The sequence below is a fragment of the Azospirillum melinis genome (assembly GCF_013340935.1).
GTDB classification, from domain to species: Bacteria; Pseudomonadota; Alphaproteobacteria; order Azospirillales; family Azospirillaceae; genus Azospirillum; species Azospirillum melinis.
The window spans coordinates 57,123-100,301 of record NZ_WHOS01000026.1; the positions used below are offsets into that span (position 1 = coordinate 57,123).

34 protein-coding genes (1 of these 34 cut by a window edge) are annotated in these 43,179 nt (G+C 65.6%); 18 read left to right on the forward strand and 16 right to left on the reverse strand.

Translation table 11 applies throughout. The features are described 5' to 3' along the window. Window positions 1-450: the 3' portion of a TetR/AcrR family transcriptional regulator gene (locus GBZ48_RS19560; RefSeq protein WP_174472520.1), read on the forward strand. Its footprint begins 201 nt before the window's first position; only the last 450 of its 651 coding nucleotides appear in the window; its start codon lies beyond the left edge, outside the window; the stop codon is at window positions 448-450. On the opposite strand, the gene GBZ48_RS19565 is transcribed toward GBZ48_RS19560, so the two are convergent. The 5 genes from GBZ48_RS19565 to GBZ48_RS19585 form a co-directional block, all read right to left on the reverse strand. Beyond that, window positions 422-1,282 (reverse strand): helix-turn-helix transcriptional regulator, encoded by an 861-nt coding sequence (locus GBZ48_RS19565; protein WP_174472521.1) that lies wholly within the window; start codon window positions 1,280-1,282, stop codon window positions 422-424. The two genes, GBZ48_RS19560 and GBZ48_RS19565, sit on opposite strands and share 29 nt — an antisense overlap. A gap of 51 nt (window positions 1,283-1,333) precedes the next feature. Then, window positions 1,334-1,891 (reverse strand): YbhB/YbcL family Raf kinase inhibitor-like protein, encoded by a 558-nt coding sequence (locus GBZ48_RS19570; protein WP_246307316.1) that lies wholly within the window; start codon window positions 1,889-1,891, stop codon window positions 1,334-1,336. A gap of 90 nt (window positions 1,892-1,981) precedes the next feature. After that, window positions 1,982-2,986: a porphobilinogen synthase gene (gene hemB / locus GBZ48_RS19575; RefSeq protein ID WP_174472522.1), complete on the reverse strand. Its 1,005-nt coding sequence runs from the start codon at window positions 2,984-2,986 to the stop codon at window positions 1,982-1,984. Window positions 2,987-3,103: 117 nt separating this feature from the next. Further along, a complete protein-coding gene (locus GBZ48_RS19580) occupies window positions 3,104-4,030 on the reverse strand; it encodes a metallophosphoesterase family protein (RefSeq protein WP_343049606.1) in 927 nt (308 codons plus the stop codon). Window positions 4,031-4,049: 19 nt separating this feature from the next. After that, complete coding sequence (locus GBZ48_RS19585; protein WP_109050044.1) at window positions 4,050-4,943, reverse strand: diacylglycerol/lipid kinase family protein; 894 nt, start codon at window positions 4,941-4,943, stop codon at window positions 4,050-4,052. Window positions 4,944-5,250: 307 nt separating this feature from the next. Here GBZ48_RS19585 and GBZ48_RS19590 point away from each other — a divergent pair, with 307 nt between their 5' ends. From GBZ48_RS19590 to GBZ48_RS19620, 7 genes are all read left to right on the forward strand, one after another. Next, window positions 5,251-6,312: an enoyl-CoA hydratase/isomerase family protein gene (locus tag GBZ48_RS19590; protein WP_174472523.1), complete on the forward strand. Its 1,062-nt coding sequence runs from the start codon at window positions 5,251-5,253 to the stop codon at window positions 6,310-6,312. A 257-nt stretch (window positions 6,313-6,569) separates the two neighbouring features. Next, complete coding sequence (locus GBZ48_RS19595) at window positions 6,570-7,043, forward strand: MarR family winged helix-turn-helix transcriptional regulator (RefSeq protein WP_045580172.1); 474 nt, start codon at window positions 6,570-6,572, stop codon at window positions 7,041-7,043. 244 nt (window positions 7,044-7,287) lie between these two features. After that, entirely contained in the window at window positions 7,288-8,580 is a 1,293-nt protein-coding gene (locus tag GBZ48_RS19600; RefSeq protein WP_174472524.1) for a cation:proton antiporter, read from the forward strand. Window positions 8,581-8,790: 210 nt separating this feature from the next. After that, a complete protein-coding gene (locus tag GBZ48_RS19605) occupies window positions 8,791-10,020 on the forward strand; it encodes an ABC transporter substrate-binding protein (protein WP_174472525.1) in 1,230 nt (409 codons plus the stop codon). A gap of 119 nt (window positions 10,021-10,139) precedes the next feature. Next, entirely contained in the window at window positions 10,140-11,027 is an 888-nt protein-coding gene (locus GBZ48_RS19610) for a branched-chain amino acid ABC transporter permease (protein WP_174472556.1), read from the forward strand. A 4-nt stretch (window positions 11,028-11,031) separates the two neighbouring features. Then, window positions 11,032-12,027: a branched-chain amino acid ABC transporter permease gene (locus tag GBZ48_RS19615; RefSeq protein ID WP_174472526.1), complete on the forward strand. Its 996-nt coding sequence runs from the start codon at window positions 11,032-11,034 to the stop codon at window positions 12,025-12,027. Window positions 12,028-12,264: 237 nt separating this feature from the next. Beyond that, complete coding sequence (locus tag GBZ48_RS19620) at window positions 12,265-12,927, forward strand: phasin family protein (RefSeq protein ID WP_174472527.1); 663 nt, start codon at window positions 12,265-12,267, stop codon at window positions 12,925-12,927. Window positions 12,928-13,038: 111 nt separating this feature from the next. Here GBZ48_RS19620 and GBZ48_RS19625 read toward each other — a convergent pair whose 3' ends face one another. Next, a complete protein-coding gene (locus GBZ48_RS19625) occupies window positions 13,039-13,878 on the reverse strand; it encodes a 23S rRNA (adenine(2030)-N(6))-methyltransferase RlmJ (protein ID WP_174472528.1) in 840 nt (279 codons plus the stop codon). 82 nt (window positions 13,879-13,960) lie between these two features. Then, window positions 13,961-14,572, reverse strand: a complete 612-nt coding sequence (locus GBZ48_RS19630) for a transglycosylase SLT domain-containing protein (protein WP_246307317.1) — start codon at window positions 14,570-14,572, stop codon at window positions 13,961-13,963. A 720-nt stretch (window positions 14,573-15,292) separates the two neighbouring features. On the opposite strand from GBZ48_RS19630, the gene GBZ48_RS19635 reads away from it, so the two are divergent. After that, window positions 15,293-16,585: a tetratricopeptide repeat protein gene (locus GBZ48_RS19635; protein ID WP_246307325.1), complete on the forward strand. Its 1,293-nt coding sequence runs from the start codon at window positions 15,293-15,295 to the stop codon at window positions 16,583-16,585. A gap of 45 nt (window positions 16,586-16,630) precedes the next feature. Here the strand turns inward: GBZ48_RS19635 and GBZ48_RS19640 are convergent, their stop codons facing one another. Both GBZ48_RS19640 and GBZ48_RS19645 read right to left on the reverse strand, forming a co-directional pair. Then, entirely contained in the window at window positions 16,631-18,109 is a 1,479-nt protein-coding gene (locus GBZ48_RS19640) for a hypothetical protein (protein WP_174472531.1), read from the reverse strand. Between the two features lie 108 nt (window positions 18,110-18,217). Next, the gene (locus tag GBZ48_RS19645) at window positions 18,218-18,427 is read right to left on the reverse strand and encodes an anti-sigma factor family protein (RefSeq protein ID WP_246307318.1); all 210 of its coding nucleotides are present in this window, start codon (window positions 18,425-18,427) and stop codon (window positions 18,218-18,220) included. Between the two features lie 360 nt (window positions 18,428-18,787). Between GBZ48_RS19645 and GBZ48_RS19650 the strand changes: the two genes are divergently transcribed. Further along, window positions 18,788-19,654: an SDR family oxidoreductase gene (locus tag GBZ48_RS19650; RefSeq protein WP_174472533.1), complete on the forward strand. Its 867-nt coding sequence runs from the start codon at window positions 18,788-18,790 to the stop codon at window positions 19,652-19,654. A 192-nt stretch (window positions 19,655-19,846) separates the two neighbouring features. On the opposite strand, the gene GBZ48_RS19655 is transcribed toward GBZ48_RS19650, so the two are convergent. Next, on the reverse strand, window positions 19,847-20,320 hold the full coding sequence (locus GBZ48_RS19655) for a sigma-70 family RNA polymerase sigma factor (RefSeq protein WP_174472534.1): 474 nt from the start codon (window positions 20,318-20,320) through the stop codon (window positions 19,847-19,849). A 466-nt stretch (window positions 20,321-20,786) separates the two neighbouring features. Continuing rightward, window positions 20,787-21,311, reverse strand: a complete 525-nt coding sequence (locus GBZ48_RS19660) for a GNAT family N-acetyltransferase (protein ID WP_174472535.1) — start codon at window positions 21,309-21,311, stop codon at window positions 20,787-20,789. Window positions 21,312-21,490: 179 nt separating this feature from the next. On the opposite strand from GBZ48_RS19660, the gene GBZ48_RS19665 reads away from it, so the two are divergent. From GBZ48_RS19665 to GBZ48_RS19685, 5 genes are all read left to right on the forward strand, one after another. After that, on the forward strand, window positions 21,491-23,989 hold the full coding sequence (locus tag GBZ48_RS19665) for a glycogen/starch/alpha-glucan phosphorylase (protein ID WP_174472536.1): 2,499 nt from the start codon (window positions 21,491-21,493) through the stop codon (window positions 23,987-23,989). Between the two features lie 287 nt (window positions 23,990-24,276). Further along, window positions 24,277-25,317, forward strand: a complete 1,041-nt coding sequence (locus GBZ48_RS19670) for an aspartate-semialdehyde dehydrogenase (protein WP_174472537.1) — start codon at window positions 24,277-24,279, stop codon at window positions 25,315-25,317. Window positions 25,318-25,451: 134 nt separating this feature from the next. Further along, window positions 25,452-27,059 (forward strand): peptide chain release factor 3, encoded by a 1,608-nt coding sequence (locus GBZ48_RS19675; RefSeq protein WP_109051546.1) that lies wholly within the window; start codon window positions 25,452-25,454, stop codon window positions 27,057-27,059. A 194-nt stretch (window positions 27,060-27,253) separates the two neighbouring features. Then, window positions 27,254-28,825: a sensor histidine kinase gene (locus tag GBZ48_RS19680; RefSeq protein WP_174472538.1), complete on the forward strand. Its 1,572-nt coding sequence runs from the start codon at window positions 27,254-27,256 to the stop codon at window positions 28,823-28,825. Then, window positions 28,818-29,198 (forward strand): response regulator, encoded by a 381-nt coding sequence (locus GBZ48_RS19685; RefSeq protein WP_174472539.1) that lies wholly within the window; start codon window positions 28,818-28,820, stop codon window positions 29,196-29,198. The genes GBZ48_RS19680 and GBZ48_RS19685 overlap by 8 nt, the downstream gene beginning before the upstream one ends. 11 nt (window positions 29,199-29,209) lie before the next feature. Here the strand turns inward: GBZ48_RS19685 and GBZ48_RS19690 are convergent, their stop codons facing one another. The 3 genes from GBZ48_RS19690 to GBZ48_RS19700 form a co-directional block, all read right to left on the reverse strand. Then, on the reverse strand, window positions 29,210-30,142 hold the full coding sequence (locus GBZ48_RS19690) for a transglutaminase family protein (RefSeq protein ID WP_174472540.1): 933 nt from the start codon (window positions 30,140-30,142) through the stop codon (window positions 29,210-29,212). 4 nt (window positions 30,143-30,146) lie between these two features. After that, window positions 30,147-32,705, reverse strand: a complete 2,559-nt coding sequence (locus tag GBZ48_RS19695; protein WP_174472541.1) for a circularly permuted type 2 ATP-grasp protein — start codon at window positions 32,703-32,705, stop codon at window positions 30,147-30,149. Window positions 32,706-32,997: 292 nt separating this feature from the next. After that, window positions 32,998-36,351, reverse strand: coding sequence for a transglutaminase family protein (locus tag GBZ48_RS19700; RefSeq protein ID WP_174472542.1), 3,354 nt, complete (start codon window positions 36,349-36,351; stop codon window positions 32,998-33,000). Window positions 36,352-36,642: 291 nt separating this feature from the next. Here GBZ48_RS19700 and GBZ48_RS19705 point away from each other — a divergent pair, with 291 nt between their 5' ends. Together GBZ48_RS19705 and GBZ48_RS19710 are read left to right on the forward strand one after the other, a co-directional pair. Then, window positions 36,643-37,530: a hypothetical protein gene (locus tag GBZ48_RS19705; RefSeq protein ID WP_246307319.1), complete on the forward strand. Its 888-nt coding sequence runs from the start codon at window positions 36,643-36,645 to the stop codon at window positions 37,528-37,530. A gap of 31 nt (window positions 37,531-37,561) precedes the next feature. Next, window positions 37,562-38,419, forward strand: a complete 858-nt coding sequence (locus GBZ48_RS19710; protein WP_174472544.1) for a lysozyme inhibitor LprI family protein — start codon at window positions 37,562-37,564, stop codon at window positions 38,417-38,419. On the opposite strand, the gene GBZ48_RS19715 is transcribed toward GBZ48_RS19710, so the two are convergent. After that, window positions 38,416-39,312: an aldose 1-epimerase gene (locus GBZ48_RS19715; protein ID WP_174472545.1), complete on the reverse strand. Its 897-nt coding sequence runs from the start codon at window positions 39,310-39,312 to the stop codon at window positions 38,416-38,418. The two genes, GBZ48_RS19710 and GBZ48_RS19715, sit on opposite strands and share 4 nt — an antisense overlap. 346 nt (window positions 39,313-39,658) lie before the next feature. Between GBZ48_RS19715 and GBZ48_RS19720 the strand changes: the two genes are divergently transcribed. After that, window positions 39,659-42,274, forward strand: coding sequence for a serine/threonine-protein kinase (locus tag GBZ48_RS19720; RefSeq protein ID WP_174472546.1), 2,616 nt, complete (start codon window positions 39,659-39,661; stop codon window positions 42,272-42,274). A 74-nt stretch (window positions 42,275-42,348) separates the two neighbouring features. Here GBZ48_RS19720 and GBZ48_RS19725 read toward each other — a convergent pair whose 3' ends face one another. Then, entirely contained in the window at window positions 42,349-42,918 is a 570-nt protein-coding gene (locus tag GBZ48_RS19725; RefSeq protein WP_109446258.1) for a peptidylprolyl isomerase, read from the reverse strand. Window positions 42,919-43,179 lie beyond the last annotated feature (261 nt).

Below are 43,179 nucleotides of genomic sequence, written 5' to 3' on the forward strand. Positions count from 1 at the left end.
GAACTCTATGAAGGGTTCCGCAGCGAGGACGGACAAAGCCTGCTGCGCCACGACCAGCCGCCGGAGCAGGCTCTTCCGGTGTTCCTGCGATCCCTGCTGGTCCATACCGGCCGGCCGGAGGTGCGCGGCCTCCTGCGTCTGGTGATCGCCGAGCATCAGCGCTTTCCCGAACTGTCGCAGGACTATCTGGAGGGCGGCAAGAGCCAGGCCTATGCGTTGCTGGACGACTACATCGCCGCCCAGCATGCCCGCGGCCGGCTGAACGCGCCGGATCCGCATGTGGTGGCGACCCAGCTGCTGGGCGGCATGAAGGAGGTTCTGTTCTGGCCGACCATGTTGGGCCTGCCGGTCACCGCCGACCCGGAGACGGTGATCGCCGATTCGGTCGCAGCCCTGATCCGCGCCTACGGTGCTGCGCCGGTCAGCGTCCCCGCAGGTTCGACGGGTTGACGCCCATCGCTTCCCGGATGCGGCGGGCGAAATGGGAGCGGTTGGCATAACCGCAGGCCTCCGCCGCTTCCTGCACGCTCAGCCCTTCGCTTTCCAGCAGGTCGCGGGCGTGGGCAACCCGTTCTTCCGTCAGGATGCTGCGGACCGAGCACCCCTCGTCGCTCAATCGGCGCCGCAGCGTCCCGGTGCTGAGATTGAGCGCCCCGGCCACGCGCTCCGCGGTCCAGGGAATGTCGGGCTGGGTCCGCAGCAGTTGGCGCACCGCGTCGGCGGTCCCGGTCGGCGCCACCGGCCCCAGCCACCAGACACCATCCTCCAGCAAGGCTAGCAGCACTTCCATGCAGCGATGCTCCGACAGTTTGGGCGGAAGCGGAGGGTTGGCGGTGAGACCGGCGGCGGCATGGTGGATGGCGTCGGTCAGGGACGGCGTCAGGGTGACATGCCAGTCGCCGGGCCGGGTGCGCTGTGTCAGCCCTTCCGTGCCATGGGCTCGCAGAAGACGCCGGACCATCTCCGCCGGGAACTCCAGCACCAGCGCACGGTAACGTCCGCCGCTGCTCGGATCGTTCACCACCGCCCCGGACCAGCCCGGCGGCAGCAGCATGGCGCTGCCGGCCGGGAAGCGGCGGGTTGTGCCGGATTGGTCGGTCAGCTCCTTGGTGCCTTCCAGCACCGCGATCAGGGCGGTGCGCTCGATCTGCACCTCGGCCAGACGCTCGCGGTCGTGGGCGATGAAGGCCCACAGCTCCGGCCGGTGCGGCCGGTCGCCGCCGCCGGGACGCAGGTCGTGGGCGGCGAAGCGGGACAGGCGGGCGAGCAGATCGGGACCCATGGCGTTTATCCTTCGGCCTGGGCTGATCCTAGGGCTGGTGGGCACAGGCGATCAACGGCCGTAATGTGCTGTCAGCGTTGCCTTGCCTAAGCTGGCGGCGTTCAGGTTGAAACCGACCATGGCGCCCGATGCGTCTGCGGGCAGGGGCAGGCTGTCGACCTTCAGCGCATGGACGGTGACGATATAGCGGTGCGGCTTGTCACCCTGCGGCGGGCAGGGACCACCGTAGCCGGAGGGGCCGAAGTCGGTGCGGCTCTGCATGGCGCCGGCTGGCAGGGTCGGCTTGGCAGCATCGCCGGCACCCGCGGGCAGGCCGCGGCTGTCGGGCGGCAGGTTGAACACAACCCAATGCCACCAGCCGCTGCCGGTCGGTGCATCCGGATCGTAGATGGTGACGGCCAGGCTGCGCGTGCCGGCCGGTGGCGCCGTCCAGGTCAGGGCCGGCGACTGGTTGCCGCCGGTACAACCGAAGCCGGCGAACACGTTGCGCTCGGGGATCGGCGATTTGTCGGTGAAATCGGGGCTGTGCAGTTCGAACGCCGCGGCGGGCGAGGCGGCCAGCAGCAGGGCGGTCAGCAGAGCCATGCGGACGGGAAATTCAGCGGTCATCGGGCGTCTCCGTCGTTCGGGATGCCCTGACGATAAATGGCCGCGGATCTCTCCGCGGCCCCGAACGGCTCAAAGACGGTCCCGAACTGCTCAGCCCTGCTTGAGCAGCCTTGCCGCATCCACCGCGCCATAGGTCAGGATGGCGTCGCAGCCGGCCCGCTTGAAACCCATCAGCGTTTCCAGCAGAGCCTTGTCGTAATTCAGCCAGCCATTGCCGGACGCGGCGCGCAGCATCGCGTACTCGCCCGACACGTGGTAGGCGAAGGTCGGGACCGCGAACTGGTCCTTCACCCGCCGGATGACGTCGAGGTAAGGCAGGCCCGGCTTCACCATCACCATGTCCGCACCCTCCTGCAGGTCGCAGGCGACCTCGCGCAGGGCCTCGTCGGTGTTGGCGGGGTCCATCTGGTAGGTGGTCTTGTCGCCCTTCAGGAAGCCGCCCGAATTCACCGCGTCGCGGAACGGGCCATAGAAGGCGGATGCGTATTTGGCGGCGTAGGAACAGACACGGGTCAGCTGATACCCCTCGGCATCCAGCGTGTCGCGGATGGCGCCGATGCGGCCGTCCATCATGTCGGACGGGGCGACGATGTCGACGCCTGCCTCCGCCTGCGACAGAGCCTGACGGATCAGAACCTCGACCGTCTCGTCGTTCTGGATGTAGCCGTCGCGCAGGAGGCCGTCATGCCCATGCGTCGTATAGGGGTCGAGTGCCACGTCGCCCAGGATGCCGACATCGGGGGCGGCGGCCTTCACCGCGCGGATGGCACGATTCATCAGATTCTCGGGATTGTAGGATTCCGCCGCATCCTCCGACTTTCCCTCGGAGCCGACGACCGGAAACAGCGCGATGCAGGGAATGCCCAGCGCGCCGGCTTCCACCACCGCCTCGCACAGCAGGTCGATGGTCAAGCGTTCCACCCCGGGCATCGAGGCGACGGGTTCCCGCCGGCTCTCGCCTTCGATCACGAAGACCGGCCAGATCAGATCATCGGCGGTCAGCGTGTTCTCGGCGACCAGACGGCGGGTCCAGGCATCGGTGCGGTTGCGGCGCAGACGGGTGCGCGGGAAGGCGGCGGGCAGGGTGATCGACATCGGAAGAACCATGCACTTAGAACGAGTGCGGCGATCCTACGCCTTCCCTCTTAGTGAACTCAAGCAACAGGGGCAGTTCCGGTCCTTAGAGACCGAGCCGGCAGCCTTGCGCAGGTCTCATGCCCCGCCACGAGCCTCCCCGCTTGCATGTCGGGCAACCGATTCCCATCGGGCAGCCATCGGATCGGCGACGGTGGAACCATCGGAGCCGACCGGCCGGAAGCCGGTGTCCTGCGCCTGCAGGACCCAGCGGCTGCCTTCCTTGCGATAACTGGACACCAGTCCGCCGGTAAAGGCCGCACCCTCCCAGGACCGCACCTCGAACGTCACAGTGGGGTGGGCGACGGTGATGAGGTTATAGGCGTTCGCCTCGTTTCGCAGGCGGGTTGAGGTGGCGGTGGAGGCCTGGGCGACCAGGATGGACCGGGCGACCTGGGTGTGAAAGCTCATGATGTCGCCGGAATAGGCCTTGTGCAGATGCCCGGCCAGCAGTAGGTCGACGCCGCAGCTTTCCAACGCGGGCAGCGCCAGCTTGTGGCGGCCGACCAGCTGGGTCTTGGGCAGGTCGGGCGGCGGCAGGAAGGGATGGTGGGTGAACAGCACCTTGAACATTCTGTCCGGCATTCCGCAGAAGACCTCCCGGACCCGCGCGATCTGCCGCTTGTTCATCCGCCCTTCGGAAAAATCCATGATCACGGGACGGGCGGTGTTGATGCCCAGCACCGCGATCTCGTCGTCGATGTGCAGCGGACTGAAGTCGCTGGTGATGTAGCGCCGGTAATGGCCGAACGGGTCGGTGAAGCGCTTGAACACATTATAAACCGGGATGTCATGATTTCCCGGTACAGCCATGTAAGGAAACGGCAATTTTTGCAGGAAGGCCCGCGCCTCCTCGAAATGGCGCGCCTTGGCCCGCTGAACGAAATCGCCTGAAATGACGATCAGGTCGGGAGCCTGCGCGGTCAGGTCGGCCAGCAGGCCATCGACCACGCGCGGGTCGATCCGCCCGAAATGCAGGTCGGAGATGTGAGCGAGCCGTTTCACGCCATCCTCATCCTTTCTCTCAGCCGGGCGCCAGAACCTTCAGTGCACCGGGGAGAATCCGATAATGCAGCGGGGCGTGCAGTTTCCGGATCTCGCCATCGTTGACCATCTTCAGGTGGTGCCTGCGGCTGTGGACCGTCAGGTTGGTCACCGCATAGGTCTCCAGCCCTTCGTCCTGCTTCCAAGAACCGGCAACCAGACGTCCCATCAACCGCAACATCGCGAAGGCGTTCCGCTCGCGGGCCACATAAACCCCGAGTTTCCCGGCATCGAGCGCTTGGCGGGAGAGGACGAGCCCGAACCCATCGTCATAGACGTTGTTGGAGACCACCAGAATCGGCGTGCGCATCCGCCGCGGCCCCTCGCCCCAGTCCAGCCGGACATCCAGCATCGGCAGCCGGTACAGCGTCTTCGCCAAGGCCACGGCGGCACCGGGCCATTTCAGCAGCCGGTGCTGCTTGCGCTGGCGTTCGCGTTCCTGAACCACCTGCGGATAGAAGCCCAGAACCGAACTGTTGGTGTAGGGCTCCCCGTTCACCTCGGCGATGTCGATGGCGCGGATCCGGCCCGCAGCCAGTGCCTCCGCTGCATCCTCCAGTTCCAGCGGAACATGAAGATCACGGGCTAACAGGTTGAGAGTTCCTAACGGAATCACGCCAAGCGTCTTGCCCTTCGGAAGCGCCAGCTTCACCGCGCTGTGCAGCGTGCCGTCGCCGCCGCCGACCACAACGGCCTCGGCATCGGAGTCCAGCACCCGCTGGATCGTGTCGGTGCACTGCGCGCCGTCGACGGTGTGGAGGTCTACGGTCGCGCCATGCCGTTCGAATGCTGTGCGGATCGCCGTCTCGGCGCGGTCGATGGGCCGATCGACCAAAGAGCCCGCCTGCCGGTTCAGGACGATTCCGATCTTCATGGCGCACCCGGCAGGCTGTTGAACGGCATCGGCATCTGACTTTCCCTGAGAAGTCGAATGGGGTCTCGTCTTCAGATGAGAGCGTGAGCGCAACGGTCCAAGAGGGGCGATGTTCCTGATTGGCCGTACCGGACCGTCATGGGCCAACATCCGGATCCGTATGGTGGGTTTGACAGCGCCGCCCGCTCCCGTATCATCGGTACCGGCCGATGCTGCCGTCCTGACGCGCAAAGGGATGCACGGCAGGGATGGCGCAGATGCCCCGCCACCGCCCGATTCGCAACGATAATTGAGAAAATACAAGACGATGAGCGACGCTGCTGAGATTCTGTTCGAACGTCGGGGCGCCATCGGCCTCGTCACGCTCAACCGGCCCAAGGCGCTGAACGCGCTGACGCTGGGCATGATCAGGCTGTTCGATCCGCAGTTGCGGGCCTGGAACGCCGATCCGGAGGTCAAGGCCGTCGTGATTCGCGGTGCCGGCGAAAAGGCCTTCTGCGCCGGCGGCGACGTCGTCAGCCTGTATGAGGCAGGCAAGGCCGCCAAGGAGGGACGTGGCGACACCGGGCCGGTCCGTGCCTTCTTCAGCGAGGAATATGTGCTGAACCGGTTGATCAAGCGCCTCTCCAAGCCCTATGTCGCGCTGATCGACGGCATCTCCATGGGCGGCGGCGTTGGACTGTCGGTGCATGGCACCCACCGCATCGTCACCGAGCGCACCCTGTTCGCCATGCCGGAAACCGGCATCGGCCTCTATCCCGACGTCGGCGGCACCTATTTCCTGCCGCGCCTGCCGGGGCAGGTCGGCATCTGGCTGGGGTTGACCGGTGACCGGCTGAAGGCGGCCGACCTGCTTGCCATCGGTGCCGCCGACGCCTTCGTGCCGAGCGCCAAGATCGACGCCCTGATCGACGATCTTGCTGCCGGCGTCCCGCCCGACGAAGCCGTCGCCGCCCACCGAGGCGAGGCTGGCGATGCAGCGGTGAGCGGCATCCGCGCGGCGGTCGACCGCTGCTACGCCTTCGACAGTGTAGAAGCCATTGTCAAAGCGCTGGAGGCCGAGGGAACCGAGTGGGCGACCGGTCAGGTCGCCATCCTGCGCCGGGTGTCGCCGACCAGCCTGAAGGTGACGCTGGCCGCCCTGCGCCGTGGCGCCAAGCTGGATTTCGAAGGCTGTATGGTGCAGGAGCTGCGCCTCAGCCTCGCCTGTCTGGCCGGCGACGATTTCTACGAGGGTATCCGCGCCGTCCTGGTCGACAAGGACAAGAACCCGAAATGGAAGCCGGCCGAGCTGACCGATGTCGGTCCGTCGGATGTCGAGCGGCACTTCGCAGAACCGGCTGGCGGCGATCTCGTGTTCCGGGACTGACCATAGGCGATGCCGAGGGGACGAAGGTCACGCACCGATTGCGTGGCCTTCCCCTTTTTGCTTATGCGGGACCTGCCGCCCGGTCGAAAGCCTTTCGCCGGGGGTACCCTGCGAAAGGGGCCTGTACAGACGGGTTGTGCCAGACTTTTTCTGGAATTATTAAGATGATTGCCGACGAATGATCGGTTAATCTCGCTTTAAGGTCCCGGTATCGTCCTTGCGCGGGGAACGGCCGGTTAGAGCCAAAGGAGACCGCGGTGCGCAAACCTTATTATGAGAGCATTCTGTTGATCGAGCGGCTTCACCGCCACTTTCTTGAAGTGCTCAAGACTGAGTTGGACCGGCTCGGCATCCAGGACATCAACAACGTCCAGAGCCTGATCCTGTACAACATCGGCGAAGACGAGATGACGGTCGGCGAACTGACCGCGCGCGGTTATTATCTGGGCTCCAACGTCTCCTACAACGTCAAGAAGATGGTCGAGAACGGCTATCTCGGCCAGGAACGCTCCCCGCACGACCGCCGTTCGGTCCGTGTCCGCCTGTCGGAAAAGGGCCTGGATTTGCGCGAGAAGATCAGCGTCATGTTCGAACGTCATCTGACCGCCCTGGAAAAGGCCGGCTTCAGCGACGAGGAACTGACCAAGGCCAATGAGACCCTGCGCAAGCTGGAACGTTTCTGGTCGGCCTCGCTCGACTACAGCGGGTTTCCGATGACCTCGGCGGCCTGACCGGCCGATTTTGCGACGGCCCCCGCGGTTCCGGCTCCCGCGGGCGGCATCGGGTTCAAGCTTCCCATTGTGTCCTTTCAGTGCGGGCAGGGAAGCGCGAGCGATTGAGCCGGCACCTTCGCCATCCATTCCGCAAGTCTTCTTGCGCCCGCGCTGAACCTATTCGCGACTTCGTGCGTTGTCGTGTATTGGCCTTGGCGTGGCCCTATTGCTGTGCCGAAGCGATCATGGCAATGGACGGCGCATGTCTTACACGGTCATGTTGGTGGGGCTGGGATTCCTGATCCTGCTGGTGGCGTGGCTGCCGATGGTGCTGAGGGAATTGCCGCTGTCCCTGCCGATCATCTGCGTCGGTTTGGGATTTTTGGTCTTCGGAACGCTGGAACTGGAAAACCCGGAGCCGCTGGCCTTTCCGGAAGCGACCGAGCGGCTGACCGAACTCATCGTCATCATTTCCCTGATGGGTGCGGGGCTGAAGCTGGACCGCCGCATCGGATGGCGGCGCTGGATCATCACGTGGCGCCTGCTGGGCATCACCATGCCGTTGTCGATTCTCATGATCGCCCTGATCGGTTGGTACTGGCTCGATTTTCCTCTCCCGGCTTCGATCCTGCTGGGGGCGGCTCTGGCGCCCACCGATCCGGTCCTTGCCTCCGACATCCAGGTTGGTCCGCCGAAATCGGGTGAGGAGGACGAGATCCGTTTCAGTCTGACTTCCGAGGCCGGGCTGAATGACGGGCTGGCCTTTCCCTTCGTCCATCTCGCCATCGGGGTGGCGCTGCTCAACGGCAATCCGCCCTGGGACCTGCTGGAACACTGGGTGCTGTTGGACGTGGTCTGGAAGCTGGTGGCCGGAGTCGGTGTCGGTTGGCTGGTCGGGCGTTTTCTCGGCTATGTCACGTTCCGTGTGCCGAACCGCGCCAACCTGTCGCGGACGGGCGACGGGTTCGTGTCGCTCGGCATCACGCTGATCGCTTATGGCCTGACGGAACTTGCCAGTGGATATGGATTCGTCGCCGTCTTCGTCGCCGCGCTCGCCCTGCGCGACGCGGAGCGCAACAGCGAATACCACGAGCGTTTGCACGACTTCGTCGAGCAGACCGAGCGGCTGATGATGATGATGATGCTCGTGCTGTTCGGTGGGACGATCGCGCATGGCCTGATCGACGCCCTGTCCTGGAGCGCCGTGGGGGCCGCGGCGGTCATCCTGCTTCTGGTGCGTCCGGTGGCGGGGGTGGTCGGGCTGACCGGCGTGGCGATGCCGGTCGGCGAGAAGCTGGCCATCGGTTTCTTCGGCATCCGCGGCATGGGCAGCATCTATTACATCGCCTATGCGCTGAACGCAGCGGAGTTCGACGTGCCGAACGCGCTGTGGGCGATCACCGGGTTGATCGTGCTGCTCTCGATTCTCGTTCACGGAACCACGGTGACGCCGATCATGCGGCGGATCGACCGGCGCCGACAGGCCGCCGACCCGCCGCCGGACGGCTCCATACACCGCCGAATGGAAAAAGCGGGCGTTTCGGCAGACCCTTGATGAAAATTGTTTGTGAAGCTGAAATTCAGCTTTCCGTACAAGGTGATGCCCCTGCATAGTGAATGGGAAGGGACGGCGCGCACGGCCTGACGGTTTCCGATGAAACCAAATGAGCAGGCCGGCACGACCGTCCGGGACCCGCCGGACGAACCGATCCGAACGGGCGCCCGCACTATGCGCAACGCAACGCTGAGGGGGAGGAATTCACGCATGATCGCACGTCTTCTGGCCAGTGCCGCCCTTGCTGCCCTGACGATCGGTGTCATGTCCACCGGGCCTGCCATGGCCCAGCAGGGCAAGCTGTCCGGCGACATGGTCAAGATCGGTGTGCTGAATGACCGTTCGGGCCTCTATGCCGACCTCGGCGGCGAGGGATCGGTCATCGCCGCCCGCATGGCGGCGGAGGAGTTCGGCAACAAGATTTTGGGCAAGCCCATCGAGATCATCTCCGCCGACCACCAGAACAAGCCGGACATCGGCGCCAACCTCGCCCGCCAATGGATCGACCAGGATGGCGTCGATGTGATCGTCGATGTGCCCAACTCCGGTGTGGCGCTGGCCGTACAGGAAGTGACCAAGGAGAAGAAGAAGATCTTCCTGATGGAAGGTCCGGCCACCTCGCGTCTGACCGGCGACGCCTGTTCCCCAACCGGCTTCCACTGGCCCTACGACACCCATGCGCTGGCCGTCGGCACCGGTCAGGCGATGGTGAAGGAGGGCGGCGACAGCTGGTTCTTCATCACCGCCGACTACGCTTTCGGCCATCAGCTGGAGGCCGACACCTCGGTCGAGGTGAAGAAGGCGGGCGGCAAGGTCGTCGGTTCGGTGAAGGCGCCGCTGAACTCCGCCGACTTCTCCTCCTTCCTGCTCCAGGCGCAGGCGTCGGGCGCCAAGATCGTCGGCCTTGCCAACGCCGGCGGCGATACCATCACCTCGATCAAGCAGGCGTCGGAATTCGGCCTGACGCAGAGCGGCCAGCAGAAGCTCGCCGGCCTGCTGATCTTCCTGTCCGACGTGCATGCGCTGGGGCTTCAGGTCGCCCAGGATCTGGTGCTGACCACCGGCTTCTATTGGGACCGCGACGACGAATCGCGTGCCTGGTCCAAGAAGTTCTTCGACCGCTACGGTAAGATGCCGACGATGGTGCAGGCCGGCAGCTATTCCGCCGTCCGCCATTATCTGAAAGCCATCGAGGCTGCCGGGACCGACGACGGCCCGACCGTCGCCGCCAAGATGAAGGAGATGCCGGTCAACGACATGTTCGCCAAGAACGGCACCATCTTGCCGAACGGCCGCATGGTCCACGACATGTATCTGGCCCGCGTGAAAAAGCCGTCCGAATCGAAGGGCGCCTGGGACTATTACCAGATCCTGCGCACCATCCCCGGCAAGGAAGCCTTCGCAAGCTTCGAGGAGAGCGGCTGCAAGCTGCCGAAATGACGGTGCCGAAATGATGGCCGGCCAGCACAAGACATGACGTGACGGAGCGGCATCTCCGCCCTGACGGTCCCGAGAGGGCCGGTTCGGCGGGGATGCCGTTGGAGAGGGCGACGCTCATGATGGGAACGATTTTCGGCATTCCGCCCCAGGCGCTGTTCGGCCAGCTTTTGCTGGGGTTGATCAACGGATCGTTTTACGCGCTGCTCAGCCTAGGGCTGGCGGTGATCTTCGGCATGTTGAACGTCATCAACTTCGCCCATGGCGCGCTTTACATGATGGGGGCCTTCGTCGCCTGGCTGCTGCTGACCCAACTGGGCATCGGTTACTGGTGGGCGCTGCTTCTGGCGCCGCTGGTCGTCGGGCTTTTCGGGGTGGTGCTGGAAAAGACGCTGCTGTCCCGGCTCTACAAGCTGGATCATCTCTACGGCCTGCTGTTGACATTCGGGCTGGCGCTGATCGTCGAGGGTGCGTTCCGCCACCAGTATGGCGTCTCGGGGCAGCCTTATCCCATTCCCGACGCGCTGAAGGGCGGGCAGAATCTCGGCTTCATGTTCCTGCCCAACTATCGCGGCTGGGTGGTCGTCGCTTCCCTGGTTGTCTGCATCAGCACCTGGATCGCCATCGAGAAGACGAAGCTGGGCGCCTATCTGCGCGCGGCGACGGAAAATCCGGTTCTGGTTCAGGCCTTCGGCATCAATGTCCCGCGGATGATCACGCTGACCTATGCCTTCGGCGTGGCGTTGGCCGGGCTTGCCGGCGTGCTGGCGGCGCCGATCTACCAGGTGTCGCCGCTGATGGGATCGAACCTGATCATCGTGGTGTTCGCGGTGGTGGTGATCGGCGGCATGGGGTCGATCCTGGGAGCCGTGCTGACCGGTTATGGGCTTGGCCTGCTGGAGGGGCTGACCAAGGTCTTCTACCCGGAGGCCTCCAACATCGTGGTCTTCGTCATCATGGCGGTGGTGCTGATGATCAAGCCAGCCGGCCTGTTCGGACGGGAGAGGTGAGCGCATGAGCCTTCATTCGCAAAGCGGCATCCGGGCATCCGGGAAGGCTTCCCAGGCGTCGGCAACGGGGTCGACGCTGGCGCGGGTCGGGGCCCTCGCGGTGCTGGTGGCGCTGCTGGCGGTTCCGTTTCTGCTCTATCCCGTCTTCCTGATGAAGGTGCTGTGTTTCGCGCTGTTCGCCTGCGCCTTCAACCTGCTGATCGGCTTCGGCGGTCTGCTCAGCTTCGGCCATGCCGCCTTCTTCGGCAGCGCCGCCTATGTCACGGCCCATACGGTGAAGGTGTGGGGACTGTCGCCGGAACTGGGGATTCTGCTTGGCACCGCGGCCTCGGCATTCCTCGGCATCCTGTTCGGCAGCATCGCGATCCGTCGCCAGGGCATTTATTTCGCCATGATCACGCTGGCGCTGAGCCAGATGGTGTTCTTCCTGGCGTTGCAGCTGCCCTTCACCCATGGTGAGGATGGCATCCAGGCGGTTCCGCGCGGCGTGCTGTTCGGCGTCTTCGACCTGAACAACCCGCTGGCAATGTATTATACGGTGCTGGGCGTTTTTCTGATCGGCTTCGCCATCATCTGGCGGACCGTGCACTCCCCCTTCGGACAGGTTCTGAAGGCGATTCGTGAGAATGAACCGCGTGCCATTTCGCTGGGCTACCGCACCGAGCGTTACAAGTTGATGGCGTTTGTCCTGTCGGCGACGCTGGCCGGGCTGGCCGGCGGCACCAAGGCGATCGTGTTTCAATTGGCGACGCTGACCGACGTAACGTGGCAAATGTCGGGCGAGGTGGTGCTGATGACGCTGCTGGGCGGCATGGGCACGCTGACGGGGCCGGTGATAGGAGCCGCTCTGGTGGTGACACTGGAGAATTATCTGGCGGCGACCAGCCTTCCCGTGCCGGTGGTGATCGGTTGCATCTTCGTCGCCTGCGTGCTGGTCTTCCGCCGCGGCATTGCCGGGGAAATCCAGGCGCGGTTTGGAAAGCAGAGCCGTCTCGGATAACGGCCCTGATTAAGATGGATCAAATCGAATAAGAACTATTTCACAAAAAAGACAGTTCGATTTCAAAATACCGCATACCTCGAAAGAAGGTATGTGGCGCTATTATTTTGCGTCCTGGAACGTTCTGTTTTCCGGGTGTTATAGGAGTGAACTCGTTCGGCGGTGCAGCATAAATGGCCGACGCGAGATTTGGGACGAAGCGTCCTCCCGGACGAAAATATTCGAGGAGCATCCCGCATGGCTATGGACAAGGACACCACCACCGGTGTGCGCGAAACCGCCGACCTGGCGAAGGGCGCGCTCGACGATCTGACGCGCGCCGGCGAGACCACCACCCGCCGCGCCGCCGATGCCGCGCGCTCGATCGGTGGAACCACGGCGGAAACGGGAGTCCACGCTGTCGATGCCGGTCTGGGTGCCGGACAGAAGGCGATGGATGCCGGTGCCGACATGACCCGTCGTGGGGCCGAAGCCGCCAAGTCCGCGATGGGCTCCGCCACCGACGTCGCCGGCCGCACGACGGAGCAGTTCCAGCGCGTTCTGGGCCTGTCCAAGGATGCCCAGGGCGAAGTCGCCAGCCAGACCCGCGAGACCATGGACGTCATGGTCCAGTGCAGCAGCGTGCTGGCCGACGGTCTCCAGAATGCCTGGCGCGAATGGATGGGGCTGGCCCAGGAAGTCGCTTCCCGCAACGCGGAGGGCGTGAACGCCCTGATGCGCAGCCGGAGCGTTCCCGACTTCTATGCAGCCCAGAGCCGCATGCTGAAGGACAACATGCAACTGGTTCTCAGCCGCAGCGTCAAAATCTCCGAGCTGTCGGCGAACACAGCCAACACCGCAATCGGCAAGCTGAACGCCCGCCTGGAGGGCGCGGCCCAGCAGGCGGAGCGCCGGTTCTGACCACCGCGCCGCCGATGACGGCACGTCATCGATAACGAACGGTCTCCATCCTGACTCAACCCCGGCCCGACAGGACCGGGGTTTTTTCTGCGACTGGACCGGCTTTCCCTATCACGCCTCGGGCGTCAGCCAGCTGACCGCCGTTCCGCCGCCGGTCGAGGGCAGGGCGTCGTGCAGGGTGGGCAGCATTGCCTTGAGCGTTTCGTCAAGCTGCCAGGGCGGATTGACAATCAGCAGACCGGAGCCGTTCAGCCGGAGATGGGTGTCTTCGGGGTGCCAAGTCAGTTCGGCGATCAGCACTTTCGGAATGCCGGTCTTTTCCACCGCATCCTGGAACCTCCAGACAGCCGCACGTTCCTTGATCGGATACCACAGGGCGAAGATGCCGGTGGACCAGCGGCGGTGCGCCAGTGCCAGCCCCTCCGCCATGCGGGCGAACTCATCCGGCTGTTCGAAGGGCGGATCGATCAGGACAAGCCCGCGCTTCTCCTTGGGCGGAAGATGGGCCTTCAGCGCGGTGTAGGCATCCGACTGATGGACGGCGACGGCGCGGTCGCCGGCGAACTCCGCTTTCAGGGTGTGGGCGTCGTCAGGATGCAGTTCCACCAGCACCATGCGGTCCTGCGGGCGCAGGGCCGCACGGGCAACGCGGGGGGAACCCGGGTACCAGCGCAGAACACCATCCAGGTTCAGTGCCTGTACGGCGTCGAGATAGGGTGCCAGGGCAGGGTGCGCCAGGGGATGGCCGAACAGCCGGCCGATGCCCTCGTCGCTCTCCGCCGTCTTGCGGGCCGCTTCGGACGTCAGGTCGTAGCGGCCGATGCCGGCGTGGGTGTCGAGCACGCAGAACGGTGCCGGCTTGGCGCGCAGATGATCCAGGATCAGAGCCAGGACGGCGTGCTTCATCACGTCGGCCGGGTTGCCGGCGTGGAAGATATGGCGGTAGTTCATGCGTCGGGGTTTACCCGATCCGACAGCGCCGCGCCAGCGCTCTCACAGCTCCCGTCACGCAGCACGGCTATCGGGTCGACTGTCAGTTGATGGCCGCGACCTGCTGGGCGTTGCGGAAGCTGCGGCGGGTGCGCGGGGCGACGCTGACGGGATCGCTGTCTTCACAACGGGAGGAGGCCAGCAGTTTGGCGCTCTGCGTGTCCAGCTCGGACAGGCTCTGCCAGATCTTGCAGACATATGCCTGGGCGCGGCGGCCCGAGCTGCCATTGTAGCGGGTCAGCGCGGTCTTCCAGTTGCCTTCCTCGCCGTGGAAGCGGACGAGAAGCTGGCCAGCGTAAAACACGTTGTCGCGCGGCTCGACGATCTTCTCCAGAGGCTGGAACTCGCCCCGGTGAGTCGCGACCGAAAGCTGCATGCAGCCGACATAGGTATTGCTGCGAAGCTGGCCACGATGGTCGCGCAGGTGGCGGGCAGCGTCACTGACGTTCCGGGCGTAATAGGGGCGACCCTGAACGCTCATCGCGAACGGGTGGGGGGCGCCGTCCTGGCCGCTTTCCACCAGTGCGATGGCAACCAGCATGCCGGACGGGATGCCAAGCTTCTGCTCGGCCTCCACCGCGTGGGTGACGCAGCTTTCCTTCGACTGGGGCGCGGTCTGGGCCTGGGCCGTGCCGGAAACGGTGAGGACAGCCATGGAAGCCGTCAGCAGTCCCGCAGCCAGTGCGAAGCGTCCACACCCTGTGGCGCCTACGCGCTGATTTCGTCCCCGCATCCCAAACCTCCTTCTGCTGTCGCCCCGTGTTCTACGGCGGCTGTTTGACCCCCCGCGCGGGGCCGTTGTTCCGGTCACCGAGTCGCTTACGGCGACCGCCTCCTACCCAGATGTTCAGCGCCTCCCAATCGGGCGCCGGGGCCACACTTCCAAAAATTTGATCCATCGTCAACCCGCTTGCACCCTGGTAATACCACAGCTTTCGTCCGGAGGATGTCACGCCGAGCCAGGGTACTGACGGCTTAGGCCCTTCGACATGGGCCATAAGTCATTGAATCGCCACATTTGCCAGCAATAACGATAGGGTTAGCGAAGTCGGCTCCACTATCCTTTTGAACAGGGGCCGCAAACGGGGCTACTGCGACCGCGTGTCGCCGGAATCACACTTCGGAAGGATTTTCGCTCCCCCCTTGCGCAGCGCAGCATGTTGGGGCAGTAAACTCCGCCGCCTTATTTCCCGGGACTCGGATGCCCGGGGGGTGGCGGAGCCGCAGCATCGCCCGGGACGGCCCGATGGCGGGCGGAGACGGGTTCTCCGGGCCGGCGGCATCTCCCTGGCCGAAGCCCGACACCAGAGGACATTCATCCGTGTCAGCGGAGCCCTCCTTCGGCGACGAGCCGCAAATCTACAATCTCGATCAAATGTTCCGGGTTGGATATGACCGGCTCTACGCCGGGGATCACGCCGGGGCCGGGCTCGCATTCCGTGCCGCCCTCATTGTCGATCCCGACAACGGTGAAGCATGGTCCGCGCTGGCCGAAGCCGAAGGCGCACATGGTCCGGCCGGGCAGGCCGGAGCCTGTTTCCGGCGCGCCGTCGCGCTTGAGCCGGGAAACTGGGTATGGCGGTCGATGCTTGCAGATGCCCTGCGGCAGTGCGGCGAAATCGATGCTGCACATGCGCTTTTCCACGCTCTGGCGGCGGAGCGGAGCGATTCGGCACAGGTCCGACTCGGGCTCGCTCGCTGCCTCGCTGCGCTTGGCCGGTCCGAGGAGGCATTGGAGGAATTCCGGGAGGCGGTGGCTTTGCGCCCCAACGACCGCGATGCCGTGCTGGCATTGGCCGAAACACTGACCGCGTCAGGCGATGCGCTGGCGGCGGTCGAGCTGCTTCAGCCGCTCGCCCGCCGGTACGAGGACGATTCGGCTGTCCATCATGCGCTGGGACGCAGCTGGCTTGCCCTTCGCGAACCGGTGAAGGCTCTGGCTGTGCTCCGTCACGCCCGGGACCTCGCGGAGGGGGATGAGGCGGCGGCCATTGAAGGGTTGATCGCCGCCCTGGAAGCCGGGGAGGGCGCCGACCTGTCGGCCGCCTATGTCCGCGCCCTGTTCGACCGCTATGCCGACCGTTTCGATCAGGATCTGGTCGGCAAACTCGGCTATGCGGCGCCGGACCTGCTGCGCTCTGCGGTCGACCGGGTAATGCCCGGTGCCGCGGCTCTGCGGATTCTCGATCTTGGCTGTGGCACCGGGCTGGCGGGGGTGACCTTCAAACCACTTGCCGGGCATCTGGCCGGGGTCGATCTGTCGCCGAGGATGGTCGAGAAGGCGCGCCAGCGCATGCTCTATGAAGAGTTGAGCGTCGGCGACGTGGTGGAGGCAATGGAGCGGACGCCCGGCGGCTGGGACCTGCTGGTCGCCGCCGATGTCCTTGTCTATATCGGCGATCTCACGGCCGTCTTCGCCGCGGCGGCCCGCGCTCTGGTGCCAGGAGGTTGTTTCGCCGCGACCGTGGAATGTCTGGCGGACGAAGCGGCGGTCGATCCCTTTGTCCTCGGTGCCACCCGGCGATATGCCCATGCCGAAGGCTATGTTCGGGAAACCGCGGGCATGGCCGGGTTCACGATCCGCCTGATGGAACCCTGCACGCCGCGCCGGGAGAAGGGCGTGCCGGTTCCCGGTCTGCTGTTCGTGGTGGAGCGGGCGGCGCCATAAGGGAGGTGCCGCAAACCTCGACACTCTCTTTGGCGGAGGGCCCTTTCAGATGGCTTGGGTGTAACGGCCGCCATCGCCGGGCAGGCACCAGCGGGCATGCAGTTGACCCTTCGCATCGAAGCTGCACGCGATCCATCCGGCCCCCCGCAGCAGGCGCCGCCCGTTTTCCGCGAAGGGCGGCATTTCGAACCGGTGGGCCGGCAGGGGATGATCGGGGCGGATCGCCAGCGGCTCCGCCAGCCGGGACCGCCAGCCGGCCGACCGACCGGGCACAGTGAATGTGGGGACATAGAGCTGCCACATCTCCAGCCCGCCACCGCGCAGCACTCCCCGCGCTCCCGCTCCGTCTGCAAGGCCTCGGGACGCGATGGTGATGCGGCAGCCGCTGCGCCGGGAAAAATCACCCAGAGTGCGCAGCATCCTCTCCCAATCGGCATGACGTCCGGCCGACGACAAACGGTCCCCCTCCAGTCGGTTGCGCATCCGGGCCGGAATTGCGCTGCCCAGGCGGTCGAGCAAGGCGGCGGCCGGAGACAGGAGCGGCCCACCGTTGACCAGGATCAGATGCCGGCATCCGGCAAAGCGGTCGAGCCAATCGGACAACTGGCTCCAGTCCCGTTCGGACAGCAGGCGCCGGCTGTTGCGGTCGGTCCAGAGATCGAGCGCAAGAAGGCCGGCTTCGCCCAGAACGAAGCCCTGCGCCAGCGTTCCGCAGGCGGACCCCCACAGGCAATCCGGCGGGCTGTCTGCCACCGACCCGGTCTGGAACAACTGGACCTGACGCCTCACCGCCATCAGCATCGGACGCAGGCTGCGCGATGTGGAGTCGCCTTCTTCCCGGCTGCTCCAGGCGCCCGCCAGCAGACGGCCGAGATCGGCGCCATCCCACATCATCACTGAAGGGATGGAGGCCAGCGCCGAGGCCGCGGCGGCACCGCTCCAAACCCGCAGCATCCGGTCGAAGCCGGCGGTCATCAATTCCTCCGCCACGCCGGGCAGGGCAGGGCCAAGCCGCCGCGACGCATCCGTCAGCAAGCCACGGGCTTGGGCTGAGGCTGACATCACCGCGTCGCCATCGATCTGCCCGCCCGCCTGAACCAACAGGTGATAGCGGTCGGCGGCATGACGGGAGATCAGGTCGGGCCAGAGAGCGGTTGGCGCATTGGCGTCGGGACCGGCATCTCCACTCATTCCGCTCCCGTAAAGAATAGCCAGACGGGGAAATGAATGACGGCCCGGAACGATCACGTTCCAGCGGGGACCGTCAGGAAAGCCGTATGTGACATCGGTGTCGCGCATGCCGCGGGGAACGGCGAAGTCGAAGCGCCAGACTTGGCGGCGGCGCCAGACCATCAGGTGACGCGGCGGGACGGGCAGGGTGACGCCGTCCACCCGCAGATCCTCGGGCTCGACGTCCCCATCCAGAACGAACAGCGCCGACAGCCACCATCGGTCGCGCTGCTCCCCACGGAAGTACAGGATCGGGCCGAGCAGGATGCTCGGCTCCGCTCGTCTGGGCGCCATGCTTCATCCATCCGAACCGGCCCTTCCCCCAAAGATGGGCCTGCCGCATGCAATAGCGCAATGTGCTGTCGGACGGAGAGAAAATAACGCGGGGCGACGGGAGGATCGTCAGCCGTTCCGCTTGCGCAGCAGCTCCAGCATTCGGGGGGGCACCTCTTCGCTCAGGACCGGGTCGTAAAGGCGATGAAGCTCCTCGACATGCTGGCGATGCTGAGCGAGCAGCGCCTTTGCGTCGGGATCGCTCTCGACCACGCTCTCGAATTCGGCACGCTCCCGCTCGTCCAGGGCGCCGTCCAAATAGGCGTTTATTTCGGTCATCGTTACACGCTTCATCTCTGTCGTTCCCGGATGGGTCGCCGGGGTTCTCCCCTGGGACACGATCAACCGTGACACGTCCGGTGGCTCCAACCGCTGGCGGACGGCTCGGCCGAAAGGACGCCTACCCCATCTTATGGGCATGATCCTCGGCCATACCAGTCCGACAAACGGCGCGATCATTGCTCACTTTCGAGACGAGCAATCCGGAACTGCCATCCTCTTTCGCGTCGCCCGGCCAAGTAACAAGGCAATGTCGCCGATTGTTCCGGCGCTCTTCTGTGAGGAACGCCGTGCATTGGGGGTTGTTGTGAATGTGCAACTCATTTCATTCGCGCACGAATGGCTTGCCAACCAAGGAGAATGCCCGTGGCTCAACAGGAAAGCAGGCAGCCGCCTCAACATCAGGACACCCGGCCCGGCCATCAGGGTCCCATGGTACCGCAGCCGTCGGAAACCCGCCCTGGCTATCGCGGCAGTGGCAAGCTGCATGACAAGGTTGCGCTGATCACCGGCGGCGACAGCGGCATCGGCCGGGCCATCGCCGTACTGTACGCGCGAGAGGGCGCGAAGGTCGGCATCCTGTACCTGAACGAGGATGAAGACGCCCGCGAGACCCGCCGGCTGGTCGAAGCCGAAGGTCGACCCTGCACCATCCTGAGCGGCGACGTCGGCGACGAGGAGATTTGCCGCAAGGCGGTGGAGCAGCTCATCGGCGAGCATGGCCGCATCGACATCGTCATCAACAACGCGGCCGAACAGCATCCGCAGAAATCGATCGAGGACATCACCGCCGAACAGCTGGAGCGTACCTTCCGCACCAACATCTTCGGCCAATTCCATATGGTGAAGGCCGCGCTGCCACACATGCACGAGGGGGCCTGCATCATCAACACCACATCGGTCACCGCCTACAAGGGCAGTCCGGAATTGCTGGACTACTCCGCGACCAAGGGGGCCATCGTCGCCTTCACCCGGTCGCTGTCGATGTCGCTGGCCGACCGCGGCATCCGCGTCAATGCGGTGGCGCCCGGTCCGATCTGGACTCCGCTGATCCCCTCCACCTTCGACGAGGAAAAGGTGGAGAAGTTTGGCAGCAACGTGCCGATGAAACGTGCCGGCCAACCCGACGAGGTGGCGCCGGCTTATGTGTTCCTGGCATCCGATGACTCTTCTTATATGTCCGGTCAGGTGCTGCACCCGAATGGCGGCACCGTGGTGAATGGCTGACGGACGACAGGCGGGCGGCTCCGAGGGCCAGCGGCACCGGAGCCGTCCCCGGTCATCTCGCGCTGTCGGCGTCTTCCGGGCCTGGCGTGGAAAGGCCCCACATGACGCGAACGCCCCCTGCAGCGGACTGCGGAGGGCGTTCATGGCCGATTTGGCGCGGACGAAGCGTTGACGTGGAGGAATTCCGGTCGATCAGGCGGCCATCAGGTTGTTCAGCCGTTCCCGCGCCCGGCACAGGCGCGAGCGGATGGTGCCAATCGACACGTTCAGCGTTTCCGCCGCTTCCTGATAGGGACGGCCTTCAATGGCGACCAGCTTGACGACTTTGCGCTGGCTGGGGGTGAGGGAGGAAAAGGCCCGGTCGACATCGCGGAAAACCAGTCGCGACATCTGCGCCGCATCGACCGACATGGCGCCGTCCCACAGTTCCACCTTCGTCACATGGCGGTCGCGCTGCAGGTTGTTGAAGTGCAGGTTCTTCAGCATGGTGGTCAGCCAAGCCTGCATGTTGGTGCCGGGTTCGAAACGATGCTGGCGCGACAAGGCGCGGGCCAGGCAGTCCTGCAGCAGGTCTTCTGCGGCGTTGGCGTCACGGGTCAGCTTGCAGGCATAGCGCTGCAGGTTCGGCATGCAGCGGATCAGTTCGTGTTCGAACGAGTACGCCATGGTCTTTCCTTCCTCCACGGTCTGTGTACGTCTCCCGCCAGCTTGGTCGGCGGCGGCGCCCGTCGCGGTCAGGCGGGGCGCGGAGCGGGGACGGCGTTGGGCTTTCCGGCGCGCAAAAGCGGCGCCACCGGTTCGAAGGGCTGACAGTGCATTTTCGGTCTTGATCGCTCAGGGCGTCCTGGGGATGGTCTCCCGGGTGCCCAGGGGCCGGCCCGTCATCTGGCGCGGGTCGGCTGCCTATGCGGGGTGTTGTGGAACGATCCGGTCGGCGGTGGCGTCATTGAGGCGGTCCCGTTGTTGCCCGTCGTTGATCGTGTCGGGAGCTAAACGCGCCGTGCGCCGAGGATGTTCCACCGCAGGATTCGGAAAGAGTGACATCGGTGGCAGAATCCGGCGATTCCGGTCCAGGCTCCGCTTGCCGGGCTTACCACCATCGAACGCGGCTGCCGGTGCGCCCCTGCAACAGTCAGTGGCCGGGACTCAACAGCTTTTCCAGGCGCAGCGCCGCCATTCCGTCCTCGTAATAATCCGGATAGACGGAGAAACGGCGATAGCCGGCGGCGGTGTAGAGGGCGATTGCCGCAGCATTGTCGGCCCGCACCTCCAGTCTCATGCCGCGGCAGCCATGGTCGGCGGCAGCTTTCTCCAGGGCGGCAAGCAGGCTGCGGCCGAGTCCCTGCCCACGTTCGTCCGGGGCCACGGCGAAGGAGGTCAGCCGGGCGAAGGGCGTCCCGGCATGGAATCCGACAACCCCATAGGCAGCTGGCTGATGGCAAGGCGGCCATTCTTGCACCTTTGGTACTTGGCGGTATGCCACAAGCACCACACCTTTCGCTTGTCGGATCGCATAGCGGAAGTTGCGTTGCGTCATCCGGTCGGTCGCGAAGCTCTGCTCCTCGATCGCCAGCAGCGCAGGAATATCGGCCGATTCGGCGTGGCGGATGGCGATGCATGTTGCATCGCAGTGGACAGGATCGGATTCGTGACGCATCGTTGATGGGAAATAGGGAAGGGGATGACAACCTACTCCCTTTTACCACAGCGAAACGACGGTAGGTTCCATCTGGGGAAAGCTTTGCTTAACCAACAGGGCAGACACTTCCCCCATATACGGAGCGCCGTCCTTCCAGCCGCCCGCTCCTATTGGCCTTTCACGCAGAAAGTCAGGACATGGACGCTCGGTTCAAATCTCGCGACATCGAACGCCGCAGCCTTGATGTCGATGGCCTCAAACGGTCGTTCCTGGAATGGCTGGTTTATTCGGTCGGCAAGGATGCACGCGCCGCCACGCGCCGCGACTGGTTCCACACCGTGGCGCTGGCCGTCCGCGACCGCGTCGTCGACCGCTGGATGGACACGACCCGCAGCTATTATCATGAAGACGCCAAGCGCGTTTATTACCTTTCACTGGAGTTCCTGATCGGGCGCCTGCTGACCAACAGCCTGTCGAACCTGGGCATCGTGGACGAGTGCCGTCAGGCGCTCGACCGCCTCGGCTTGTCGATGGAGGATGTGGTCGACGCCGAGCCGGACGCCGCACTCGGCAACGGCGGCCTCGGTCGTCTGGCCGCCTGTTTCCTCGACAGCATGGCCTCGCAGGGTCTGCCCGGTTACGGTTATGGCATCCGCTACGAGTTCGGCCTGTTCGAGCAGCGCTTCGAGAACGGCTGGCAGGTCGAATACCCCGAACAGTGGCTGCAATTCGGCAACCCGTGGGAATTCGCCCGTCCGGAGGTGTTGTATCCGGTCCAATTCTACGGCCGCGTCGAGGAGTTCCGCGACAGCGTCGGCGAGCGCGCCTACCGCTGGGTCGATGCCGACCGCGTGCTGGCGATGGCCTATGACACGCCGGTCGTCGGCTTCGGCGGCGAGACGATCAACACGCTGCGCCTGTGGTCGGCCCGTGCCACCCGCGACTTCAACTTCGGCCATTTCAACGACGGCGCCTATATGAAGGCGGTCGAGCAGAAGATCCTGTCGGAGAATCTCAGCCGCGTCCTCTATCCCAACGACGCGACGGAGACCGGCAAGGAACTGCGGCTGAAGCAGGAGTATTTCTTCACCTCCGCCTCCTTGCAGGACATCCTGCGCCGCTACCTTCAGCATCACTCCACCTTCGAGAACCTGCCCAACAAGGCGGCGATCCAGCTGAACGACACCCACCCGGCCATCGGCATTGCCGAACTGATGCGCCTGCTGGTCGATCAGCATGCGCTGCGCTGGGACGATGCGTGGGAGATCACCCGCGCCACCTTCGCCTACACCAACCACACCCTGCTGCCCGAGGCGCTGGAAGCCTGGCCGGTGCGGATGATCGAGCGGGTGCTGCCGCGCCACATGCAGATCATCTACGAGATCAACGCCAAGTTCCTGAACCGCACAAAGGCTAAGGCTGCCGGCGACAATGCCAAGCTGTCGCGCCTGTCGCTGATCGACGAGCGCGGCGAACGCCGCGTGCGCATGGGCAACCTCGCCTTCCTCGGTTCGCACAAGGTCAACGGGGTGTCGGCACTGCACACCGATCTGATGAAGCAGACGGTGTTCGCCGACTTCCATGAGGAATTTCCGGACCGCATCAACAACAAGACCAACGGCATCACGCCGCGCCGCTGGCTGAAGCAGGCCAACCCGGCCCTGTCGGAACTGATCACAACCCGCATCGGCGAGGGCTGGATCTCCGACCTGTCGCAGATCGCGGCGCTGCGCGAGAAGGCCGACGACGTGGTGTTCCGCGAAGAATTCCGCCGGGCCAAGCGCAAGAACAAGAAGCGTCTGGCCGCCTACATCGCCCGCCAGACCGGCGAGGAGGTGCTGGTCGACAGCATCTTCGACGTGCAGGTCAAGCGCATGCACGAATACAAGCGCCAGCTGCTGAACGTGCTGCACACCATCGCGCTTTATAACGAGATGCGCGACAACCCGACGGTCAGCTGGGTTCCGGTGACCAAGGTGTTCGCCGGCAAGGCGGCGCCCTCCTATCACATGGCCAAGCTGATCATCAAACTGATCAATGACGTCGCCAAGGTGGTGAACCACGATCCGTCGGTGCACGACAACCTGAAGGTCGTGCTGCTGCCGAACTACAACGTCACCGCGGCTGAGATCATCATCCCGGCGGCCGATCTGTCGGAGCAGATCTCCACCGCCGGCATGGAGGCGTCGGGCACCGGCAACATGAAGCTGGCCCTGAATGGTGCGCTGACCATCGGTACGCTGGACGGCGCCAACGTCGAGATCCGCGAGCATGTGGGTGCGGACAACATCTTCATCTTCGGCATGACCGCGGATGAGGTGAACGACCTGCGCGCCAGCGGCGGTTTCAACCCGCGCGAGGTGATCGCGTCGAATCCCAGCCTGAAACGGGCGCTCGACATGATCTCGACCGGCGCCTTCTCGCCGGACGACCGCAACCGCTACCACCCGATCGTCCAGGCGCTGACCGACGGCGGCGACCATTTCCTGGTGACGGCGGACTTCGCCGACTATTGCCGGGCGCAGGATGCGGCGATGCAACTGTACCGCGACCCCGAGGAATGGACCCGCAAGGCCATCCTGAACACCGCCAACATGGGCTGGTTCTCGTCCGACCGTACCGTCAACGAGTATGCAGGCGAGATCTGGGACGTACACCCGGTCAAGCCGAGCCATGACGGCGAAGGGTTCCGGTAAAGCCGGTAATTTCTGAAAGGGCGAACGCGCAGGTGCTTTACAATGCCTGCGCGTTCGGATAAGAAGGCGTCATGAACCGCAAGGCCATCACCATCACTACGACCAAAAAAGCGACTCGCTTCGGCGGGCAGCGTCGTGGTGCGTGCTGATCGGATCGACCAGCGTTTCTTCCACGAGGCAGGCCCCGCCGGACAACGGACGGGGCCTCGTCGTATCCGGGGTCCGCTGTCCGAACGACCGATAGGCCGGTCCGATCAACAGTGCGATAGACAGGACGGAACCCCGCCATGAGCAGCAGCAACGCCTCCGCTTCTTCCCAGTCCCTCCGCGTCGCCGTGGTCGGCGCCACCGGCGCCGTCGGCCGCGAGATGGTCAAGGTCCTTCACGACCGCAGCTTCCCGGTCGCCGAACTCGGCCTGTTCGCCTCCGAACGCTCCGCCGGCAAGGTTCAGGAGACCCCCTATGGCGCCCTGACCCTGAAGGCCTTCGACGCCGCGGTGGTGAAGGGGTATGACGTTGTCCTGCTGGCGGTGTCGGGCGATTTCGCCAAGGCGCATGCCAAGGATCTGGCGTCGGCCGGTGCGCTGGTGATCGACAACAGCTCCGCCTTCCGCTACGACGCCGACATCCCGCTGATCGTTCCGGAAATCAACGCCCACGTCTTCCGCGAGGCGTACGCCGCCGGGTCGCGCCTGATCGCCAACCCGAACTGCACCACGGCCATCGCCGTCGTGGCGCTCGGTCCGCTGCACAAGGCTTTCGGCATCAAGCGCGCCATCGTCTCCACCTATCAGGCGACCAGCGGCGCCGGCGCCGAGGGCATGGCCGAGCTGGAAGAGCAGACGCGCAACCAGCTGGACGGCAAGCCGGTCAGCAACAGCGTGTTCCGCCACCCGATCCCCTTCAACCTGATCCCCCAGATCGACGCTTTTCAGGAGAACGGCTACACGAAGGAGGAGATGAAGGTCACGTGGGAGACGCGGAAGATCATGGAGGTTCCGGATCTGCCGGTCAGCTGCACCGCCGTCCGCATTCCGACCTACCGCGCCCACTCCGAAGCCATCACGCTGGAGACCATCCAGCCGGTCACGCCCGACGCCGCCCGTGCCGTCCTGGCCGATGCCGCCGGCGTGAAGGTGGTGGACGATCCGGCCAACGGCGCCTACCCGATGCCGCTGAACGCCACGGGACAGTATGACGTCGAGGTCGGCCGTATCCGCAACAACATCGTCTTCGGCGACCATGGCCTGGACCTGTTCGTCTGCGGCGACCAGCTGCTGAAGGGCGCTGCCCTGAACGCCGTGCAGATCGCCGAGCTGGCTCTGTAAGGCAGACGGCAATGCTCTGGAATCCCAGGGCAGGCACTGCTATGTAATGCGACAGGGGCCGACGGGCGTGTTTCGCCTGTCGGCCCTTTCGCCGTTCGTACCGTATAACGCCTTCAAGTCACGGGATTCTGCGCATGTCCGAACTTCAGGACGCCGTCTCCCGCCGTCGGACCTTCGCCATCATCGCGCACCCCGACGCCGGTAAGACCACGCTCACGGAAAAGCTGCTGCTGTTCGGCGGTGCCATCCAGATGGCCGGTGCCGTCAAGGCGCGCGGCGAGCAGCGGCGCGCCAAGTCGGACTGGATGAAGGTGGAGCGCGAGCGCGGCATCTCGGTGACCGCCTCCGTCATGACATTCGATTTCGACGGGCGCACCTTCAACCTGCTCGACACGCCGGGCCACGAGGATTTCTCGGAGGACACCTACCGCACGCTGACCGCGGTCGACAGTGCGGTGATGGTGATCGACGGCGCGAAGGGCATCGAGGCGCAGACGCTGAAGCTGTTCGAGGTCTGCCGTCTGCGCGACGTGCCGATCATGACCTTCTGCAACAAGATGGACCGCGAGGCGCGCGATCCCTTCGACCTGATTTCGGAGATCGAGAGCGCGCTGGCGCTGGAGGTCACGCCGGCCAGCTGGCCCATCGGCATGGGCCGCGACTTCCTGGGCTGCTACGACCTGATCCGCGACCGGCTGATCCTGATGGACCGCAGCAAGGGCGACGAGATCGACGAGGGCATCGAGTGCAACGGCCTGGACGATCCCCGTCTGGACGAGCTGCTTCCCGCCCACGCCGTCGCCAAGCTTCGTGAAGAGGTGGAGATGGCGCGCGGCCTGATGCCGGCCTTCGATCTGGAGGCCTATCGCGCCGGCCATCTGACCCCGATCTATTTCGGTTCCGCCATCAACAATTTCGGCGTGCGCGAGCTGCTGTCCGGTCTGGCGGAGAACGCCCCGCCGCCGCGTCCGCAGCCGGCCGATCCGCGCACCGTCGAACCGGACGAGGAGAAGGTCACCGGATTTGTGTTCAAGGTCCAGGCCAACATGGACCCGAACCACCGCGACCGCATCGCCTTCGTCCGTCTCTGCTCCGGCCGCTACAAGCGCGGCGCCAAGTTGAAGCACATCCGCTCCGGCAAGCTGATGGCGGTGAACAACGCCGTTCTGTTTCTTGCCCGCGACCGCGAGGTTGCGGAGGAGGCATGGCCCGGCGACATCATGGGCATCCCCAACCATGGCAGCCTTCGCATCGGCGACACGCTGACCGAGGGCGAGGATCTGCGCTTCACCGGCGTGCCGAGCTTCGCGCCGGAACTGTTGCAGCGTGTCCGCCCGGACGACCCGATGCGGGTTAAGCACCTGCGCAAGGCGCTGGAGCATTTCGCCGAAGAAGGCGCTTCGCAGGTGTTCAAGCCGCTGACCGGCGCCGACTGGGTCGTCGGTGTCGTCGGCCAGCTGCAGTTCGAGGTTCTGGCTTCGCGCATCGAGGCGGAATACGGCATCGCCGCCCGATTCGAGGGCGCCGGGCTGGACGCCGCCCGCTGGGTCGAGACCGACGACAAGGTTCAGCTGGAAAAGTTCATCGAGCTGAACCGCTCGGCGCTGGCCGAGGACCATGACGGCGCGCTGGTGTTCCTCGCCCGCAACGCCTGGCACCTGAACCGCGCACAGGAGGATTTCCCGGCGCTGCGCTTCCTGAAAACACGCGAGCAGAACCGCAAGGTCCACACCGCCGCTTGACGCAAACGCCCGCTCACGTGGCCGTGGTCACGGAGCGGGCGTCCTTTCAGTAGAGAAACCTCACAGACCTGCCCTAACGGATTGACGGCTTGACGGAGTCGGTCCGGTGGCGGAACGTGTGCCGATGCGGCAGATGGTTTCGACGCATAATCAACGTCCTCCGTCGGACGGGCACGGTTGGAAAAGAGGCGGACATGGCGGTGGGATTGGAAGAGCTTCTGGACACCGGCGGTTTCGTGCCCCATGGCGTCTGCCTGCTCTGGCGCCCCGACATCCTGATGCTGCATGTCGCGTCAGACGTGCTGATCGGCCTATCCTATTTCTCGATTCCGGTTGCCCTGATCTATTTCGTGATGCGCCGCCGCGACGTGGCCTTCGGCTGGATGGCGCTGCTGTTTGCGCTGTTCATCATCGCCTGCGGCACCACCCATTTCCTGTCAGTCTGGACCTTGTGGACACCAGACTATGTGCTCGAAGGTCTGGTGAAGCTGCTCACCGCCTTCGCCTCGCTGGCGACGGCGGCGGCGCTCTGGTGGTTGATGCCACGCCTGCTGGCCCTGCCCAGTCCGCGGGAGCTTGAGGCCAGCAACCGCGCGCTGGAGCTGGAGGTGGCGACCCGGCGCGAAATGGAGGCCCGCTATTCGGGCTTCTTCAACAACCTGGGTGAGGCGCTGTTCATCGTCCAGGTTCTTCCCGACGGTGACTTCGCCTATGAAGCCATCAACCCGGCATTGGCGCGGATCGGCGGCTTGGACCCCGAACAGTTGCGTGACCGCCGTGTCCGGGATGCGGTGAAGCCGGAACTGGCCGATCTGGTCATCCCCCGCTACACCGCCTGCCGCGACAGCGGCAAAACCATCGATTATGAAGAGACGCTGGACATGCCGGCCGGCCAGCGCGTCTTCCACACCATGCTGGTGCCGGTCAAGGACGCCGCCGGCCGGGTCGTCCAGATCCTCGGCAGCGGCCGTGACGTGACCGAACGCAAGCGCTTGCAGGAGGAGGTGATCCAAACCTCCAAGCTGGCGACGCTGGGCACGCTGGCTGCGGGCATGGCGCACGAGATGAGCCAGCCGCTGAACGTCATCCGTCTGTGGACGGAAAACACCCTGGCCCGCCTGCATGACAATCTGCTCGAACCCGCCCGTGCGGAGAAGGCGTTGAAGCTGGTGATCGAGCAGACCGAGCGCATGGGCAAGCTGATCGACCATGTCCGCATGTTCGGGCGGCGGGACGGCGGCGGCATGCGGACCTTCCATCCCGCCGACTGCGTTCAGAGCGCGGTCGAGCTTGTCCGCCATCAATATCGTCACGAAGACATCGAGATCGTCGAGAAAGGTTGGGCGGCGCAACTGGCGGTATCCGGACGGCCACTTGAACTGGAACAGGTGATCCTCAACCTGTTTTCGAACGCGCGCGATGCGATCATCGCGCTTCGTGCAGCGGGTGGAGCAGCGGGACGCATCATGGTGGCGGTCGGCGACGATCCCGACGGGTATAGCGTGGTCATCCAGGTGACCGACGATGGCGGCGGGATCGATCCTGCGGTGCTGCCTCAGATATTCGATCCCTTCTTCACCACCAAGGAGGTCGGCAAGGGATCCGGCCTGGGGCTGTCGATCGGCTATGGAATCATCGACGGCATGGGTGGGCGGATCGAAGCGCGCAACGTCGATCTGGAGGGCGGAGGCCGCGGCGTCCGCTTCACCATCACGCTGCCGAGCCAGCCGGTCTCCTCAGTCGACAGGGAGTTCTCGCATGCCTGATCGGTTCCATATCCTGATCGCGGAAGACGAGGTTCTGGCGGCCATGGCGCTGGAGGACTTCCTGTCCTTCAAAGGTTTCCGGGTGACCGTCGCCGCCAATGGGGTGGAGGCGCTGGAGCGCTATGCCACTGAGCGGATACACGCGCTGGTGACCGACCTGCGCATGCCGCGCATGGATGGCGAGACGCTGATCCGGGAAATCCGTGACCGCGATGCCACCCTGCCGGTGGTGGTGATGACCGGTTACCTGACGGAGGACAGCGATCTGAAGCAGGAGCGCTGGAAACCGCTGGAGATCTTCAGCAAGCCGGTCAACCCGCGCACCATCTGCAACACGCTGCACCGTATGCTGGGCATACCGCTGGAAGCCTGAGGCGTTTCCCCTCAGTCTTCCAGCGGTTCGACGTCCACGCTGACGGTCAGGCCATGGCCGGCTCCGCCCAGCAGGACGCCACGTGCCGGGCTGACGTCGTCATAATCGCGTCCCCAGGCGATTGTGATGAAGTCGCGGTTGGCGATGCAGGCGTTGGTCGGGCAGATGTCGAGCCAGCCGGCGGTCGCCCCGCACCAGACCGAGGCCCAGGCATGGCTGACATCCGCACCCACCAGCCGCGGCTGGCCGGGCGGGGGCAGGGTGCGCAGATAGCCCGAGACATAGCGTGCCGGCAGTCCGATGGCGCGGACGCAGCCGACGGCGATATGGGCGAAGTCCTGGCAGACGCCACGACGGTTGCGCATCACGGCCGCCAGCGGAGTCGCGACCGTGGTGGCCGTGGGATCGAAGGCGAACTCGTGGTTGATGCGGTTCATCAGGTTGATGGCCGCCGCGACCGCCGGACGGCCCGGCGTGAAGCTTCCCCGGACATAGTCCAGCAGTTCCGGACTGGCGGCGACCAGCGCGCTGTCGAAGCAGTATTGCGTGATCTCCGCACCGTCGTCCGGCCCGGTCAGGCCGCGCAGGCTGTCGCGCACATGCTCCCACGCTGGCGAGTCGTCGGGCGCCAATACGGGCGGATCGAACACTTCCACCTCGCTTTCGGCGATGACGGAGAAAGTCCGGTGCGGCTCCTGCACGGCGACGTAGGTGACGGTGTTGCCGAAATAATCCACCCGCTCCGTCCGCACGGCCGGAGCCGGGTCGATGGTCAGCAGACTGCGCCGGATGCGCTGGCGCGGGTGCGGCCGGGCGGTCAGGTGCAGCAGATGGTGGGAGATCGGCACATCCTCGCCATAGTCGTAGGCGGTGGAGTGGCGCAGGCGATAGCGGGTGGAAAGACCGCTGCTGCCGGAAGCGGGAGCGGAGGGCGGAGGCGTCATCGCGTCAGGCCGATCTTGCGAAGGCATGGCTGAAATAGGCGTGAGCCAGGAAATTCGACACGTCCGGCAGCGTCATCGCCAGCGTGTCCAGCAGCGTGCGCAGCGCCTCGCTGGAAGCCATGGCGTCGGTGCGCTCCAGGCTGTTGCGCGCGGCGGCGACGATGGCCAGCGCGCCGCCGGTCGGGTCCGTCCCGGTGCCGACGCCCTGGCTGGGCAGCGCCCGCATGTGCCGGTCGAGTGCCGCCAGCTGGAAAGCCAGCGCACGGGGGTTGGCTTCCTCGCCCAGCAGCAGATCCAGCACAGGCGTGCGCAGCACGCTGGTCAGGTGGCGGGCGCGATAGGTCATCACGCTCTCGCCCAACTCCAGCAGCACCGACAGGGTGGCGGCCTGCATCGGCTCGTCCTGGCGGTCGAGATCGGCGACATGGACCCCGCGCATCAGCGCCACCATATGCAGCGACCGCTCGATCCGCCGGCCGATGTCGAGGAAGCGCCAGCCGGCACCCCGCGTCATGCTTTCCTGCTCGAGGCCGGAGAAGGCGGCCAGCATGATCATCGCATCGTCCAGCCGCAGCAGCAGCGAGGCCGCATCCATGCGTCCCTTCGGCTGCTGGGTCTGGCGGTCGATTGCCGATACCACCCGCCACATGTCCATCGACAGGCGGTCGCGCACCGAATAGGCGGTGCGGTGCAGCCTCAGCACCTGGGCACGCAGGCTGTTGGGATGGTCAGGGTCCGTCACCGCCGCATGCAGCGCATCGCGCAGGCCGCGGCTGTTGCCGCTTTCCGTCACCCGCGCCAGTTCCGCCGGGATCATGCCGAGCGAACCGAGCAGGTCGAGCAGCGGGCGCTGCTGCAAGGTGGCGCCAGGCATGTTGCTGTCGATCAGGCGGCTTTGCGTCGCGCGCAGCAGACGCAGCGCGCCCTCCGCCCGTTCCGCATAGCGGCCGAGCCAATAGAGGCCGTCGGCGACGCGGCTGGGCAGATCGTTGGCGGATGGACGAGCCCCGCTGGATGTGGGCTCCATCGCCAGTGCCGTCGGGCGCGGCTGGCTGGATGCCACGTCGGCACGCCGCGGCGCCAGGATCCAGGTATCCTTGCTGCCGCCGCCGCTCTGCATCGACACGACCAGCCGCCCCGATTCGCTGGACACGCGGGTCAGGCCGCCGGGCATCACCGCATAGCCGCCGCTGGGGGTGGCGCAGAGGAAGACGCGCAGCACCAGCGGGCGCGGCTGGAGCCGGCCGTCCTGCCAGACCGGAGCGGTGGAGAGCGCCATCTGCTCCTGCGCCACGAAATACCAGGGCCGGCGCTTGATCCGCTCGGTCAGGGCGGAGCGTTCGGCAGCCGACAACTGGGCGCCGAAGATCGGCTCGAAGGACAGCGACGGGAAGGCCGGCTTGATCACCAGACCGTCGAGATGATCGATGACGTAGGCGCGTTCGGCATCGTTGCCGCACCACCAGCTGGCGACGCCGGGCAGCCGCAGCTCTTCCCCCAGCAGGTGGCGGCAGAGCGTCGGCAGCGACGACTTCATCGCCATCGATTCCATCAGGCCGGAGCCGAGCGCGTTGGCCATCACGACGGTGCCGGCCCGAACTGCCTCGATCAGCCCGGCGACGCCGAGCGAACTGTCGGCGCGCATCTCCAGCGGGTCGGCGAAATCGGCGTCGAGACGGCGCAGGATGACGTCCACCTGCTCCAGCCCGGACAGCGTCTTCAGATAGACCGTCCGGTCGCGAACCGTCAGATCCGCCCCTTCCACCAGGGTCAGGCCAAGATAGCGGGCGAGATAGACATGCTCGAAATAGGTTTCGTTGTAGGGGCCGGGGGTCAGCAGCACCACGCGCGGCAATCGCCCGGCGGCGCTTGTCCGCGGCGCGATGGACAGCAGCGTTTCCTTGAAGGTGTCGAAGAAGCCGCTCAGCCTCTCCACTTGGCAATGGCGGAAGCTGTCGGGCAGGACCTTGGCGATCACCGCACGGTTTTCCAGCGCATAGCCGCTGCCGCTCGGTGCCTGGGTACGGTCGGACAGCACCCACCAGCGCCCGTCGGGCGCACGGGCGAGATCGACGGCATAGAAATGCAGATGGACGTCGTTCGGAACCCGGATCCCGTGGACCGCGCGACGGAAGCCGGGGTCGGCATGGATCACCGACGGCGGCAACCGGCCATAGCGGGTCAGCGTCTGCGGTCCATAGATGTCGGTCAGAATGGCGTTCAGCAGCGACGCCCGCTGGATCAGCCCCGATTCGATGGCCTTCCATTCATGGGCCGGCAGCAGCAGTGGCATCATGTCGAGCGGCCAGGGCCGCTCCATCCCATTGGGATCGCCGTAGATGTTGTAGGTGACGCCGTTCTGGTGCAGAAGCCGCCGCGCTTCCTCCCAGCGTTGCGCCATCTGTTCGGAGTCGAGCGGCCCCAGCGAACTCATGAAGGTTTGCCAGTGCGGCCGCAGCCGGCCCTGGCCGTTCACCATCTCGTCATAGACCTGTCCGGAGCCATAGCCGATGGCGTCGGCCTCGCCGAACAGCGATCCCTGGGTGAAAGGGACCGGCGGCATCCCGGACGGGACCACGGATGCCGGGGCGCGGAATGGCTGATCGGGCTGGGACAAGGTCTGACTGGTGCGTATTGCCTATGAAGGAAGCAACAGTCTGAACGTCCCCGTCCGTCGATGCAAGGCTGGTGGGCTTGGGATCCATCCGAAAGAGGAAAGATTCCGTGGCGATCCTGTCATTGATGGATGATCGCAGGCCGGTGTCCTGAAACGAAAAAACCGGAGCGCCGCGCAAGGCGACGCTCCGGCTTGCCGGAAATTGCGGGCCGATTCGACGCCGTCGGGTCGTCGAGACTCAGCTCCGTCGCAGATCCAGCGTCATCGGGAATTGCGGGTTGCGTTCCTCCGCCGGGCTGTCCATCGGTCCAGGAGTATGGCCGAAGGGGAAGAAGCGGGCCAGGCGGCGCCCTTCCGCTTCGTTGGCATTGACCGGGAAGGTCTCGTAGTTGCGCCCGCCCGGATGCATGACGTGATAGGTGCAGCCGCCGATGGACCGGCCGGCCCAGCTGTCCAGAATGTCGAAGATCAGCGGGGTGTGGACCGGAATCGTCGGATGCAGGCAGGAGGGGGGCTGCCACGCGCGGTAGCGCACGCCGCCGACGAACTCGCCCTCCACCCCGGTCGGGATCAGCGGCACGCGCCGGCCGTTGCAGGTGATGACATGGCGGGCGTCGATCAGACCGCTGACGCGGACCTGCACCCGCTCCACCGAGCTGTCGACATAGCGCACCGTGCCGCCGCCGCCCGGTTCCTCGCCCAGGACGTGCCATGGCTCCAGCGCCATGCGCAGCTCCATGGTGATGCCGCGCTGGTTAACATGGCCATAGACCGGGAAGCGGAAGTTGAAGTGCGGCGCGAACCAGCTGTCCTCCAGCGGATAGCCATGGTCGCGCAGATCCTGCAACACATCGGCCATGTCCTGCTGGAGGAAGTGCGGCAGCATGAAGCGGTCGTGAAGCTCGGTGCCCCAGCGCACCAGACGGCCTTTGTAGGGATGCTTCCAGAAGCGCGCGACCAGCGCCCGCATCAGAAGCTGCTGGGTCAGGCTCATCTCCGCATGCGGCGGCATCTCGAACGCACGGAACTCGACGAGGCCGAGGCGGCCGGTGGAGCTGTCCGGGGAATAGAGCTTGTCGATGCAGAACTCCGCCCGGTGGGTGTTGCCCTGCACGTCGACCAGCAGGTTGCGCAGCACCCGGTCGACCAGCCAGGGCGGGCAGTTGCCGCTCGCCGCCGCTTGATCGATCTGGTTGAAGGCGATCTCCAGCTCATAGAGCTGGTCGTCGCGCGCCTCGTCCACCCGCGGCGCCTGGCTGGTCGGGCCGATGAACAGGCCGGAGAAGACGTAGGACAGGGCAGGGTGGTTCTGCCAGTAGGTGATCAGGCTGCGCAGCAGGTCGGGGCGGCGCAGGAAGGGGCTGTCGGCCGCGGTGGCGCCGCCCATCACCACATGGTTGCCGCCGCCGGTGCCGCAATGGCGCCCGTCGATCATGAACTTCTCCGCCCCCAGGCGGGACTGGCGCGCATCCTCGTACAGGGTGATGGTGTTGCGCACCAGATCGTCCCAGCTGTGGGCCGGGTGGATGTTCACCTCGATCACGCCGGGGTCCGGGGTGACGGCCAGCGAGTTCAGCCGCGGGTCCTTCGGCGGCTGGTAGCCTTCGATGACCACCGGCATCTCCAGCTCGACCGCCGTCGCCTCGATCTCCGCCAGCATCGCCAGATAGTCTTCCAGCGTGCTCATCGGCGGCATGAACAGGTGCAGGCGCCCGTTGCGCGCCTCGCAGCTCAGGGCGGTGCGCACGATCCACCAAGCCGACTTGCCGTCCTCCGGCAGTTCGTCGCGGATTTCCGCCATGATGCGCTGGCGCTGGGCGATCCGCTTGTCCGTGTGGACGCCACGGTCGGATTCCTGAACGGCACCGCGGATCTCATGCCGGCGCTGCACCGGATGCGGGGGCAAGGGGCCGCGATCCTCGAACGGGTCGGTTTCCCAGGCATAGGGGTAGTCGGATTTCGACACCCAGGGCAGGGAGCCCAGCGGCAGGCGGTAGCCGACCGGGCTGTCGCCGGGGATCAGCAGCAGCTTTTCCTGGCGCAGCGGCCATGTGCTGGAGAGCCAGACCGGGCCCTGCTGGGTCATGCGGCGGTTGATCGGCAGGACGAAGCCCACCGGTTCCGCCAGGCCACGGGTGAAGACGCGGGTCAGCCGCTCCCGCTCCTCCTTGTCCTCCAGCTTGCTGTTCAGCGGATCGACATTGATGGGAAGCTGCGATTCCTTGCGCAGGTAGTGCCAGGGATCCTCATAGGCGCCGAGCACGAGGTTCGGGTCGAGGCCCAGCCGCTTCGCCAGCGCCATCAGGAAGACGCCGGCATCCTGTGCCGTGTGGCCGTAATCGGTGTCCTCGCGCGCCAGCAGGTCGCTGTTCGCCCACAGCGCCCCGCCATCGCGGCGCCAATAGACGGTCATCGCCCAGCGTGGCAGCGATTCGCCGGGATACCATTTGCCCTGGCCGAAATGCAGCAGCCCCCCGGGGGCGAAGCGCGCCATCAGCCGATGGATCAGGTCGGCGGCCATCTTGCGCTTTTGCGGACCGAGCGCCGTCGTGTTCCACTCGGCGCCGTCCATGTCGTCGATGGACACGAAGGTCGGCTCGCCACCCATGGTCAGGCGGACGTCCTCGGTCTTCAGAACCTCGTCGACGCGGTGGCCCAGCGCCTCGATGGCGGCCCATTGCTGCGGGTTGTAGGGCTTGGTGACGCGCGGCGCCTCGTAGATGCGGGTGACCGACATCTCATGGCCGAATTCGACCTCCGCCTCATCGACGAGGCCGGAAATGGGAGCGGCGGAAGAGGCATCGGGGGTACAGGCCAGCGGGATGTGCCCTTCGCCCGCCAGCAGGCCGGAGGTCGGATCCAGCCCGACCCAGCCGGCACCGGGGAGGAACACCTCCACCCAGGCATGCAGGTCGGTGAAGTCGCTTTCCGGACCGGACGGGCCGTCCAACGCCTTCTGGTCGGCGGTCAGCTGGATCAGGTAGCCGGAGACGAAACGGGTGGCGAGCCCCAGGTGACGCAGGATCTGCACCAGCAGCCAAGCCGAATCGCGGCAGGACCCGGTGCGCTTGGTCAGCGTCTCCTCACAGCTCTGGATGCCGGGTTCCAGCCGGATGACGTAGCCGATGTCCTGCTGAAGCCGCTGGTTCACCGCCACCAGGAAGTCGATCGTCGGCGTCTTGTCCCGCGGGATGTCCGTCAGGTAGGTGGCCAGTCCCGGACCCGGCTCCTCCGTCTCCAGATAGGGGCGCAACTCGCGCTGCAGCCAGTCCTCGTAGGCGAAGGGGATGTGGCTCGCCTTCTCCTCCAGGAAAAAGTCGAAAGGATTGATCGCGGCGATCTCGGCGACCAGATCGACCTCGACAACGAACTCGCGGGTCTTTTCCGGGAAAACGAATCGGGCCTGGAAATTCGATTGCGGGTCCTGCTGCCAGTTCAGGAAATGCTGCTTGGGCGTGACCTTCAGGGAATAGCTGAGGATCGGTGTCCGGCAATGGGGCGCCGGGCGCAGCCGGATGATCTGGGGGCCGAGGGAGACCGGCCGGTCGTAGCGATAGATCGTCTTGTGGTTCAGCGCGACGTGGATCGCCATTGAAAACCCCGCCTCATGCCTGTTCGATGATGTTCGCGCCATGGTTTGGTCCAGGGTCGCCACCGCAACGGTAACACCGATAAATCCGCCCCGACAGGGTGCCCCGGCGTCGATCCTACCGCAGTTGCGAAAAAGTCACGAAGTTACCTGTGACGCGCGCTGCGGCTTTCTTCCGTTCGCGTTACCCTTTATATCCTAAGCGAACGGGCTGGCGTTGCGGCGGGGATTCGCGTCTGGATGGTGTCGGTGGCGGCTTTTTCATCAGCGGGCGGCAACCGGGGTTCCGGCGGTATGGGCGACGCGGGTCCGGGCGGCGCCGGGCGGGGAGTCGTCACCGGCAAATATTTCAATTTCAAGCCGCTGCCGCCTCCGGCCGACATTCTCGGCAATCCGCTGGTCGTCCCCAACCTGCCGACGCACAAGCTGCCGAAAGAGACCTTCGGCAGCCGGGTGAAACGGTTTCTTGCCCGGATGAATCTGGGAAGCCAGTCGGCGGAGACCCGCCTGCGCTGGAAGCTGTACGACACCATTCAGGCGACGATGGCGTCGCTGTCGCCCGCCGTCACGCTGGTTGCGGAGAAGCGGGCGCCGGCAAAGAGCAAGAAGCTGTCGGTTCCCATCGTCGTCGTGCGCCACCCCTATCACCTGCGCCACGTGTTCGAGATGCTGCCGAACATCCCCGACACTCACTCGGCGGAACGGCGTTTTCTTGAGTTGCTGATGACCCGTGCGCTGAAGCGCTACGGCGAGCAGATGGCGCTGATCAAAGGCAGCCCCTTCTCCTTCGAGCATGAGGCGCGGGAGTATTTTTTCGCCGGATTCCGGCTGGAAAAGCAGATCAAGAAGGTCAACAGTCCCGACGAGCGGTTCGCCGCGTTGCAAGCCATCCACACCAGCTATTTCCACGGCCGCAATTATTACTATTTCGCTCTCCTCCGGCGTGAAAAGCTGGCGCCCGACAACAAGCTGTTCATGCTGTTCGCCCGAGCCGTCTATTTCATGGCCCGTGTCGACTGGAATGGCGAGCTGCTGGACAAGCCCAACCCGCGCATGCTGCCCAGCCGCGACGACATGCTGTTTTTCGTGGAGCGTGACAAGTCGGTCGTGACGCGCTATCGCACCGACCAGGATTTCCAGCGTCAGGTCAAGGCCGTGCTGGAGGCTTTCCCCGCTTCGTGACGTCCCGTTTCCCCATCCAAGGTTTCCTGCGATGCGCGCCCTGTCCCTGGTTGGCGGTTTTCTGGCTGCCGGCTCCCTGCTCTCGGTCATGACCGCGGTCCCCGCCCTTTCGGCTTCGGCGGAGACCCTGTCGCCCGAGGCGGCGGCTCCGGCTGCGCCCGCCTGCGAAGCGGCGGAGACCCCGGTGGCGCAGTTGATGTGCCGCGATCCGAAGCTTGCGGAAGCCAGTGCGGCGATGGATGACGCGCTGGCGGCGCTGGGGACCACCACCGACGACACCGGCCGTGCGGCGATTGCGGATGCCCAGACCGTTTGGCGGGCACGCCGGGACGAGGCCTGTCAGGTGACCGCGGCCGATCTTGCCGACTCGAAGGCCAGTAAGACCCGCGGCGACTGCCTGTTGCGCGTTCTTCGCCAGCGCACGGCCGCGCTGGAGACGGAGCGTCAGGCGCGCTCGCATCCGGTCGGCGACCTGCCGCTGTCCGTCACCGGTGCCGCCGCCCGCCGGTTCGACACACCCGAGCCGCATATCCCGCCGTTCAGCCGCAAGGTGGCCCTGTCGACGCTCGCCGGCCGCTGGGCCAAGGCCGATCCGACCGACCGCGCCGCCATTGACGATTGCCGCAGCTCCTACCTGGAGATCGGGGCAGATCGCGGCCTGCACGCGGTGGATGCGCGGCTGCCGCAGTTTCCGCTGAACGGCACGCTGGCAGCCGACGGCGATCCTCTCCAGGGGGTGGCGCTCCTGCCCGCCGGTCCGGCGGAAGGCACACCGGCACCCCTGGCGACCCTGCGGCTGTTGCCGGCCGATTCGGCTCGCCTCGACCGGCTGGTCCTGCGCATGCAGCCGCCGGCGACTTTCGCCGCTGAATTCGTGCGCTGCCGCTAAAGCCGTGACAGCAGGAAGCGGACGGTCAAGGACAGCCGTTCGCCCGGCGGCAGGGCGATCACGCCGGCATCGGGCTCCTGCGGGCGGTTCAGCGCGTCGGTCATGTGGGTGACCGGTTCCAGGCACAGGTAAGGCTCTTCCGCCGGAGCATAGACGATCAGGTGAGCGGCCGGCCCGTCGGCGAGCATGGTCAGGCGCAGCCGCTCCTGCGGGCGGTCGAGCGTCACCGAACCGCTCCAGCCGGTGAAGCCGTTGTCCAGCGCCACACGGTCCATCGTCACGCCGTGGCGTAAATCCCAGGCCGGGGGCAGCGGGCGCTTGCGGCAGGGCAGGATGGTCTCGTCATTCTCCCACATGCTGCTGACATCGGCGGTCACCCGGCTGCCCGGCGTCTTGACGAAATAGGGATGCAGGCCCAATCCGGCCGGCATGTCGCTGTCGGCCTCGTTGATGAGGTCCAGGGTGACGGTCAGCCCCTCGCCGTCCAGCGCCACGGTCTGCGCCGCGCGATAATTCCAGGGCCAATCGTCCGCCCGGTGGGCGAAGCCCATCCGCAAGGCATCGTCGGTCACAGCCTCGACGTTCCATGGGGTGGACCAGCCATGGCCGTGGATGCGGTGCGGCGATCCGGGGTCGGTCGCCAGTCTGACCTCCCGGCCCTGAAAGACGAAGCGGCCGCCGCCGATGCGGTTGGAAAAGGGAACCAGGGGAAAACAGGCCATGTCGGGGGCAAAATCGCCGGCCAGCGCTCGGTCGGACGCCCGCCGGAACAGTTCCACCGGACCATCGGGGGTGGACAGGCTCCAACTCGCCAGCGAGCCACCGCAGTGGGGGGCCGCCGTGAGAGTCATCGGCCCGTGTCGCAACGCGATGATGGTGCCGTTCCGGATCATGCGTTTCTCCCATCGTCAGCGTTCCGATTTTTTATCGCACATGCGAAGAGCGAAGGGAACGGGCCCCGCAGTCAACAGGCCGCATGGCGCAATGCTGACACAACTCTTGTGTTTTTGATGAAAAATGCGGGTATCGTACACCCGTCATTTACCCTCGCTGCGCAACCATGCTTCTCCGGCGATATGTTCCGGCGGCGTGCCCTGGCCGGTGCGGCACGCCGGCTCGATCGACAACGCAGGCGCGGCGCCGTTGTTGCGCCCTGGCTGCACCATCCGCCATCTGATGGAAAGGCCCTGAGTGTCCAGTCCCCAGCTCAGCCGCGCAACACCGACACCCCATCCGGCCATGGCTATGCTCGATGAGGCGGAGCTGTGCGGCGCGCTGGCGGATTACCATGCGCTGCCGGCGCGTCTGGTGATCGGTGTAGCGATGCGGTCGTACCTGGACCCGCTGCTTCTGACGCCGACGGAACTGATCCATCTCGCCAAGCCGCTGAAATCCTGTCTGGAGCAAGGCTCCCTGGTCGAGGCGGCCATCACCAGGATCGCGACAATCCAGGCACGCGCGCCGGGGCAGGATCTTCAGGTTCGCCGCCGCGCCATCCGCGCAGCGGTGGACGAGAGCTGGGCAAAGGCTCGGGTCGCCCAGGTTGCCTTCGCCGCCATGCCGCGCGGCCGCACCTCCGTCGACTGGCTGTTGTCCCAGGGAAGCAAGACACCGACCGGCGATGCCGATTACGACCTGCGCGTCGCCATCGGCCTGGAACTTGTCGACCTCAAGACCTGGAACGGCAAGCTGGACCGGCTGCTGGAACTGCACCAGTGGGATCGGGATGAACGGCTGGCCTCGGCCGTCGATGGGGTGATCGGCGACATCCTCGCCTCTTCCGCGGCGGGTGCGGAGCTGTTCGGCGCCAACCTGCTGCCCGGCGCGCTGCTGGGAACCCTGTGCGACCTGCTGTTCGGCCGGATCGGCATGGAGGCCATCGGACCGAACCGCGTCGGCGTGCTGAACGCCCTGTTCCGCCAGAACAAGCTTCCCCAAGCGAAGGCCGCGGTGCTCGACCGCATCCGCCGCCAGTTGAAGGCGCCCCAGCCGCTGGGCCGTGGCGCCTTCGATCAGGAAGCGGAGATGCTGAAGACGCTGGTCGGCCATCTGCTGACCCGCGACGGGTTGATCGGCGGTGCGGCGATGGCCGATGCGTTGACAGTGCGCTATTCGCGCCGGCTGGAGCAGGGGGGAGCCAGCGCCTATCGCCGGTCGATCGTCGGGCTTGGCGAGGGGCAATCGGACCTGATCTGCCGCATCCATTACCTGACCCGCGTCGCTGCCGCCCCCGCCGCCGAACGGCATGCCGACGAGATCCTCGCCTCGCTGGAGGCTGCCGTCTGCAACGAACTGCTGATCGAGAACATGCTGGTGCAGACGCCCGACACGGCACTGCTGGAGCGGGATTTCGTTCGCGCGTTGGCGGCGATCCGCTCCGCTCCGCTGCCGGCCGACACCTGCGAGCGGATCGCCGCAAAAGCCGAACGGGCGGTGGACGGCTATGTGAAGACCGGCCAGCTCGCCGTCCGCCTGCGGCAGGTGGAGCCGGTCCTGCGCCGCCGCACCGTCCGGCTGGCGGAGGTCGCCTGCTCTGATCTGATCCGCGAGGACGGGGCGTTGCCGCTGATGCGCCAGCACATCCTTGAGATCGTCCGCCAACCGCAGTTCCAGGCCGAGCTTGCCCAGCCGGAGAGCGAAGTCGCCCAGGCCGAGGTGCGGCGTCTGTTGGAACTGCTGGACCGGCTGCGCCAGTTGGCGACGGCACCAGCCCCTCCGCCCGTTCTGCCGCCTGTTTTTCCGGGAGCCGTGCAGCCCACCGTGGATGTGGCGCAGCTTTCGCCCCAGGGGCCTCCGCCGAAAGGCATGCGCGGTGCCGAGACCATCCTTCACCCGGTCAGCCGCCAGCCGGCAGGAACGGCATCGTCGAAGCCGGCTTCCGGGGTGAGACCCGGCCTGTGCCCAAGCTGCTACACGGCTCAAGGGAGCGCTGGCACCTGTGCCGCCTGCGGTTTCCCCGAAAAGTCCGATAACCGGCCGGGCGTGCATCTTGTGCCCGGCACGCTGCTGCATGGCCGCTACAGGGCCGGTAGGGTGCTGGGGCAGGGTGGATTCGGCGCCACCTATCTGGGCTGGGACGACCGGTTGCAGGTGAAGGTGGCGATCAAGGAATATTACCCGGCCAACCTGATCGCCCGGATTCCCAACACCGCTGCCGTTTCCCCCTTCTCGGATGAGCATGCGGAGACCTTCGCCGCCGGCCTGGAGAAGTTTCTGGAGGAGGCGCGGACGCTCGCCCGCCTGCGCGACGTGCGCGAGATCGTCGGCGTCCAGGATTTCTTCGAGGAGAACGGCACCGCCTATCTGGTCATGGAGCTGCTGGAGGGTCGCACCATGAAGAAGTATCTGGTCGACAGCGGCGGACGCATCGACGTGAAGCGGACCCTGGCCGTTGTGATGCCGATCGCCAAGGCTTTGCAGGCCATCCACGACCAGGGTCTGATCCATCGCGACATCAGCCCGGACAACATCTTCCTGACCAATGGCGGCGACCGCAAGCTGCTGGACTTCGGTGCCGCGCGGCAGACCGCCCGTCCGGGGGCCGGCATGACCGTGATCCTCAAGCCGGGCTATGCCCCGCCGGAGCAATATTCCAATGAGGGGCGACAAGGCCCCTGGTCCGACGTCTATGCGCTTTGCGCCACCATCTATCTGGCTCTGACCGGCCGTACGCCGCCCGACGCCACCGCCCGCTTCATGAACGACAAGGTGCCGAAGCCGTCGGAACTGGGCGTGGCGCTGGCGCCCGGATTCGAAAAGGTGCTTCTGTCGGGGCTGTCCATGCGCTGGCAGGACCGGCCGCAATCGATGAAGGACCTGCTGCGGGCCATGACCAACGCGCTGTCCGGCGGCTGAGTTCGGAATCAGCGCGCAAGAAAAAAGGGACCGGCGAACCGGTCCCTTTTTTTCGGTCGGCTGATGCGGCGACGTTACTTCGCGTCGGCTGCGACCTGCATCTTGATGATCTTGTCCGGGTTCGAGACCTGACCGTTGCGGGCCTGATCGCCCTTCTTGATCATGTCGACGAACTCCATGCCCTCGACCACGCGGCCCCAGACGGTGTACTGGCGGTCCAGGAACTGGGACGGGGCGAAGCAGATGAAGAACTGGCTGTCGGCGCTGTTCGGATCCTGCGCACGGGCCATCGACAGGGTGCCGCGGATGTGCGGGGTGCTGGAGAACTCCGCCTTCAGCTTCTGGCCGGAGCCGCCCATGCCGGTGCCGGTCGGATCGCCGGTCTGGGCCATGAAGCCGTCGATGACGCGGTGAAAGACGACGCCGTTGTAGAAGCCCTGGCGGGTCAGTTCCTTGATGCGGGCGACGTGGTTCGGCGCCAGGTCGGGCCGCAGTTCGATCACCACGCGACCGTCCTTCAGGTCGAGGTAAATGGTGTTTTCCGGATCCAAGGCCTTCGCCTCCCCTTGAGAAACTGTAAAGAACGAGACAGTGAAGATTGTGGCGAACAGAGCCGCCAGCAATGCGCGGGTCCACCGCTTCATGCGAAACACTCCGATGAGCCGAAATCCGCGCCCCGGACCATAGGGGAAAAGCGGCGGAATGCAAAGCCGCGCTGGCGGGGAGTTCGGCTGGTCGGCCAATCGATAGGCGGGCCGGTCGGTCTGCCACCCGAAAGATCCGCCAAAGGTCACGGATGACGGCCGCTCGTCCGGGTGTTCATCCGGGCGTGGACGTGGCATGCCGGTTCTGACGATCGAACGGGAAGGGGCGGGGCATTGAGGCTGGGGCGGGCGATAGCGGGG

Excerpts from the sequence above, each read along its gene's own strand:
- GBZ48_RS19565 (WP_174472521.1), bottom strand. The coding sequence starts at position 1,282 with ATGGGTCCCGATCTGCTCGCCCGCCTGTCCCGCTTCGCCGCCCACGAC.
- GBZ48_RS19570 (WP_246307316.1), bottom strand. The coding sequence starts at position 1,891 with ATGACCGCTGAATTTCCCGTCCGCATGGCTCTGCTGACCGCCCTGCTG.
- hemB (WP_174472522.1), bottom strand. The coding sequence starts at position 2,986 with ATGTCGATCACCCTGCCCGCCGCCTTCCCGCGCACCCGTCTGCGCCGC.
- GBZ48_RS19585 (WP_109050044.1), bottom strand. The coding sequence starts at position 4,943 with ATGAAGATCGGAATCGTCCTGAACCGGCAGGCGGGCTCTTTGGTCGAT.
- GBZ48_RS19590 (WP_174472523.1), top strand. The coding sequence starts at position 5,251 with ATGAGCGACGCTGCTGAGATTCTGTTCGAACGTCGGGGCGCCATCGGC.
- GBZ48_RS19600 (WP_174472524.1), top strand. The coding sequence starts at position 7,288 with ATGTCTTACACGGTCATGTTGGTGGGGCTGGGATTCCTGATCCTGCTG.
- GBZ48_RS19605 (WP_174472525.1), top strand. The coding sequence starts at position 8,791 with ATGATCGCACGTCTTCTGGCCAGTGCCGCCCTTGCTGCCCTGACGATC.
- GBZ48_RS19610 (WP_174472556.1), top strand. The coding sequence starts at position 10,140 with ATGGGAACGATTTTCGGCATTCCGCCCCAGGCGCTGTTCGGCCAGCTT.
- GBZ48_RS19615 (WP_174472526.1), top strand. The coding sequence starts at position 11,032 with ATGAGCCTTCATTCGCAAAGCGGCATCCGGGCATCCGGGAAGGCTTCC.
- GBZ48_RS19620 (WP_174472527.1), top strand. The coding sequence starts at position 12,265 with ATGGCTATGGACAAGGACACCACCACCGGTGTGCGCGAAACCGCCGAC.
- GBZ48_RS19625 (WP_174472528.1), bottom strand. The coding sequence starts at position 13,878 with ATGAACTACCGCCATATCTTCCACGCCGGCAACCCGGCCGACGTGATG.
- GBZ48_RS19630 (WP_246307317.1), bottom strand. The coding sequence starts at position 14,572 with ATGGCTGTCCTCACCGTTTCCGGCACGGCCCAGGCCCAGACCGCGCCC.
- GBZ48_RS19635 (WP_246307325.1), top strand. The coding sequence starts at position 15,293 with ATGTTCCGGGTTGGATATGACCGGCTCTACGCCGGGGATCACGCCGGG.
- GBZ48_RS19640 (WP_174472531.1), bottom strand. The coding sequence starts at position 18,109 with ATGGCGCCCAGACGAGCGGAGCCGAGCATCCTGCTCGGCCCGATCCTG.
- GBZ48_RS19645 (WP_246307318.1), bottom strand. The coding sequence starts at position 18,427 with ATGACCGAAATAAACGCCTATTTGGACGGCGCCCTGGACGAGCGGGAG.
- GBZ48_RS19650 (WP_174472533.1), top strand. The coding sequence starts at position 18,788 with ATGCCCGTGGCTCAACAGGAAAGCAGGCAGCCGCCTCAACATCAGGAC.
- GBZ48_RS19655 (WP_174472534.1), bottom strand. The coding sequence starts at position 20,320 with ATGGCGTACTCGTTCGAACACGAACTGATCCGCTGCATGCCGAACCTG.
- GBZ48_RS19660 (WP_174472535.1), bottom strand. The coding sequence starts at position 21,311 with ATGCGTCACGAATCCGATCCTGTCCACTGCGATGCAACATGCATCGCC.
- GBZ48_RS19665 (WP_174472536.1), top strand. The coding sequence starts at position 21,491 with ATGGACGCTCGGTTCAAATCTCGCGACATCGAACGCCGCAGCCTTGAT.
- GBZ48_RS19670 (WP_174472537.1), top strand. The coding sequence starts at position 24,277 with ATGAGCAGCAGCAACGCCTCCGCTTCTTCCCAGTCCCTCCGCGTCGCC.
- GBZ48_RS19675 (WP_109051546.1), top strand. The coding sequence starts at position 25,452 with ATGTCCGAACTTCAGGACGCCGTCTCCCGCCGTCGGACCTTCGCCATC.
- GBZ48_RS19680 (WP_174472538.1), top strand. The coding sequence starts at position 27,254 with ATGGCGGTGGGATTGGAAGAGCTTCTGGACACCGGCGGTTTCGTGCCC.
- GBZ48_RS19685 (WP_174472539.1), top strand. The coding sequence starts at position 28,818 with ATGCCTGATCGGTTCCATATCCTGATCGCGGAAGACGAGGTTCTGGCG.
- GBZ48_RS19690 (WP_174472540.1), bottom strand. The coding sequence starts at position 30,142 with ATGACGCCTCCGCCCTCCGCTCCCGCTTCCGGCAGCAGCGGTCTTTCC.
- GBZ48_RS19695 (WP_174472541.1), bottom strand. The coding sequence starts at position 32,705 with ATGCCGCCGGTCCCTTTCACCCAGGGATCGCTGTTCGGCGAGGCCGAC.
- GBZ48_RS19700 (WP_174472542.1), bottom strand. The coding sequence starts at position 36,351 with ATGGCGATCCACGTCGCGCTGAACCACAAGACGATCTATCGCTACGAC.
- GBZ48_RS19705 (WP_246307319.1), top strand. The coding sequence starts at position 36,643 with ATGGGCGACGCGGGTCCGGGCGGCGCCGGGCGGGGAGTCGTCACCGGC.
- GBZ48_RS19710 (WP_174472544.1), top strand. The coding sequence starts at position 37,562 with ATGCGCGCCCTGTCCCTGGTTGGCGGTTTTCTGGCTGCCGGCTCCCTG.
- GBZ48_RS19715 (WP_174472545.1), bottom strand. The coding sequence starts at position 39,312 with ATGATCCGGAACGGCACCATCATCGCGTTGCGACACGGGCCGATGACT.
- GBZ48_RS19720 (WP_174472546.1), top strand. The coding sequence starts at position 39,659 with ATGGCTATGCTCGATGAGGCGGAGCTGTGCGGCGCGCTGGCGGATTAC.
- GBZ48_RS19725 (WP_109446258.1), bottom strand. The coding sequence starts at position 42,918 with ATGAAGCGGTGGACCCGCGCATTGCTGGCGGCTCTGTTCGCCACAATC.